The sequence below is a fragment of the Gottfriedia sp. S16(2024) genome (assembly GCF_050473765.1).
Classification (GTDB): Bacteria; Bacillota; Bacilli; order Bacillales; family Bacillaceae_G; genus Gottfriedia.
Window position 1 is genome coordinate 3,572,032 of record NZ_JBFLUO010000001.1, and the last position, 57,671, is coordinate 3,629,702.

The window sequence follows — 57,671 nt, forward strand, 5'->3', positions numbered from 1 at the left end:
TAAAGTTATATATTGTTAAAGTGATGGTATCGTTTCGGTCTTTGGGAGCTTATAGCAAAATTCAAAAGACTAATATAATAAAAAACTTATGTAACTAACGCATAGCAATTGTTGCACATCATGATCGGCTGTTTAGTCGATTTTTTAATTGAAGTAAAAAGAGGGGGAGTTAAATAAGGAATTATAAAATATGTTACTATTATGAAAGTAATTAACGCACTTATTAAAAAGTTCGAAAGAGGTTGTTTTAGTGAAAAAAGCTATTTATTTAATTTATTTATTACCGATTCCTTTTTTTACCACATGGTTTGACTTGAACCGAGTACCATATACATCTTATTTTTTATTTTTTGCAACATTTATTATGGGGTTATTATTAGTTCAATTAAAAATGAATCACGTTCTCATAGTAAATGTACTCGTACTTTTATTATCTATTATTTTAGTGAAAATTTTTATACCAGAAAATGGTCCATATAAGTTAATTGAAAGAAATATTTCTTCAATTTTCTATTTTATATTATATTTTCTAGGTCAATTAATCATTAGATTTATACTCCACGTTGTAGCTATTAATAAATCAGTGTCAAAAGTGGAGTAAAAGTTTATATTCCCAAGCTAAAAAAACTTAGAAATTAAAACAATGGGTTTGTTGTTATGCAAGTAACTCATTCGTTAGTTCTATAAGGAATTAACAACTACTCAACCCAAAAATAAATTTAAAATGATTACGTTTCTTTTTTATTTGTTTAAAGCCTTCTTTAGAGTCAATTATAATAACTGTTTTAGCTAGCCAAATTCTTATATAGTATTGGTTCCGGTTAAATAAAAGCCTTTGACAAAGGAAAAAACACCCCCAAAGTCGTATAAATAATTATCGACATTTTGGAGGTGTTTTTTTTAGGTTAGAGGTCAAATAATAAATGAGTGTGCTTGTTTAAAATTGGTTTGCTTAAAAATAGGAGAAAATATACAAAATGAGAAGGGATTATGAAATGAATAAAGAAGACCTACTAAGTAAAGGATATCGGAAATATTCAGGAGAAGAGATTGAAGTTTATTTCAGCAAAGAGATCTGTACACATTCAGGTAATTGTGTAAGGACTTTGCCGAAAGTGTTTGATACAAAAAGAAAGCCGTGGATTCTTGCTGATAATGGAGAAGCAGATTCAGCTATGAAAACGATCGATTTATGTCCAAGTGGTGCACTACAATATATTTATAAAAAGGATGAAAAATAATATGAATATTGAAAAGGCAGATAAAAAACACTTCATTGAGAATGAAGAAGGGAAAATCGTCGCTGAAATTACATTTGTACAAGCTGGAGCATCAAAAGTGATCATTGATCATACTTTTGTCGAAGAATCCTTGCGAGGACAAAATATTGCCAGTAAACTTGTTGCTTCTGTTGTAGAAGAGATGAGAGAACAAGACAAAAAGATTGTGCCACTGTGTCCATTTGCTAAGGCTGAATTTGAACGCAAAAAGGAATATCAAGATATGCTTGCGTAAATATACACATTGTTAAATGATGTCAACAATCGTCCTTTTTTACATTTTTTTCTATCCATCATGTTAAAGTATCTCAATATTGAATAAAGAGGTAATAGTATCTCAAAGATTAGTAGTTAAATTGAAAAAAAGTAAGATCTAAATATATTAAAGGCGGTGTAAATTTATGAACAACAGCCCAATTGTGAAAGAATACTCAAATGATTATCAAGCTCAAGTAGTTGATTTAATTCTTGCTATTCAGCAAAAAGAATACAGTATAAAGATTACCAAGGATGATCAGCCTGATTTGTTTACGATAGAAGAATTTTATCAGAATGGAAACGGGAACTTTTGGGTGGCTCTTTCTGGCGATAAAGTAGTTGGTACAATCAGTCTTTTAGACATAGGAAATGAGCAGGTTGCGTTAAGAAAGATGTTTGTAGATAAGGATTACAGAGGTGCTAAATATAATACTGCAAGTCTCTTATTAAATAATGCTATTGAATGGGCGAAAGAAATGTCAATAAAAGCAATTTATCTTGGAACAACCCCTCAATTTTTAGCCGCTCATCGATTTTATGAAAAAAATGGATTTACAAGTGTAGAGGGTAATGATTTACCTGAGAATTTTCCAGTAATGAAGGTCGATAAAAAATTCTATAAGTATTCGGTAGAATAGATTTAAATGATTTTAATTATTTAGCACAAAACAAGAAAAGAACAACTGTGGACCTGAGAAGTCCGTCGTTGTTCTTTTTTCATCTAAATATAATGTTTATACATTTACCTGAGGAAGCAAAATATGTTTTAAAGTATTTTCAGCTTCGTTTAATCGGCTTGAAGTTTCAAATGTCGCTTGTGCTTGCCCTGCACCGCCGCCACCTTTTCCTTCAACCTGTTTTAGTAAATTTTTAATTAGTTCCCCACAATTTACATCATTTTTAAGTTGATTAATTAGCAATAATTTTTGCTCTTTTACACTTGAAAATACAAGTAAAGAAGGTTTTTTAGTCTGTATTGATTTTGCGAGTAACTGTAAGTCTTTAACTGATTCTTCTTCAAATGTTTTAATAATGATATCATTTGTTGCATTTAATAATAACTCATTAGAAATTGAGTTAAAGATCGTTTCTTTCATTTTCTCGATTTCTTTTTGCGCTTCTTTTAATTCATTAATTGTCAATTCGACTTTATTTTTAACTTGATCAGTATGTGTATTAAATAATTGATTAATAGTTGATAATGTTTTACTAGTTTTTTGAATTTCCTCAAGTGCTCTATAGCCACATTTAAAATGAAGTCTAGTAGTTTGTCTTACTTTTTCAGTTTTAATTAATTTGATAAATCCAATTTCACCCGTTTGTTTTACATGAGTACCACAACAAGCAGATAAATCAGTATGTAAAATCTCAACAATTCTTATATTGTCTTCAACTTTTGGTAATTTGCGAAGTTGAAGTGCATTTAATTCTTCTTTATTTACGAAGTAGGTTTTAATTTCAATATTAGCAAGAATCTTTTCATATACTGCTCTTTCAATTTGATTTAATTGTTCAGCTGAAAGAGAAGGGGTATCTAGGTCAATCGTAACTGTCTCTTTTCCTAAATGAAAACTTACAGTAGGTAGATCAAATAGTTCAATAATGGTTGCTGAAAGTAAATGTTGGCCGCTATGATGTTGCATATGATCAATTCTACGGTCCCAATTTATTTCACATGTTGCTTCCAATGTTTCCGGTTTTGCATTTAAGACATGGATTACTTCTTCATCATCCTCTATTAAATCAACAATTTCGATTCCATTAATTGTACCGAAATCAGATGGCTGCCCGCCACCTTCAGGATAAAAAGCAGAATCTTCAAGTTTGATATGAAATAATGAATCAACTTCTTTAATTTCAGTAATTTTAGTAAACCATTTTTTTAATGAGGGGTGTTCAAAATATAGTTTATTTGCCATGATATTACCTCTAATCTTTTAATTTCCTAAATTTGATGTTTAATTTAAATTATATAGAAACGAAATAAAAACTTAAAATAATATAAATCTAATCTTAGCATAATTGACTATTACACAAATAGATTTTAGTATTTAGTTAATTAACTAAATACTAAATCTTAGGGGTGTGAAAGGTGAATGAACTATTTAAAGCATTATCGGATCCAACTAGAAGGAAAATTTTAGATTTATTAAAAGAGAAAGATTTAACTGCTGGGGAAATTTCAGAACAATTCGATATGTCAAAACCTAGTATTTCTCAACATCTTAAAATATTAAAGTCAGCCAAGTTAATTCAAGATGAAAAGAAGGGGCAATTTATTATTTATTCTTTAAATATGACGGTTTTTCAAGAAATTATCAGTTGGGCATATAGTTTTAAAGAAAATAACCTGAGAGGAGACTTAGATTGAAAAAGCATATTATTGCAATTTTACTATTTATTTGTTCATTAGTATTTTGGATTATTAACTTTCATGATTTACCAAGTCAATTACCTGTTCATTGGGATTTTTCAGGACAAGTTAATAATTACGATTCAAAAATGCAAACGTTTATCGAGCTACATGCGATCATGCTTTTCGTTTATATATTGCCAATTGTTACTCCGAAGATTTATCCAAGAAAAGAGAATTATAAGTTATTCCAGAGAAGCTTATACTTTATGGTAACAGGGATTTTATTTATTTTCTTTTTAATTAATATGAGTGTTTTATTTTATGGATTAGGTTATGACGTTCATATCGGCTCAATGAGTTTTCTTTTTATTGGCCTTTTGTTTATGTTTCTTGGAAATTATATGCCTCATATTCGTTCGAATTATTTTATCGGGGTCCGTACCCCTTGGACATTAAGTAATGAAAATGTTTGGAAAAAAACACATCGTGTTAGCGGTAGAGTATTTATGATCATTGGTTTATGTTTTTTATTGCTTTATTTTATACCAATGAGTGATAAGGGAATAATTGTCATTCCATTGATTATATTATTAATTGGATTCCCAACTATATACTCATATATTGCCTTTAAAAAGGAAATGAAAAACTAAATTAAGCTGTTTTTTTACAAAATTTGGAGATTGTTTTTGAATTTATTTTAGAAAAAATTTAATTTCCTTTTAAAATATGGTATTGTAAAGAGTAGAGCAAAAGAGTTGGAGGAATATAATTAAAATGATTACAGTTTCTAATGTTAGTTTGCGTTTTGCGGACAGAAAATTATTTGATGATGTTAATATAAAGTTTACACCAGGTAACTGTTACGGTTTAATTGGTGCGAATGGTGCGGGTAAATCTACTTTTATTAAAATTTTATCTGGTGATATCGAGCCTTCTACAGGTGATGTAATTGTAACACCAGGTGAGCGTCTTGCAGTATTAAAACAAAACCAGTTTGAGTATGAAGAGTTTGAAGTTCTTCAAACTGTAATTATGGGTCATACTCGTCTTTTCGAAGTAATGAAAGAAAAAGATGCAATCTACATGAAAGAAGATTTCACTGAAGAAGATGGCATGAAAGCTGCAGAACTTGAAGGTGAGTTTGCAGAGTTAAATGGTTGGGAAGCAGAATCAGAAGCTGCGATTTTATTAAAAGGTCTTGGCATTACAGAAGACTTACATTATAAAAAAATGGCTGAATTACAAGCAGGCGAGAAAGTAAAAGTTTTACTTGCTCAAGCATTATTTGGTCAACCAGATATTCTTTTACTAGATGAGCCAACGAATAACTTAGATCTTAAGGCTGTTCAATGGTTAGAAAACTTCTTAATTAACTTTGAAAACACAGTTATCGTTGTATCACATGACCGTCACTTCTTAAATCAAGTATGTACGCATATGGCTGATTTAGATTTTGGTAAAATTCAACTTTATGTTGGTAACTATGATTTCTGGTATGAATCAAGTCAATTAGCTCAAAGATTAATGTCTGATGCTAATAAGAAAAAAGAAGAGAAAATTAAAGAACTACAAGGATTTATTGCTCGATTTAGCTCAAATGCTTCAAAAGCGAAACAAGCTACTTCACGTAAAAAACTTTTAGATAAAATTACACTTGATGATATTAGACCATCTTCTCGTCGTTATCCATTCGTTGGATTTACGCCAGAGAGAGAAGTTGGAAATGATTTATTAACTGTAGATGGAATTTCAAAAACAATCGATGGTGAAAAAGTACTAGATAACGTACGTTTTACTGTAAACAAAGGCGATAAAATTGCGTTTGTTGGTAAAAATGACGTTGCGATTTCAACTTTATTTAAAATTTTAATGGGTGAAATGGAGCCAGATACAGGTTCATTTAAATGGGGTGTAACAACTTCTCAAGCATTTTTCCCTAAAGATAACTCAGAGTTCTTTGAAAAAAGTGATATGAACTTAATCGAATGGTTACGTCAGTTCTCTCCACAAGATGAGTCTGAAAGCTTCCTACGTGGTTTCTTAGGACGTATGCTATTCTCAGGAGAGGAAGTAATGAAAAAAGCTTCTGTTCTATCTGGAGGAGAAAAAGTTCGTTGTATGCTTTCAAAAATGATGTTAAGTGGAGCAAACGTATTAGTATTAGATGATCCTACTAACCACTTAGACTTAGAGTCAATTACAGCATTAAATAATGGTTTAATTGCATTCAAGGGTACTGCATTATTTACATCTCATGACCATCAGTTCATTCAAACAATTGCAAACCGTGTCATTGAAGTGACACCAAACGGTTTAGTTGATAAAGAGTGTACTTATGATGAGTTCTTAGAGAACAAGGATTTACAAAAGCAAGTAGAAGAGTTATATAAAAAATAATTCTATACACAAACCTTTGACATTGAAGGTTAATATTTGTGAAAAAAGTGAAACCACTAATCAATTGATTAGTGGTTTTTCGTACTTTCATCTTGTTTTCATATTTGATAAACTATAAAAAAGGGAGGAGAAAAAATGTCTGAGTTAAATGAAAATAAGTTTTTTAAAAAGTATTTAAAGAAAGCTTCTTCCTATTTAGGAAATAAAGAAAAATCAACGAATTTATTGAAAAAAGCAGCTAAGCTCGCACCGAATAAAAAAGGAGCGTTAGGTGAAGCTTGGGAAAAAGTAAATTTATTTATAGATCTATTTAAATCATATATTAATGGCAGTTATAGAGATATTTCCACAAAATCAATTTTGACTGTAATTGGGGCATTAATTTATTTTGTCAGTCCAATCGATGCAATACCAGATTTTATCGTAGGCTTAGGCTTTTTAGATGATGCAACGATTTTAGCGTATACATTTAAACAGATTAACAAAGATATTGAAAAGTATAAAATTTGGAAAGAAATGAATAACGAAAAAGATGAACCTTCAAATTTAGTGGAAATTGAAGTGTCAGAACAGGATCATGAGCTAAAAGATTAATATTTCTAAAAAAAGGTTGCCCATTAGTTATTAATGAGCAACCTTTTTTATATTGATTAATAATGAACATGACTTTCTTCTTTTGACCAAACAATGAAAGGGTTTTCAATATCTTTGACTTTAATCATAATTTGTTCACTTGGTATCGTTCGATCTTCATAGGGCAATGAAAGTTCATCATAGATATGTGCATCATCAAAACCAATTTTTGCAGCATCATCTTTTGTGAAAAAATAATATATTTTTGAAATTCTAGACCAATAGGCGGCACTTAGACACATCGGGCATGGTTCACAACTTGTGTATAAGACAGCATCCTTTAATAAATATGTACCTAAATTTTGACATGCGTTTCGAATTGCTTGGACCTCTGCATGTGCAGTTGGATCATTTAATGTTGTGACACCATTTACTCCGGCACCAATTACTTTTCCATCTTTGACAATAACTGCCCCAAATGGTCCACCATTTTTATTTAATAAGTTTTCGTAAGCAAGTCTTACACTTAATTTAATCCAATCAGAGTGATTCAAACTAACACCACCTTTATAGTAATAAGGGCGAAAGGTATTTACATTTATTTAGTTTCTTAAATTAATATAAATAAACATTCAATCAAATTGGTTAACCAAATCGATTTACTATTCTTTCAATCAACCATTAATATTAAAAAGGGTATCTTACTTATTTGTACACTCTCTTACAGTATTTAAGAACAAAAAATAGAGTAATATTATACAATTAAATATTTTTAATATAAAATTAAGTCCTTAATGAGAAAGGAAAACTTATAAATATTAAAAATGTCGAATAATTTATTCAGAAATTTAAAGGAGTTATTTGAACCGAATTAGAATATGTAAACGGTTACAACTTTTTTAAGGATGTGTTTGGAATGAAGAATTTCGGGAATTCTATTCAATTGCAAGTGTATAGTACCGGGAAAAAAAGTGAGATTCCTGTTAGATTTGAGGATTTAGAAAAGTTAGCACAAGATCAATTAGAAGAGGGACCTTTTTATTATATAGCAGGTGGCGCAGGTAGTGAGCGCTCGATGAATGAAAACCGATTAGCCTTTGACAAATGGAAAATTGTACCGCGAATGTTACGTAATGTGGCTGAGCGTGATATTAGTATAAAATTATTTGGCAAAACATATAATTCACCAGTTTTATTTGCACCAATCGGTGTCCAGTCGATTGCACACCCAGAAGGGGAACTTGAAACTGCTAAAGCAGCAGCAGAATTGAATATTCCATACATTACTAGTACTGCATCAACTTACTCATTGGAAAAGGTTTCAAGTGTTCTAGGAAATTCTCCTAAATGGTTTCAATTATATTGTAGTAGTGATATGGAAATAGCAGCAAGTATGATTAAACGTGCTGAAGCAAATGGCTATGAAGCAATTGTTATTACACTTGATACTTCGATAATGGGCTGGAGAGAAAAAGATATTGAAAATGCATATTTGCCATTCTTACAAGGACAAGGTATCGGGAACTATTTAGAGGATCCAGTGTTTTGCTCAAGATTAAATAATTCACCAAAAGAAGATCCACAGTCAGCAATTCTATTATGGACAAGACTCTTTGGCAATCCTGCATTAACGTGGGAAGATTTAGCATTTTTGCGAAATCAAACTAAATTACCAATTTTATTAAAGGGCATTTTACATAAGGACGATGCGATGCTTGCACTTGAATATGGAATGGATGGCATCATCGTTTCAAATCATGGTGGTAGACAAGTTGATGGAACAATTAGTACTTTAGATGCATTAGAGAGCATTTGTAGTGAATTAAAAGGTGAATTACCAATTTTAATGGATAGTGGTATTAGAAGGGGAGCGGATCTATATAAAGCATTAGCAATCGGTGCTGATGCAGTATTAATTGGTCGACCGTATATGTATGGACTAGCTCTTGGTGGTAAAAACGGAGTAATCCAAGTAATGAAAAATATTTTAGCTGATTTTGATTTAACGATGGCTTTATCCGGACAAAAAAGTATTAGTGAATTAAAGCCATCTTTGTTAGTAAAAGAAAACCTTAGTAAACATTTCTAAAAATTAAAAAGAGCGACCTCAGTAAGTGCTTAGACTAATGAGCCGCTCTTAATTTTTGAAAATTAAATTATGCTGCGTTTTTTACTTCGGTATATTCTTTAACGAAAAACTTCTCCATCATACACCCAATTACAAAACCAAGTAAAGCGGGTATTACCCAACCGAATCCTTTACTTTGCATTGGAACAATCGATAATAATTCATTAAGTCCATTATTTAGAAATGATGAATTGATAATCTCAATTAGGCTATAAATTCCAACAAACAAAATTGTTAATAAATAAACAGGTCTACCTTTAAATGGTAATTGATCGTGTAAAAGTGCTAGAACAATGAGTGCAATTGCCATTGGATATAAAAGACCTAATATTGGAACGGAAACTTTTAATATTTGAGTAAGTCCTAAATTTGCTACGAATCCACTTATAAAACATAATAAGATTGCCCATTTTTTATAAGATAGTTTAGGGAAAATACTATTAAAATACTGAGAACATGATGTGATCAAACCAATACAAACACTTAAACATGCAAGTGTAAAAATAAGTCCTAAAACAATCGTTCCACCATTACCAAATAATTGATGCATTACAGTCGTTAAGACGATTGCTCCATTGTCAATTTGTCCAGTAATCGTTGCTGAAGCACCTAAGTAGCCAATTATAAAATAAGTTAACGATAATAATAATGCACAAATTAAACCGAAAATCATTAAATATTTAATTTGTAATTTTTGATTTGTAACATTTAATCTTTGAAAAATATTGATGAAAACAATCCCGTAGATTAATGCACAAATCCCATCCATTGTTTGATAGCCATCTAAAATTCCTTGTGAGACAGGATTAGATTTATAAGTTAAGGATGCATCCTTAAAACTAGATAAGTCTGTAAACATTGCTTTCATAAAAACAATTAAAATTAAGATTAGTAAAGCTGGAGTTAAAATTTTACCGAATCTGTCAACTAATTTTGAAGGTGATTTAGCAAACCAATAAACGATACTAAAAAACACAATCGTATAAACTAATAGTCCTATTGGAGAAACAGCTAAACCTGCAGGCAAAAATGGTTTAACTCCCATTTCATATGCCAGACTACTAGCTCGTGGAATTGCAAGCCCAGGTCCGATCGACAAGTAGATTGCCATCGGGAAGAGAAGCGCAAAAATAGGATGTACTCTCTTTACAAGCGTATCAAAATTACCGGATTTAGCTATTGCTATAAATGCTAAAATCGCAATACCTGCATCTGAAATAATAAATCCAATTATTGCTTGCCATACATTCTCTCCAGCTGCTTGTCCAATGTATGCTGGAAAAATTAAATTACCAGCTCCAAATAACATAGAAAATAACATAAATCCAATAAACATAATTTCTTTTTTTGTTAAAGTATTCAAATAATTCCCCTCAATCATCGTTGCAATTTAAAAATGATTTTCTCATTCTACCAAAAATTAGCTCTATTTACTACAAAATCTATTAATATTCTTACGATTTTCACAAATGATGAAAAAAAATTTCTTTTGTCCTAATTTTAATTACTTAAAGCATAAGAAAACTTGTCCTCTAACTATATATACTTATAGGCTTTTTTAAGGGAGGACTAGAATGATCCAATTTCAAGATATATCTTTTAAGTTTTCAAATGGAAAAAGTGCAGTTCAGGATTTATCTTTTTCAATTCAAACAGGTGAATGTTTTGTTTTAATTGGCCCAAGTGGCTGTGGAAAAACAACAACAATTAAATTAATAAATAGATTAATTAAACCGACTGATGGTGAAATTTTTTATCATGATAAAAACATTAAAGAGTATGATGAACATAAGCTGAGGAGAGAGTTTGGATATGTACTTCAACAAATTGCATTATTTCCCCATTTGAATGTTGAAGAAAATATTTCAATCGTACCAGAATTAAAAAAATGGAACAAAGCACAAATAAAAGAGCGCACTAAAGAATTATTAGAATTAGTAAAATTAAATCCTTTGGAATTTAGTAAAAGACCGATTTCAGAGTTATCTGGGGGTCAACAACAGCGGGTAGGTGTAGCGAGAGCTTTAGCAGGGGATCCGGACTTATTACTAATGGACGAACCATTCAGTGCATTAGATCCGATTACAAGATTACAATTACAAAAGGATCTTAAGCAATTAAAAACAAAAATTAATAAAACGATCCTTTTCGTCACTCATGATTTAGACGAGGCATTTTATTTAGGAGACCGGATCGGGATTATGCACAATGGTGAACTAGTTCAAGTAGGTACGAAAGACGAAATTTTAAATAATCCTGTTAATCCTTTTGTTGAACAATTTATAGATCATTATCGAGGTAAGGCTGTTGTAAAGGAGGGAATATAAGATGATTCTAACTTCATTTACGACGACACTTGCAAATAGAAAAGAACAATTATTAACTGCTTTGTTAGAGCATATTCAAATTTCAGTATTTGCACTTATTATTGCAATAATTCTAGCTGTCCCGATTGGAATTTACTTAACGAAGAAGAAAGTACTCCCTGAGTTTGTAATTGGAACAACAGCAGTTATTCAAACCATACCTTCATTGGCGCTGTTAGGGATTTTAATACCATTAGTCGGTATTGGAAAGATTCCAGCGGTAATTGCGTTAAGTGTATATGCATTATTGCCGATCTTGCGAAATACATATACCGGAATTAAGGAGATTGATCCGATCCTATTAGAGGCAGCAACCGGTTTAGGAATGAACGGTAGACAAAGGCTTTTTAAGGTTGAATTACCATTAGCATTACCAGTTATGATGGCGGGAATCCGAACTGCGATGGTCATAATTGTTGGAACTGCAACAATCGCTGCTTTAATAGGAGCTGGTGGATTAGGTAGTTTAATTTTATTAGGCATCGACCGAAACGATATGAATTTAATCATAATAGGGGCAATACCATCAGCGCTTTTAGCAGTTATATTTGATTTAATTTTAAGATTAATAGAGAAGAAGAGTTTTAAGAGTTTTTCATTAAGGATCATAACGGCTAGTTTTATTTTATTAGCATTATTATTTTCTCCCTTAACAATTAAATCTTGGAATAAAACAGATCTTGTCATTGCTGGAAAACTAGGTGCTGAACCAGAAATAATAATGAATATGTATAAATTATTGATTGAGGATGAAACAAATCTAAATGTTGAAGTTAAGCCTAATTTTGGTAAAACGACATTTGTGTTTAATGCATTAAAAAAAGGTGATATTGATATTTATCCAGAATATACAGGTACAGTCGTTTCTACTTTTTTGAAAGAAAAGGCTGTTAGTAATGATGCAAAAGCTGTATATAAACAAGCTGCTGACGGTTTAGCAAAAAAATATAATTTGAGCTATTTGGAACCTATGAAATTTAATGACACTTATGCATTAGCTGTTCCAGATCACATTTCAAAACAATTTGGAATCGAAACGATTTCAGATGCAACTAAAGTAGCAAACCAGTTAAAAGCAGGTTTCACTTTAGAATTTACTGATCGTGATGACGGATATTTAGGATTGCAAAAATTATATGGTTTGAAATTTCAAGATTTAAAAACGATGGAGCCAAAATTGAGGTATGACGCAATTCAATCGGGGGATCTCTCAATAATTGATGCATATTCAACTGATAGCGAGCTCCAAAGTTATAACATGAAAGTGTTAGTCGATGATAAACATTTATTCCCACCATATCAATGTGCACCACTTCTAAGAAAAGAGACACTTAAAAAGTATCCTGAAGTTAAAAATATTTTAAACAAATTAGAAAATAAAATAACAGATGATGAAATGCGACAAATGAATTATAAAGTAAATGTTGGTGGAAAATCTGCCGAAAGTGTTGCTAGAGAGTTTTTGAAGGATGAAGCATTGCTAAAATAAACGAATTGGACTGTCTGGTCAGGGAAACTGATCTAAGCAGTCCTTTTTTATTGCAAACATCGTAAAGTTTCTGTGCATACACAGTTAATATTTAGCAGATTCGTAGTGACCTTTAATTCGATTCAGCTAGAATTAGTGGGAAATTGCTAATTTCTTATTGAGAGTATTAACATTTGAACAGTTTTTGAAGTGAAATACCTTAGCTGGTATGGGTAATATTATGGCTTAATTGCACTTTTAATAGGTTTAATTGCAGATTCGCTAATTTTAATTGCAGTTTTCCCAAATTTAATTGCAGATTCGCTTATTTTAATTGCAGATTCACTAATTTTATTTGCACTTAGCCGTTTATTTGCATCTTTCCATCGTTTATTTGCATCTTTCCATCGTTTATTTGCACAGACAGATATTTATTTGCAGTACCCAACGGCTTATTTGCAGGTCATCCCAACAAATAAAAAAGAGGGTTGCCTAAAAAATAGGCTACCCTCGTCTTTATTATCACACGATAAGAATTTTAGTTTTTAATCATTATAGGCTCCAGTTAACATCTCACTTACGAAAGAATCATTTTCCCATTCTTCATAAGAGAAATCTACTGAATACTCCTGATCGGATTTTTCGTCTTTAATCTGAATGTCAAAATGATTACTCATTACTTTCAACACTTCATTGATTTCGTTAACAGTCCCATTAATTTGTAAAGTAGCCATTTTTACTCGCCTCCGATTTTAATTTACAGAAAATTCTGTTTAAATTAACCATATGATAATCCTTTTAAAAACATTTTTCAAGAGTAAAATTTTGTCGAAAAAATATTTTGAAAAAATGTAAAGGTTTTCATTGTTGATTTACCAATATTTATACGATTTTTGAATAAAATATGAATTTTAAATTTTCTAAAAACTTGTTGATTTATTTAGTAGATTGGAATAAAGTAAGTACAAATATTTTAACTCTTGAGGAGGATTAACCGTGACAGAGCAACAGATTTTTTTAAATGGTGAATTCGTTCAAAAACAAGATGCAAAAGTTTCTGTATATGATCATGGATATCTATATGGAGATGGAGTATTCGAAGGGATTCGCGTATATGATGGCAATGTATTTCGCTTAAAAGAACATCTCATTCGATTATATGAATCAGCAAAATCAATTTTATTAACAATTCCTTATTCATTAGAAGAGTTAACACAAATTGTAGTTGATACAGTAAATCGAAATAATTTACATAGTGGTTATATTCGACTCGTCGTCTCAAGAGGTGAAGGAAATCTTGGATTAGATCCAACTTCTTGTCCAAGAGCAAATGTAGTTGTCATTGCTGAACAACTAGCACTTTTTCCACAAGAACTATACGAAAATGGTATGGAAATTGTAACTGTAGCAACGAGAAGAAATCGAAGTGATGTATTAAATCCACAAATTAAATCTTTAAATTATTTAAATAACATATTAGTAAAAATTGAAGCGAAACTAGCTGGTGTTCAAGAAGCACTCATGCTAAATGATCAAGGCTTTGTAGCTGAAGGTTCAGGAGATAATGTCTTCTTAGTAAAAGGGAATAAGTTAATTACTCCACCGAGTTCAGCAGGTGCATTAGAAGGAATTACTCGAAATGCAATTATGGAATTAGGTGACACATTAGGTTACGAAGTTGAGGAAAAATTGTTCACAAGGCATGATGTTTATATCGCCGATGAGGTTTTCTTAACAGGAACAGCAGCTGAAGTAATTGGCGTATCTAAGGTAGATGGACGAGTGATTGGTGATGGAAAACCAGGACCAAATACACAAAGATTATTAAACGCATTTCGTCAATTAGTAGTAGAAGATGGAGAAAAAATTTACGTAAAACAAGGGTGATAAATTGTGCGAAGTGACATGATAAAAAAAGGTATCGACCGTGCGCCGCATCGTAGCTTATTATTAGCGGCAGGTGTTAAAGAGGAAGATTTTAATAAACCATTTATAGCGATTTGTAATTCATATATTGATATTGTTCCAGGTCATATTCATTTAAGGGAAATGGCTGATGTTGTAAAACAAGCGATTCGAGATGCTGGTGGAGTTCCATTTGAGTTTAATACGATTGGTGTCGATGATGGAATCGCAATGGGACATATCGGAATGAGGTATTCTTTACCAAGTAGGGAAATCATTGCCGATGCAGCCGAAACTGTAATTAATGCACATTGGTTTGATGGAGTATTTTATATGCCAAACTGCGATAAAATCACACCTGGAATGCTAATGGCAGCTGTTCGTACAAATGTACCGGCAGTGTTTGTATCAGGTGGACCAATGGCAGGTGGACTATCTAAAGATGGAAAGGCTCTATCTCTTGCTTCAGTATTTGAAGGTGTAGGTGCTTTTAAATCAGGAAAAATGAGTGTAGAAGAATTACTCGATATTGAAAAGTCAGCATGTCCAACATGTGGATCATGTTCTGGAATGTTCACAGCAAATTCAATGAATTGCATTATGGAAATGCTTGGTGTAGCACTACCATATAACGGGACAATACTTGCAACTAGTAAAGACAGACATCAATTAATCCGTGATGCAGCTTTCCATCTAATGGATTGCATTGAAAATGATATAAAACCAAGAGACATTATTACAAAAGAGGCAATTGATGATGCATTTGCACTGGATATGGCAATGGGTGGATCAACAAATACTGTTTTACACTTAATGGCCATCGCAAATGAAGCAGGAGTGGATTACGACTTAAAGGATATAAATGACGTAGCTAGAAGAGTACCTTATTTATCAAAAATTAGTCCCGCTTCTCACTATTCAATGCATGATGTTCATTTAGCAGGTGGTGTTCCAGCCATTATTAAAGAACTGACTACCATTCCCGGGGCAATTAATAGTGACCGCATTACAATTACGGGAAAAACTTTATTCGAGAATGTGCAAGAAGCCACAATCTCCAATAGTGAAGTGATTCGTAAAAAAGAAAATCCTTATTCACAAACTGGCGGATTATCGATCTTACATGGGAATCTAGCCCCAGATGGAGGAGTTATTAAAGTAGGTGGCGTTGACCCTTCAATTCAAACATTTATTGGTGAAGCAATTTGTTTTGACTCACACGATGAAGCGGTTGAAGCGATTGACAAAGGTCTCGTCAAAGAGGGTCATGTAGTTGTCATTCGATATGAGGGTCCAAAAGGTGGACCTGGAATGCCAGAAATGCTTGCACCAACTTCATCAATTGTTGGAAGAGGTTTAGGAACAAAAGTTGCGTTAATTACAGATGGCCGTTTTTCAGGTGCTACTAGAGGAATTGCAATTGGACATATTTCTCCAGAAGCGGCTGAAGGTGGACCAATTGCATATATTGAAGATGGCGATGAAATCATCATCGATCTTTTATCAAGAAGTATTACTTTATCAATTTCAAACGAAACGTTAGAATCTCGTAAAACATCTTATAAATTACATGAACCAAAAGTTAAAACGGGTTATTTAGCAAGATATGCAAAGTTAGTTACTTCTGCTAATACAGGCGGAATTTTAAAAATATGAAAAAGCATTGAAAGAGAAAAGTAGTTATGAAAAGGATCTTCAGAGAGTCGGTGGCTGGTGTGAACCGATGACCTTGATTAATGAAACTCACTCTTGAGTGTCAAGCTGAATTATTTTGTAAGGTAAGCTTGAACGTTGGTCACGTTATAACCAGATTTTGGTTAGCCAAAATCCCAAAGTTAGGTTATTAACCTAAGAAGAAGGGTGGTACCGCGAAAAGTCTTTCGCCCCTTCAGCATCTGCTGAAGTGTGGAGTTATGGCTTTTTTTATTGCGAATAAATGGGTAAATTTTATCCGAAAATGGAGGGGAAAGTAGAAATGAGTCATCATTCGATGAGAACTCTGTCAAAAGAATTGTCAGGTGCAAATTTACTAATTGATGCTTTGAAAAATGAAAATGTTGAAATGATTTTTGGTTACCCTGGAGGGGCAGTATTACCATTATATGATGCACTTTATGATGCTGATATTCCTCACATTCTAGCAAGACATGAACAAGGGGCAATCCACGCTGCAGAAGGTTATGCACGAGTAACTGGTCGTCCAGGGGTTGTTATCGCAACAAGTGGTCCAGGGGCAACAAACGTAGTAACTGGTTTAGCAGATGCGATGATGGATTCATTACCACTAGTTGTTTTTACTGGTCAGGTTGCTACAAATGTAATCGGAACGGATGCCTTTCAAGAAGCAGATGTTATTGGAATTACAATGCCAGTTACAAAACATAACTATCAAGTGCGTAATGTTGAAGATGTTCCACAAATCGTAAAAGAAGCATTCCATATTGCTTCAACAGGCCGTCCAGGTCCAGTCGTTATCGATCTACCAAAAAATATGATGGTTGAAAAAGGAGTGAAAAAAGACGAGATAGAGGTTAAATTACCAGGCTATCAACCGACATATGAACCAAATTATATTCAAATAACAAAGTTAATAGGAGCAATTGAAAAAGCTAAAAAACCAGTCGTATTAGCTGGAGCAGGTATATTACATGCAAAAGCAGCTGATGAGTTTACTGAATTTATAAAAAAGTTCAATATCCCAGTTGTCAATACGCTTTTAGGGCTAGGTGGATTTCCAGCAAATGAGGAATTATTCCTTGGAATGGGGGGGATGCACGGAACTTATACAGCAAATATGGCAATGTATGAAAGTGATTTACTAATTAACATCGGAGCACGATTTGATGATAGGTTAACGGGTAATTTAGCACACTTTGCTAAAAATGCGATTGTAGCACATATCGATATAGATCCTGCTGAAATTAACAAAGTTATTCCTACAAATATTCCAATCGTTGGATGTGCTAAGGAAGTTCTGAAAGTTCTATTAAAACAAAAAGTAGATAAACAAAATCACAGTGAATGGTTAGAGCTACTTAAAAGTCGTAAAGAAGCCTTTCCACTACAGTACGAAGCGAGTAGAGAAGTCATTAAACCACAAACTGTCTTAACTTTACTCCATTCGATTACAAATGGGAAAGCGACGATTTCGACGGATGTTGGTCAACATCAAATGTGGGCAGCTCAGTATTATCCTTTTGAAGAACCCCATAAATGGATTACTTCAGGTGGACTCGGGACGATGGGATTTGGATTACCAGCTGCAATAGGAGCACAATTTGCTAAGCCTGATGAATTAGTTGTAGCCGTCGTTGGGGATGCCGGATTCCAAATGACATTGCAAGAATTGAGCATGATCAAGGAACATAATTTGCAAGTGAAAATTTTAATTTTAAATAACGCAGCCCTAGGAATGGTAAGACAGTGGCAATCAGCATTTTATAATGAACGCTTTTCTAGTTCTCTATTAGACTGCCAACCTAGTTTTACGAAACTTGCTGAAGCTTATGGGATTAAAGGGATAACAATTTCAGATCCAAATTTAGTTGAAAGTCAATTAAGAGAAGCAATTGAGTTTGATGGGCCAGTTTTAATTGATTGTCGAGTTCATCAAGCTGAAATCGTTACACCAATGGTTCCACCTGGTAAAGGAATTCATGAAATGGAAGGGGTGAAATAATGAAACGGGTCATTACATCGACTGTATTAAATAACAGTGGCGTACTTAACCGAATTACAGGAGTGATCTCTAGAAGACGATTTAATATTGAAAGTATTTCTGTAGGACATACGGAACAAGATCATATTTCAAGAATTACGTTTGTCGTTCACGTAGAGGATTTACAACAGGTTGAACAATTGATTAAACAGCTTCACAAGCAAATTGATGTGATAAAAGTAGCAGATATAACAGAAGAATCAGTTATTGCTAGAGAACTGGCCTTAATAAAGGTGAGTACAAATGCAGCTACAAGAAATGAAATTTATAGTCTAATTGAACCATTTAGAGCCTCGGTTATTGATGTAAGCCGTGATCAGATTGTCGTTCAAGTAACTGGTACTTCTGATAAGGTAGAGGCTTTGATTGAATTATTAAGACCTTTCGAACTAAAAGAAATAGCTCGAACTGGTGTAACCGCATTTACTAGATCTGCTAAACATAAGGAGCATGCTCAAAAGCTACTCTCTTATTAAATAAAAATATAAAAATATAAAACAAAAAAATTGGAGGAATTTGAAAATGGCTAAAGTATATTATGGTACAGACGTGAAGGAAAATGTATTAGTAGGGAAAACGATTGCGGTAATTGGTTATGGATCACAAGGTCACGCACATGCTTTAAATTTACATGAAAATGGTCATAAGGTAGTTGTTGGTTGTCGTCCAGGTAAATCATGGGACGCTGCAGCAAATGATGGACTACATGTAACTACGGTTGCAGAGGCTTCAAAGGCAGCTGATGTAGTAATGATTCTATTACCAGACGAGCATCAACCAACTGTTTATAAAAATGAAATTGAACCGCATCTAGAAAATGGTAATGCGCTTGCGTTTGCACACGGATTTAATGTTCATTTTGACCAAATTGTTCCTCCTGCAAATGTTGATGTATTTTTAGTAGCGCCAAAAGGGCCAGGACATCTTGTTCGACGTACTTTTGTCGATGGAGCAGCGGTACCAGCATTATTCGCTGTTTACCAAGATGTAACAGGTGAAGCAAAAAATGTAGCACTTTCTTACGCTGATGGAATTGGTGCTACTAGAGCGGGTGTACTTGAAACAACATTTAAAGAGGAAACTGAAACAGATCTATTCGGAGAACAAGCGGTACTATGTGGTGGTGTAACTTCATTAGTAAAATCAGGATTTGAAACATTAGTAGAAGCAGGTTATCAGCCAGAAGTAGCATACTTTGAGTGTTTACATGAGTTGAAACTAATCGTTGATTTAATGTACGAAGGCGGAATGAGCTATATGAGATACTCAATCTCTGATACTGCTCAGTGGGGAGATTTTGTATCTGGTCCTAGAGTAGTTGCGAATGAGTCAAAATTAGCAATGAAAGATATTTTAGCAGAAATTCAAGATGGTACGTTTGCTAAGGGCTGGATTAACGAAAATAAAAATGGTCGTCCAGTATATAACGAAATTAATGAAAGTGAAAAGCAACATCAGTTAGAAGAGGTTGGAGAAAAACTTCGTGCAATGATGCCATTTATCCAAAGAAAAGAAAAGGTCGAGGTGAAATAAAAAATGAGTAAAATTCAGTTTCTTGATACAACATTACGTGATGGCGAACAATCTCCTGGGGTTAATTTAAATCGATTTGAAAAGCTCGAAATTGCAAGACAACTAGAAGCTTTAGGTGTTGATATCATTGAGGCTGGTTTTGCCGCTTCCTCGGAAGGTGACTTTTTAGGTATTCAAGAGATTGCGAGACAGATTCGTTCTGTCTCTGTCTCTAGCCTTTCTCGCGCAAAAGATTCAGATATTAAGACAGCATGGGATGCGTTAAAAAATGCTGCGGAACCGAGACTGCATATATTTCTAGCAACAAGTGACATTCATATGAAATATAAATTAAACATGACGAGATTAGAAGTTTTGGAAACTGCTAAACATTGTGTGCAGCTTGCAAAATCCTTTTTTCCAAAAGTCCAAATTTCAGCTGAGGATGCATGTCGTACTGATCGAGTATTTCTTGCCGAATTTGCAGAGACTGCTATTAAAGCAGGTGCAGATGTGATTAATATTCCAGATACTGTCGGCTACACAAGTCCTTCAGAATACTACGATCTATTTAAATATTTACAAGAAAATGTACCGTCTTATCATAAAGCAATTTTTTCTTGTCACTGTCATGATGACCTAGGAATGGCAGTAGCGAATTCATTAGCTGCTATACAGGCTGGAGCAACCCAAGTTGAATGCACAGTCAATGGAATTGGGGAAAGAGCAGGAAATGCTGCACTAGAAGAAATAGCAGTTGCACTACATATTAGGGAAGATATTTACCGGAAAAATACTAATTTACGATTACATGAAATTACGAAGACAAGTGAACTTGTTAGTCGTCTTACAGGTATGGTTGTCCAGAAGAATAAAGCAATTGTTGGTACAAATGCATTTGCTCATGAATCGGGTATTCATCAAGATGGAGTACTAAAAGAACCAACAACATATGAAATTATACCCCCTTCATTAATTGGACTTTCTACAAATTCATTAGTATTAGGGAAACATTCAGGCCGTCATGCTTTTACTGACAAATTAAAAGAACTTGGATTCAACTTTTCAACTGAAATTATTAACGAAGCGTTTGTTCAATTTAAAGCTTTAACAGATTCAAAGAAAGAAATTACAGATGCAGATTTATTAAACATTATTAGTAAGTGGAGCAAAAAGGAGGTTCTAAAATGAAATTAAAGATCGCATGTCTTCCAGGAGACGGAATCGGACCAGAAATTATGAGTTCAGCTGTACAGGTTTTAGAACAAATTGCAAAATCTTATCAACATGATTTTACTTTTTCAACAAATTTATTCGGAGGTCACGCGATTGATGAAACAGGTACTTCTTTACCGAAAGAAACATTAGATAATTGTTTAAATTCAGATGCCGTATTATTGGCGGCAGTAGGTGGACCAAAATGGGATCAAGGTGTTGAACGGCCAGAAAGTGGCTTATTAAGGTTAAGAAAATCACTTAATTTATACGCAAACATTCGACCAGTCGATGTTTACGATGAACTTGTAAATCATTCTCCTTTAAAATCTGAACAAGTAAGAAATGTAAGCTTTGTCGTCGTTCGAGAATTAACAGGCGGAATTTATTTTTCCGAACCTCGATTCCATAATGAAAATGAAGCAACCGATACGCTTTCCTATACTAGAGAAGAAATAGAACGAATTGTAACGTATGGATTTGAGTTAGCAAAAACTAGAAAAGGCAAACTTACATCAGTTGATAAAGCAAATGTATTAGAATCTAGTAAACTTTGGAGAAAAATTGTAAATGAATTAAGTTCTAACTATCCAGAAGTAGAAGTTGAGCATATTCTTGTTGATGCAGCCGCGATGGAGTTAATTCGAAACCCAAGAAGATTTGATGTAATCGTTACTGAAAATTTATTTGGAGATATTTTAAGCGATGAAGCTTCGATGATTACTGGTTCATTAGGAATGCTACCTTCTGCAAGTAGATCTGGTAAGGGTCCTTCATTATATGAACCAATTCACGGTTCAGCACCAGATATAGCTGGACAAAATAAGGCTAACCCGATTGCAATTTTAAGGTCAGTGGCGATGATGCTTCGTGATTTTAACTTAGTTGATGAAGCAAACTCAATTGAAAACGCGATTGTTAATTCAATAAATAATGGCTATTTAACTGGTGACCTAGGTGGCAAAAGTTCAACGATTGAATTTACTGAGCAAGTAGTAAAGGAATTACAATTTCAAACAGTTGGAGGAACAATTCGATGAAACAAACATTGTTTGATAAACTTTGGCAAAATCATGTTGTAACTGGTGAAGTAGGGAAACCCCAGCTATTGTATATCGATTTACACTTAGTTCATGAGGTAACTTCACCGCAAGCTTTCGAAGGATTGAGATTATCTAATCGAAAAGTAAGAAGACCAGAATTAACCTTTGCGACAATGGATCATAATGTACCAACACAAAATCAATTAGTCATCACTGACTTAATTGCTAAACAACAAATGGATACATTAAGAAATAATTGTCAGGAGTTCAATATACCTTTAGCAGATATTACAGATGAAGACCAAGGTATTGTTCACGTAATTGGACCAGAGCTTGGATTAACTCAGCCAGGGAAAACAATTGTATGTGGAGATAGTCATACATCTACTCACGGTGCATTTGGTGCTTTAGCTTTTGGGATTGGAACAAGCGAAGTCGAACATGTGTTAGCAACACAAACTTTATGGCAAGTTAAGCCGAAATCAATGGGTGTGAAACTTGAAGGAAAGCTTCCAAAAGGTGTATATGCTAAAGATATCATTCTTCATTTGCTAGCAACTTATGGTGTATCAATGGGAACTGGCTATGTCATTGAGTTTTATGGTGAAGCCATTACAAATATGTCAATGGAAGAGCGTATGACTCTATGTAATATGGCGATTGAAGGAGGAGCAAAAGCAGGATTAGTTGCTCCAGATCAAAAAACTTTCGAGTATTTAAAAGGTCGAAAATATACTATCAATTCATATGATAAAAAATTAGTAGAATGGAAGAAATTATATACAGAAGAGGGAGCAACATTTGATAAAACAATCGAAGTCGATGTAGCAACCCTTGCACCATATGTAACTTGGGGAACAAATCCTGGAATGGGCGTAAGAATTGATGAAGTGCTTCCAAAAGCCAAGGATGAGAACTACGAACGAGCTTATGAATATATGGGATTAAAGCCAGAAATCACACCGAAAGAAATTCCTGTTCAGCATGTATTCATCGGTTCATGTACAAACTCTAGATTGTCAGATTTAGAGGAAGCGGCAAATTATCTTAAAGGAAAGAAAGTAAAATCTGATGTGCGTGCATTAGTTGTTCCAGGATCAAAAAAGGTTCGAAATGCAGCGATGGCAAAAGGACTACATAAAGTCTTTATAGAAGCAGGATTTGAGTGGAGGGAAGCTGGTTGTTCGATGTGTCTAGCAATGAACCCAGACCAAGTGCCAGCTGGCGAACATTGTGCATCTACTTCCAACCGAAACTTTGAAGGAAGACAAGGAAAGGGAGCAAGAACACACTTAGTAAGTCCAGTAATGGCAGCGGCTGCTGCAGTACATGGTCATTTTATTGATATTCGAAAGGAGCAAGCAAATGAAACCGTTACGTACGCATAAAGGCACAACTGTATCAATTATGTTAGATAATATCGACACAGACCAAATTATTCCAAAACAATATTTAAAGCGAATAGAACGAACTGGCTTTGGAGAATTTTTATTTGATGAATGGCGATATCATGATGATCGCTCACCTAATAAATCATTTATATTAAATGATGATGATCGAAAAAATGCTTCAATCTTAATAAGCGCAAATAATTTTGGTTGCGGTTCATCTAGAGAACATGCACCTTGGGCATTAAATGATTATGGATTTACAATTATTATTGCCGGTAGTTTCGCAGATATTTTCTACAATAACTGTATAAAAAATGGTATGCTGCCGATTGTCTTAAATGATGAGATTCGTTCAAAATTATCTACATTAAATGGAAATCAAGAAATTGAAGTGGATTTGGAAACACAAGTCGTAAAAACAATATTTGGGAACTTTGAATTTTCAATTGATCCTGTTTGGAAAGAAAAATTACTAAATGGCTTAGATGATATTGCGATTACGATGAAATATGAAAATGATATTGAAAAATATGAAAAATTACACGCATAACTAAAAAAGGAAGTGTCTTATAAGACACTTCTTTTTTATCTGGTTTCGTGTGAAAGCATGGGTATAAATAGGACGGTAAGTTAAGTCGAATATTGAATTTTGAATTTTAAAGAGCACTTTCTAATTTGACTGTATTTATAATAACGCGTTAGTTACATATAAAATTACAATGCCAATCAGGAAATTCCTGGTTATGTTCAAGAAGGTACTCGATCATAATTTTTGAATCTTCTGGTAGTTTTCGCTCTAATTCTGACCAACCAATAAATTGAAGTTTCTTAGGTAACTCAACTTGGCATGCAATTATAGCCCAAAAGTCATCCCAATCTTCACTATAAGTATCTGGAAATGATAGTTTTTCTTTCAATACTTGATGCAATTCGTGACTGTTGTTGATTAACGATACATCAATCGTTATACTTTTTTCTTCTGATCTGCTAAATTCTTTTAGAAAATCAGTAAAAAACTTTCTAATGACAAATCGATATCGATAAACTAAATATCCTAACACATTAAAGAAAGCAAATAGAATAATCCATCCAATATTTATTCTTTTATGTTGGTATGTATTTTTCGTTGTCCATATAGTAAATAAGGTTAAATAGATTAATAAGCCTACTAATAAAACAAATCCTGCAAATGTACTAAAACTCCTATGTTTCATCTCAATATACCATTCACGTTCTCCTTCTCCACTATGGAAAAATTTAGGAACTAACCATTTAGGGGACCATACAATTCTTTTAAATTGAAAATCTGGCTCCATGTTTTCAGTATGATAAGAAGTCAAATTTATTCCTTCATTCCAAATTTTCATCGAATTGAATACTCTAACTTCAGAAATATGATCGGTACTTTCTATTAAGCTTTCTATGTTTTTGATCAATTCTGGAGTAATTAATTCCTTGTTTTTTAATTCATCAGCTATTTGCGTAAAAATAATTGATTGTTCTTGAGAATTTTGTTCTTCGTTTATCCAAACGAAAGTAAAAATTGATAAAGATAATATAAGTACTGTAAACGCAATGTAAAGAATCCCTTTTGCACATATTTTTTGTTCATTAAACAATTGGTTATTGATCAATCGCATTTCCTTTTCTGAGCCATAAAGCTCGAAATCAAACTTAACCGGTACTTTCTCTGATTTTACTTCTGCATTTAATTCCACTAGATACCTCCGAAAATTCCATATAATTCCATTTTACCATAAAATTAAAAGCGAAATAATTCATAATTTTAGAAATGCTAATCAATTTTTTAAATTATTTTATTGGAATTCGCTTTTTATACATCGAATTTCTGACATTCTTATTCAATTAAACTACCATGTTGTAGAACAAGTGAATTTTCAATGTACTTTTCGTAAAATTAATTTTATTTTTGTCGATAAAATTAACTTAAAAGAAAAATGGTTGTTTGAATATTTAGATTGTTGTTTAATAAGATTAAAAATACATTATTTTTGTAAAAAGAGGTGATTAAGTTGAACCTAAAAATAATTGTGGATAGCTCTTCTGATCTTCCAACTGAGATATTGAAGAAATACGATATTTCAGTCATACCATTAAGAGTCTACGACCAATCAGATAAAGAGTATCTTGATGGAGTCAATTTAAAATCACATGAGCTAATGCAAAGAATGAAAAATGGAGAGAACTTTACTTCATCTTTACCTTCTTACGATGCAATTTATCAAACTTTAGTCTCATGTAGTGCTAATCAAAATTGTATCTATCTTACTTGTTCCGGTGATTTATCTGGTACGTATAATTTTGCACAATTAGTAAAACTAGATATTTTAGAAAACAATCCAAATGCCTCTATTCATATAATTGATACTCGTTCAGTATCACTTGGAATTTGTGTACTAGTGATGGAGTTAATCGAAGGCTTAAATAATGATGAATCATTTGAAAATCTAATCAAAAGATTACATCACAATATAAATAAGATCCAACATATTTTTACGATAGAAGATCTCCAATATTTAATACGAGGCGGTCGTGTTGGTAAGTTTGCAGGATTTTTAGGAGGCATGCTAAATATAAATCCGATTATGGAAGTTAGCGAAGGGAAATTTAAACCACTTGAAAAGGTACGAGGTCGAAAAAAAGCATTAAATCGCATGCTTGAACTAATGAAGATTCGAAAAGATGAACTTAGTAAAAATGTTGCAGTTGTATACGGGGTAAAAGATGATTCTACCGAACAATTTATTAAACAATTAAAGGATTTAATTGGTATTGAACAGATTATAGAAAACTCAGTTGGTTCAGCAGTCGGCGTCCACACGGGGCCAAGTGCAATAGGAATCTTTTTTCTATCAAATTAAGAAAATTCATTTCGACTCTCAAAGTGGTGAGAGTTTTTTTGTTTTAGTAAAACTTTTAAAATAAAAAATATATAGATATAATAAATAATAGTTTAGTAGGAAATAAGAATACATTCCTGTATGTTATAAAGAGACAGATTTATTAATAATAAAACAGGTTTTGACAAAGTGGAGTGTAGAAAAGTTAGAAAGTTTGTAATATTGAAATATATAAATTCTTATATTTTGAATTCAGTAGATTATTCCTGTGGAAATTAATTTTAGTAGGATAGAAGTTTGAGTTGCCATTATTTCAATAGGAAAGAACGCTTGAAAAACTAGGTTGATAATATTATTGAATTAAGGACTATTGGTGGATTGTTGTTTCTAATAACTGCAAATTAAAACGTCAAAAGTGCAAACAAAATATCCCAAGCTGCAAATAAGATGTTCCAATCCGTATGTAACCTACAAAAATTAACTTGAAATCTAGAAGATCTTTTATAAAAAAGTTTCAAATAGCACAAAAATAGAAGAATTTTGCAAATAAATGACTAGTTTATCATGAATCAATCAATTTTAGATTCACACAATATCAAGGGTATTAAATGGAATTTCACGTACCGAATTAGTTTGAATAAATATAAAACCACATAATTAATAGGTAAAGCAAATCTAAAATCCTTCCCTAAAACTCATAAACTATAGCACATATATCCCAGAATCCATCTCATAATATCCCCCACAAACTTTCCACCCTAATCATTTTACTAAACCGTATTTAACTTTTTTGGTAAAATAAAAATGAGTAAGATTTGTCTTTTTACATATTTAAATTCTTTCATGAATAGGAGAGGTGTAATTGAAAGCTTATATTTTAAGAGACACTAAAGGGCCAGAGTCACTAAAATTGGAAAATGTTGAGATTGGTACTGTTCATTCGACTGAAGTAGTAATTAAGCTAAAGGCAGCATCATTAAATAGACGTGACTTTTTTATAACTCACGGCATGTATCCAGGAATGAAGCTAGATGGAATTTTAGGATCTGACGGTGCAGGAGTTATTGAGGCTATTGGAGATGAAGTAACAGGGTTTACTGTAGGTGATGAAGTGATAATGAACCCGAGTTTAAACTGGGGAGATCGTGACGATATCAATTCTGATGAATTCACTGTACTTGGTATGCCTTCTAATGGCACGTTTGCTGAATTTATTAAACTACCAGTTGAAAATGTTTATAAAAAACCTGAGTACTTGTCATGGGAAGAGGCTGCTGCAATTCCATTAGCTGCACTTACTGCATATAGAGCATTAATTACACGCGGTCAATTACAAAAGAATGATACAGTATTGATTCCAGGTATTGGTAGTGGAGTAGCATTGTATGCATTGCAAATTGCTGTAGCATTCGGGGCAAAAGTACTAGTTACATCTAGTAGCAATGAAAAAATTGAAAAGGCAATTGAAATAGGTGCGACTGCTGGTTTTAATTATCGAGAAAATGATTGGTATAAAAAACTTCGTAAAGAATATGGATTTGTTAATCTTACGATCGATGGAGTTGGTGGAGAATCATTTAATCGATTAATAGATTTGACAGCTCAAGGTGGAAGAATCGTATCATTCGGTGCGACAAATGGACCAGTTCCTCAAACTGTTTTGCCAAAAGTATTCTTTAAAAATATGGACATTCGAGGGACAACGATGGGAAGTCCAAGAGAGTTTGAACAAATGTTAGCATTTTTTGAAGAACATAAAATTAAACCAATTATAGATGAATCATTTGAATTTACCGATGTGCTTAGTGCATTACAACGTATGGGTGAAGGAAATAATTTTGGTAAAATTACAATTAAAATTGGTTAATTTGTCTTATTTTTCTGAGGTTTGTCTTCAATCAAAAGAACTGAACTATTCAGTTCTTTTTTTTTTGCTCCTTGATAAATTACAATTAACATCATATGATTATTACAAATGTAATATTTAAAAAATTTAGTATTTTGAGTATTGTAAGCGTTTTAACGAAATGATTAATTATTTTGGGGGGCTTATTATGAAACATTCTTACTTAACTAGAGAACATGAAATCTTCCGCACGGCTCTTAGAAAGTTTTTACAAAAAGAAGCTGTACCATTCTATGAAGAGTGGGAACAAAACAAAATGATACCTAGAGCATTCTGGGATAAATTAGGAAATGAAGGATTTTTATGTCCTTACGTTGACGAAAAATATGGTGGGTTAGGTGTAGATTTTGGCTATTCAGTCATTATTATAGAGGAACTTGAGAAAGTTGGTTCAAGTTTAGTTGGTGTAGCATTGCACAATGATATTGTTGTACCTTATTTGACTGCTTATGCAAATGAAGAGCAAAAAATGGAATGGTTGCCTAAATGTATTTCAGGTGAATATATTAGTGCTGTTGCGATGACTGAACCAGGTGCTGGATCGGATTTAGCAAATATTAAAACAACTGCGGTAAAAGAAGGGGATTACTATATCGTTAATGGTGAGAAAACGTTTATTACGAATGGTATTCATTCAGACCTAATTATCATTGCAGTTAAAACTGATACGACAATTCGACCTGCTCATAAAGGAATAAGCTTGCTAGTTGTCGAAAAAGATACAGTTGGGTTTTCTAGAGGAAAGAAATTGAATAAAGTAGGACTTCATAGCCAAGATACGGCTGAATTAATTTTCCAAGATGCTAAAGTACCTGTAAAGAATTTATTAGGTGAAGAAGGAAAAGGCTTCTATTACTTAATGGAAAAATTACAGCAAGAAAGATTAGTAGTTGCATTAGAAGCATTAGTTTCAGCTGAACAAATGTTGAAAGTTACAACTGAGTATGTAAAAAGTAGAAAAGCATTTGGAAAATCAATTGCTGGGTTCCAAAATACTCAATTTAAACTTGTAGAATTGGCTACTGAAATTGAAATTGGTCGTACTTTCATTGAGGACTTAATTTATAAGCACATAGAAGGCGTGAATGTTGTTAAGCAAGTATCGATGGCAAAATGGTGGATTACAGATTTAGGCAAAAAAGTTGCTTCAGAGTGCCTCCAATTGCATGGTGGATATGGATATATGGAAGAATACGAGATTGCTAGACGTTTCAGAGATATTCAGATCATGTCAATTTACGCAGGTACAAATGAAATCATGAAGACGATTATTGCAAAACAAATGGGATTAAATTAATCCAGACTTAAAAATGGAGGATCAAATTTATGAGAGAAGTAGTTATTGTTGATGCTTTAAGAACACCTATTGGTAAAAGAGGCGGCAGCTTTAGCGAAACAAGACCTGATGACTTAGCTGCAATAGTACTAAAGGAATTAGTAAGTCGAAATGAATTTGATCCAAAAGAAATAGATGATGTGATTATGGGCTGTGTTACTCAAATTGGAGAACAGGCTGGTGATATTGGTAGAGTTGCCGCTTTATTAGCAGGTCTACCAATTGAAGTGCCTGGTGTTACGATTGACCGTCAATGCGGGTCAAGTCAGCAATCTGTCCATTTTGCATCACAAGCCATTTTAAGTGGAGATATGGACATTGTCATTGCAGCTGGTGTTGAAAGCATGACACGTGTACCAATGTTTTCGAATTTAAAAGGATCAAAATGGAATGAAAAACTAACAAATAGGTTTGGTGACTTTAACCAAGGGATCTCAGCAGAACGCATAAATGAGAAGTGGAATATCAGTCGAAGTGAGCAAGATGAATTTGCTTATAATAGCCATCAAAAAGCATTAAAAGCAATGAAACAAGGCTATTTTGAAGACGAAATTGTTGCAGTTTCTGTTTCGAATCAAGAAGGTGAACTTGTTAAAGTTGCAAAAGATGAAGGACCTAGAGAAAACTCTTCTATTGAGAAATTAGCAACTTTAAAACCAGCATTTACTGAAACTGGTTCGGTTACCGCTGGAAATGCAAGCCAAATAAGTGATGGTGCTGCAGGCTTACTTTTAATGAGTAAAGAGAAGGCTCATCAATTAGGATTTAAACCAAAGTTTCGAATTATCGGGAGAACAGTAGTAGGATCTGACCCTCAGTTAATGTTAACAGGACCAATTCAAGCTACTCAAAAAGTTCTACATAAATGTGGTTTAACAATCGATCAAATCGATTTATTTGAAATAAATGAAGCATTTGCTGCAGTTCCTTTAGCATGGCAAAAAGAATTAAATGTACCATTTGAAAAATTAAATATATTCGGTGGTGCGATCGCATTAGGTCACCCACTAGGAGCTAGTGGAGCAAGGGTTATGGTTACATTATGTAATGCTTTAGAGAAAACAGGCTCACGTTTTGGATTACAAGCGATCTGTGAAGGCCATGGTATGGCAAATGCAACGATTATTGAGAGATTAAATTAATAAACAACAACAAATTGGGGGATTTAAAAAATGAACATTCGTGATAGCATAGCAATCGTTACAGGTGGAGCATCAGGACTAGGTGCAGGTACAGTTAGAATGATCGTAGAAAATGGTGGAAAGGCTGCTATCTTCGATTTAAATGAAGAAAGAGCTACTAGTTTAATTGCTGAATTAGGTGAAGACAATGTTTGTTTCGAAAAAACAGATGTTTCTTCAGAAGAAAGTGTAAAAAATTCAATTGCAAATGTTTTAACGAAATATGGTTCAATCAATACAGTAGTAAACTGTGCGGGTATTGTTTTAGCCGAAAAAGTAATTAAAAGAGACGGAATTCATTCATTAGAATCTTTCCAAAAAATCATTAATGTAAACTTAGTTGGTACGTTTAACGTTATTCGTTTAGCAGCTGAACAAATGATTAACAATGAACCAAATGAATTTGGTGAAAGAGGTGTTATTATTAACACCGCTTCAGTAGCAGCATTTGATGGCCAAATGGGGCAAGCAGCTTACGGTGCATCAAAAAGCGCAGTAGCTGGAATGACATTACCAATTGCTAGGGATTTATCAAGATACGGCATCAGAGTGATGAGTATTGCTCCTGGTATATTTGAAACACCAATGTTTGATGTATTACCAGAAAAAGCTAGAGAATCATTAGGAAACATGGTTCCATTCCCATCACGTCTTGGTAAGCCATCAGAATACGCACACTTAGCGAAGAGCATTGTTGAAAATCCAATGTTAAATGGTGAAGTGATCCGTTTAGATGGTGCAATTCGTATGCAACCAAAATAAGAGTGACTACAAATGCAGGAAGAGCAGGGTATTAACTTGTTCTCCTGCTTTTTTTATGTTTGGAATTAGTAGTTGTTTTAAGTGGAGATCGTTTTAAAGAAGATTATTGATATTCTTATTTAGCTAACTTGGAAGATTAGTTGAATAAGAATTTTCAAAAAAACAACCAAAAAATTTCCAATATATGGTAAAATGTATCAGTGCAGTAATTAATTTTTAGGAGTGTTCTAACTATGAAAAATAAATACACAGTATTATTTTTACTTTTGTTTATTGCTTCAATTACAGGTGGATTAGCGCTTAAAAATGTACTTGAGTTTTCAATTATATATGGTGTAGGATTAGGTCTTATATTTTTAGCTTGCTCTATCTATTTTGTAATAAAAAGTGAGAAGAAAACTGGTGTACGCTAAATTTACTATTACTATGAAACTACCGAAATTTCATTATACGGACCAAATTATTTTAAAAGAGTAGAGCAGGGTTTCGACATAATAGGATATGTTGATAAAAAGAATAATAGATTAATTGAATTTTGGTTGGGGGATAAAGTAATGGAAAGTCGTTTAGAGGATATAAACATGGATTAAGTTCAATAATAAAGAATTAGATATACTTGGATATTAATTTTTATAGGGGAATTTTAAATTATGATTAAACGGAAAGTAGTCATATACACTATTATTGTAATTTCTATATACATTGGTGCTTTTTATTTTTTTAGTACTAATCAGACAAACGCCATTACAGCATTGGAGGATGTCAATGTTAATAATCTTGATGAAATAAAACAACTTGAATCTCCTGACAAGAAACATAAACTAACGATTTATTTAAATGGTGGAGTATTTATGAAGTCAGATTATAGTTATATTGGTCAGTTGAGTTCCAAAGATAAGAAGGAAAAAGAAAAATTTATATTATGGCTGCCAGGTGAACCTTTTAATATTCAATGGGTAAATAATAAAGAAATATTAGTGAATCAGAAACAAATTAACATCAGCAGTGAAAACTATGATTTCAGAAATATGTAAAGTCTTATACAATTAACAACAGCATATTACCTTGTTGTAGTAAACGAAGCGTCAATTATTGAAAATAGGGGGATATAATGAAAAAATTTTCTCAGACAGGAAAAACGTTAATTGTTATTGGAACGATTTTATTTGTTTGGGGATTTGGTTTGATTACAAATACTATTTCCTTTGGACTAATAAATACAACTATTTCATTTAGTGTACTTATTGTTGGAATAGTTTGTTGCCTTGCATCTAACTTTTATAAACTAGCTAAAAGTTAATAAGTAGATTCAATAAACTATTATCAAAGTATTGAATATAAGAAAATAAATAATTTGTATACATTTATGAGAAACGAAAAAAATGAATAGATAGAACGTTTTTTTGAAATCGTATACAATGTAGTTAGCCACAAATTTTGATTATTTTAAAAAATATTGGTATCAAGAGAGGCGGTATTAAAATGGAAACATCTAAACAAGTTACAGTAAAAGCAACTATTAATGCATCAATCGAAAAAGTATGGGAATTTTGGACAGAACCTGAACATATTAAAAAATGGAACAGTGCTTCAGACGACTGGCACACACCAATTGCAGAAAATGACTTGCGTGTTGGTGGAGAATTCCGTTCAAGAATGGAAGCAAAAGATGGCAGTTTTGGTTTCGACTTTGGTGGGATTTATGATGAAGTAAAAAAATATGAGGTTATTGCTTATACTCTAGGTGATGGAAGAAAGGTTAATATCACATTTAGTGGTAAAGAAAACGAAACGGAAGTAATTGAAACATTCGATCCTGAAACAACTAATCCTGTTGAGTTTCAACAACAAGGATGGCAAGCAATTCTAGACAATTTTAAAAAATATGCAGAACAAACAAACATTTAAGTAGATATAAAGAGAATGATGTTATTGAATCATTCTCTTTTTTTTGCTTAGAATGCATATTTTCATACCAAATCGATATATGTGGCCTTTTATTTAAGGTTTTTGGCTGATTAGTTGGTCAAGACTAAACAAGTTAATCATGGTATTCTATTTATAAATATAAAATGTAATAATTTACCAAAAAAAGAATTTAAGGAGGTATTTAAATGAAAAGGAAAACTTTCTGGATTCCAACAATTGTATTCATTGTTACAACTTTTGTATTGTACTTGTGTGGTTATTTATTTAACATCGAATATTTAAAATGGTTCAATTTTGAGGAAACTTCAAATGGAGGATTTTCCTTTGGTGGTTCATTGAATCCAATTATCTTTGGTTTTGTTATTGGAAAAGTTGTGGAATGGATATATAAAAGCAGGGAAAAAAACAACATAGCTTAGTAAATTACTAGGAGTTAACTTAAGGGAAAAAAGGAGCGGAATAAATGGAAGTTATTGTCCGAAAGTATAGAACAATTTTCTTTTTACTAATAATAATTGTAAATATAATTTATATGACTTTAGACAATAAAAAAATAGAATTAATGACATCAATCGTAACTGTAACGATTGCCTCAATATTGTACATTTTAAAATTGAGATATGATAATAAGGGCAAAAAGAACAATTAGAACCACGTTGATTTTAAACGGTAGTTGAAAATATGATTTGTAATAAAATTAAGGCAGCTCATTTTTAATGGGAAAATGATGAAAGTTTAATAAGTTTTAAGAGATTATTAAATTCAAAAATGAAAAATCGCTTAAAAGGGAGTAGTAATATTGACTATATCAAATACTAAACTCACTGATCGAATTCAAAGAATTATAAGAAACGCAGAATGCGAAGTTAAATCTTCAAAAAATGAGGTCTTAAGACCAGAACACTTACTATTAGCATGTTTTCAGGAAAATACTGGTACGCTTGGCGAAATTACATTGAAATGTAATATTGATTTAAACTCTTTAAGAAATTTGATTGATCAATCGGATATTGTTCCAGTTCAAAATTTGGTGAGTGAATTTTTTAATGTATCTGTATCCAGTGAAGTATTGGCAGTAATGGTACTTGCTACTGAATATATGAAAAAATACAATCAAGTATATCTCAATGTAGGTCATTTATTAAAGGCATTAATTAATAAAAATGTAGTTGAAAACTTTCTCACAGAAGAGCAAAAACAAATTATTTTAGAACTTGGTACTACTTCTCGTGATATGATCACTCATCTTGATCATTACATATTTCCAGATACTACTAAGCAAATAATAGTTCGAAAAATAAATAGAAATGATTATATCAATCTATTTAATTTTGTAAATCATAACTTTTCAAGTGATTGGATCCAAACAATAAAAGATGCGTTCTTACTAATTGAGCCTTCGATATTTATTGCTTTAGATAAAGATGGAGAAATTGTCGGATTCGCTTGTTATGATGTATATAAAAATAAAAAATGTTATTTTGGACCAATGGGAGTCTCGTTAACTAAGAGGATTAACGGAATTGGATTTTCTTTACTTCATCACTGTTTAAAAGATATGAATGAAATTGGTTATGAGTATGCAATAATCGGTGGAGCGGGACCAATAGAATTTTATGAAAAAACATGCAATGCAGTTGTAATTCCTAGAGCATAGATTGTGGTTTGTTATTGAACTAAAGCATTGCCATAATTGAATGAAAAGACGTTTTTTCATATCATTACGGTAATAATAGGTCTATCCATTTTAACTTTAGTTGAATTATTAAGGAAAAAACAAAATATTAAGGTCATTAGCTAAAATGAATAAATTAAAGCGGTTTTCAATATTTTAGGAATATACAAAAGTTGAGATTTGAAAGGATTTCATTTGCAATTGTGCAAGACATTAGGTGTAAAGAAGGGCTACTATGGTAGCCCTTTTTAATGTTAATGACGGATCAAGAAATGATATAACTGAAAAACACAGAAAACCTGACCCCTTGTAATTAGATAGCTAGTTAATGCTTGAAAGCAAAGGATCGATATTCACTTTCCATGGAGAAATAGGAGACGTTCTCACCAATGAAAAAGAAAGTTTCTTTCTAATCCGGCCTATATCTTTTATAAAAAGATTAACCTCAACTGGGATTTCAGTTGCAATAGAGTTTGCTCTTAATTCCTTGGTTTGGGGCAAAGTCCACTGAATCGCATCAATTTTTTCTAATTTCTTAAGTTCTTTTTTCATATTTTTTTGATTACTTATGGCAATATTTTTAACCAAGCCTTTATCTCTGTTTTTAATCGTAACAAATAATACATTTAGCAGTTGGGACGGTGGAAGGTTACTCATATATTCATTTATCCTCCCAGCAGCTTTAAGGATCATCACATGATGAGATAAGTCTGCCTTACCTGTCCGATGTGTCGTACTTCCCATAAAATGAATACAAAAATGACCACAGAAACCGTTTGGAAGCGAACCTGCACCATGTGGCATTCCGTGCATGGAGGCAGGGATTAGGTTGTCATCAGCTAAAATTAATACAGCCCTTCTTCGCCAACTCCAGTTCCCTCCGTATATTTCTTTCATTATCCTAGTATCTTCTCTTGTTAAAGGCTGCACATCTGCATGCCTACTACCAGCTCTTCTTTGTACATTAAAGCTCTTGCCACTTTCAACATCGATTACAGTGAACAATGAGTATTTTGGGATTATTTTGTTTACAGCTTCCCAATCCTGAATTTCTATTTGAAAGCTAATTGGGGTAAGTACTGGTTCGTCTGTTATAGCGTAAGTAAAATCTGTAAAGCTAATTAATGAAAGGGACAGGATTACAATAAATAAAACTTTTTTCACAACTATAAGTCAACTCCGATGTTTAGAATACATCTATTTTGTGTTATTTTTTAGAAAAAATTGCTATTAAAAATTTGGAAATATAAGGCATCCTTCTTAAAAAGGAAAATGAGATTAGTCTTTGGGGCTTTACTCATACTTAACTAAATAATTTATTAATAAATCTTATAAAACTAACAACTGCTGAGCTGCACAAATTGACGACTGTTTAGTGGAATTTTTTTGAACAAAATAGCGGGGAAGTTGAAAAAACAAACATATTTGGATTAATAAATAAATAGTTTAAGGTAGATATGGTGATTAAATGAAAAATGGAAGTTCTCTAAGTTTTTTATATGTTTTAGTAGAATTGACAGAGCAAGATGCATAATATATTATGAGTGAGTAACTCACTCACTATTTGACATTAGAAAGGAAAGACTCTAAATGACAAAATCCAATATTTTACCTGATATCTTTTTTCGTAAATTTAATCAAAGGAAAAATGAAAAGAAGTTAGAAATTAATTCTGAATATATGATTAATGAAGAAAAGTATGTAACGATTGGGGGGATTGATCAATGGATTACAATCCGAGGAGAAGATAGAAGAAACCCTGTTCTTTTATTGGTTCATGGTGGCCCTGCCTCAACTTATACTGTTTTTAGTTCTTTAATATGTTCTTGGGAAAAGCATTTTACGATTGTTCAATGGGATCAGCGTGGTGCAGGAAAAACTTTTAAAAGGAATGGTAAAGAAGGCTGTGGTAAAATTACATTAAACCAGTTGGTAGAAGATGGAATTGATTTATGTAGTCTAATTTGTAATGAACTTGAAAAAGATAAAATTATTTTGGTTGGAAGTTCCGTCGGTAGTCTTATAGCCACATTATTAATAAAGGAAAGGCCAAATCTCTTTTATGCGTATGTAGGAACTGATCAAAACTGTTTTGATTATGAAAATATCACATACCAATTGGCGATTGATGCTTTGACTGATGCAGGGAATACGAGGGGACTAAAGTTTTTAAAAGATTTAGGACCAGATCAATCAAAATGGACACAAAAAGAGTTTGATAAAAGAAATCAGATATTAGTAAAATCTACCAAAAATGTTCCTAATATGGTAATGGACCTTATATTGCCTTCTATGCTTTCATCACCTCAACATAATGTAAGCGATCTATTCGATATATTTAAAGGGATGAAATTTTCGGGAAATCAATTGTTTAATGAACTGATAAACTTTAATTATTGCCGGCTAGGAACGGTATTTTCAATTCCTTTCTTTATTTTTCAAGGAGACCATGATATTATTACGCCTACCGAAAATGCAAAACGGTTTTTGCAAGAAATCGAAGCACCTTTAAAAGAGTTTATTTATATAAATAACGCCGGACACTTAGCTTGCTTTGCAAGACCTGAGCAGTTTTTACAAGAATTAATAAATAGAGTAAGGCCATTAGCAATTAATTAAAAAAATAAATAAGTAAGAATGTATAAATTGGAGTGAGTAAGTTGTTACCAAAAGATCATAATCAACAAACTGATAGAAAGGTGCTTATAAAACAATCTGCCTTGAAAATATTCGCATTGAATGGTTATAAAAATACGAAAACAAGTGTAATTGCAACTGAGGCAAAAGTTAGTGAAGGTTTAATATTCCGTCACTTTCAATCAAAGGCAGAACTGTTTTTTCAAATTATCGAAGGTTTAATGCTTGAGTCTGAAAGAGAGCTAAGTTCATTGCAATTTTTTCAAGGAACTCCATACCAACTACTAAAATTATTAACTGAAAAAATGTTAGACGAAAACCATAAATATGCATTTATGATTGTCCAACAAGCGAGGAAAAAAACAGAAGTACCAGAAAAAGTGACTGAATTATTATCTAAATATTCGCCTGATTATTTAATTGATTTACTAGTACCAATATTTATAAAAGGTCAAGAAAGTGGTGAATTTTTAAAAGAAGATCCACGAAAAATATTAGTATGGTATATCAATGTGATAAATAGCTTAACCATTCAAGATCTTGTGGATGATAAATTTGGCTTACCTACTTCTGATTTTTTGATGAAAATGTTAAGGGCTTAAAAGGTACGCTGATTGAAATAAAAATTCTTAGTAATAAAAGTCCTTAAGGGTTGTCTAGTTAGACAGCCTTTTATTTTCCATAATTAAAATAAATATGGATATTTAAGACATTTTATTCAAAAAATACTCTTATGCCAAACCTATGTAAGAGGAATCTATGAAAAAAATATTAAAATTCATCTTTAAAACTTTAGTTCTTCTATTTTCACTTTTAGTTATTTTATTTGCTTTAAATGAGATTGAAATGGAAAAAGCTCAAAAAAAGAATGTTTTTGCTGAAAAGCCAATAACTTATCCAATTGGACATAGTGATTTGTCGATTTATATGAACGGAAAGAAATTAAATAACCAATTATTTAATGATATTAGGAATGCAAAAAAGGAAGTCCATATCTACTTTTTTTCAGTTTCTAATGATCGTGTATCTCATGAATTTTTAGATGTCTTAAAAAAGAAGAGTGATGAAGGAATTCCAGTTTATTATGCAGTTGATCGTCTGGGTGGAATTTTATTAGAGCGAAAAGAAAGAAAATCTTTAATCGATCATGGAGTACATTTTACATATTTTAATAAACCGCAATTATCTTATTTTTTTGCATCGTTAAACAACAGAAATCATCGTCGAATGACGATTATTGATGGAGAAATTGGCTATATTGGTGGGTTCAATATAGGTAAAAAGTATATAGATGAAAAAAAAGGATTAAAACCTTGGGAAGATGTTCAACTTAGGTTAGTAGGTAGCGGTGTTGAAGGCTTAGAAAAACAATTTGTACATGATTGGAGAAAAAATTCAGACCAAAAAATTACACAGATGGCCATCAGTAAAAAAATTGGGAAAAGCCAGCATCAATTTGTTTCTTATACTAAAATAGGGATTGAGCAAGAATATAGTAAATTGTTTAAACAAGCAAAACATTCGATTACAATTTATTCTCCTTATTTTATACCGAATAATAAAGTAATATGGGATTCATTATTAGATGCAGCAAATAGAGGAATTGAAGTAAAAGTATTATATTCTCATAAGTCAGATGCACTTTTAGTACAACAAGCAGCATTTCCATATATAAAGCAAGCTTGGAAAAATAACATAAAAGTTTATGGGTTTAAAAAAGGTATTTTTCACGGTAAAGTAATTAAAATTGATGATAAAGTTCTAATGATTGGCACAACCAATTTTGATTCCAGGTCATTTCATTTAACGGATGAATTGAATTGTTATATATATGATCAACAGTTTATCAAACAGGTAGAACCAGAATTAGCCAATGTATTCAATCAATCATTTGAAATTACGCCTACTTATATTAAAAATTTACCTTTTAAAGAACGAATAAAAGAAAAAATTGCTAAAGTATTTGAATTTTATTTATAGGGCAAACAACTAGTTGTACTGTATTTTAATTTAAGGAATACAATGAAAAAATAATGAAAGATTAATCAAGAAAATTGGTTAATCTTTTTTTATTTTCAAATATTTATAAAAATACAATTGATTTTATATTTATTCATAATTATAATGAAGAATATAATTTTATAAAAGGGGATGTAAAAATGAAAGTCGGTATTATAGGGGCAACCGGATATGGTGGTCTGGAACTTGTAAGATTCCTATCAATGCATCCGGAAATAAGCGGTATGAATTTTTATTCAACATCAGATTATAAGGAAGATTTGTCTACTTATTATCCACATTTAGCTAATCGTTCTAGTGGGCCAATAAAAAAGTGGAATAAAAATAAATCTGTTTCCGAAAATGATATTTTGTTTTTTGCTACACCACATGGAGTTAGCAGTGAGTTAATGGAAGAAATCGATTTTTCGAAAACAAAATTGATTGATCTATCAGGGGATTTTCGATTAAACAAAGAAGAAACATATCAAAAATGGTATAAACATACGCATCCTTGTTTTTCAAAAACAAACGAATTTACATACGGACTATCTGAACTTAATCGAGAAGCGATCAAACAATCTAACCAAATAGCTAATCCAGGATGTTATCCAACAGCAACGATACTTGGAGTCGCACCATTATTAAAGGCAGGAATTGTAGGGAAAAATTCAATAATAGTAGATGCTAAATCTGGAATTTCTGGAGCTGGAAAAACAGCAAATGAAACGACTCAATTTATGAATCGAAATGAAAATTTATCAGCCTATAAAATTACTGAACATCAACATATACCTGAAATTGAACAATTTATTGAATCAATTGATTCAAAACAGGATTTCATAACTTTTACACCACATTTAGTTCCAATGACAAGAGGAATTTTGTCAACAATTTATGTTACTTCAACACGTGAAATTAGTAACGATGAATTAAAAGAAATCTATAATCAAAGTTATGAAGATTCCTATTTTGTGAGAGTAAGAGATAGTGTACCTTGTACAAAAGATGTTTATGGTTCAAATTTTTGTGATTTATACGCAACTTACGACGATCGTACAAATCGAATCACAATCGTTTCTGTCATTGATAACCTTGTTAAGGGAGCGGCAGGTCAGGCGATTCAAAATATGAATTTAATGTTAGGTTTACCAGATGAAACAGGTTTACAATTTACACCAATATTTCCATAAGGAGAGATAAAAGTTGATAACAAAAGAAAAGAATATAAAAAAAATAAATGGAACAATTACATCACCAAATGGTTTTTATGCAAGTGGAGTTCATGCTGGACTACGTTATAAACGTAAAGATTTAGGATTAATTTATTCCGAGAAGCCAGCATCAGTTGCGGCAGTTTATACATTAAATTTATTTCCAGCAGCACCAATTGCAATTACAAAAAAGAGTATTTCATATAGTAATAAGCTTCAAGCAGTTTTAGTAAATAGTGGTTGTGCAAATGCATGTACAGGTAAAAAAGGAGAAGATGATGCCTATTTAATGAGATCATGGTGTGCTGAGCACCTTAATCTGCCAGAACACTTAGTCGCAATCGCATCAACGGGCGTAATCGGTGAATATTTAAAAATGGATCGATTAAAAGGTGGAATTGACAAGTTAACTCTCGGGAATAAGTTAGAAGATGGAGAAGATTTTGGCCATGCAATATTAACGACAGATACAGTTATAAAAACTACTTGTTATGAAGTATTGATCGATGGAAAGCTTGTAACGATTGCTGGGTCTGCTAAAGGTTCTGGAATGATTCATCCAAATATGGCAACTATGCTTGGTTTTGTGACAACTGATGCGACGATCAGTTCTTGTCAGTTACAAACTTTATTAAAAGAAGTGACAGATAAGACATTTAACCAAATTACAGTTGATGGAGATACTTCAACAAATGATATGGTTTTAGTTATGGCAAATGGAGCTGTTGAACATGAGGAATTAACTGAAAGTCATCCAGATTGGGCTAACTTTGTAGCCGCATTTCAATTAGTTTGTGAAGACTTGGCTAAAAAGATTGCTAGAGATGGTGAAGGGGCAACTAAGTTAATTGAAGTAAATGTAAATGGAGCTTCAAGCCAAAAAAATGCAAATCAAATTGCTAAATCAATCGTTGGATCAAATTTAGTAAAAACAGCTGTTTATGGTGAAGACGCTAACTGGGGGAGAATTATTGGTGCCATTGGATATAGTGGGGTCGAAGGTAATTTTAATCAAATCGACATCGCCATTAATGGTGTAACAGTTCTATTTGGTAGTAAACCAGTTGAGTTTAATGAAGAAGAGGCTAAAGTTGCTTTGAAAAATGAGATTATTTATATAGATGTCCATTTACACGAAGGAGATGAGCTTGGTACTGCTTGGGGCTGCGATTTAACTTATGATTATGTGAAAATAAATGCAAGCTATCGCACATAAGGGGGAATTAAACATTGGAAACAGTAGTCATTAAACTTGGTGGTAGTTTAATCCATAACTTATCAAATACATTCTTTGAAAATATAAACCAATTAAAAATGAGCGGTAAAAAGGTCATCCTTGTTCATGGAGGGGGACCACTTATAAATAACTTATTAGTAAAGTTTTCAATTCCAGTAGAAATGGAAGATGGCATTCGTAAGACTTCATCTGAAGTTCTAGAAATTGTAGAATATGTACTAAATGGAAAAATCAATAAAGATTTAACGATTATTTGTAATCAATATAATATTAAAGCTATTGGTCTATCAGGATGTGACAATCTATTACTTGAAGCTTCACTTTTTAATAAGGGAAAATTAGGTTGGGTTGGAGAAATTGAGGATGTAAATACGAATCTATTAGATTTACTACTTAACAATGATTATGTACCAGTACTTTCACCTGTCGGGGTGGATAAAATAGGCCAAAAATATAATATTAATGCAGACGAAGCGGCAAAAAGTATCGCCAAGGCAATGAATGCGGAATTACTCTGCTTTATAACAAACACAAATGGTGTTTTAGATCTTGAACATAAATTAATTGAAAAGATTACACCTAGTGAAGTTAACAAATTAATTGATGAAAAAACAATTTATGGTGGCATGATTCCTAAAGTTACAAGTGCCTTAAATGCATTAAATGTTGTAAATTCAGTGGCTATTGTAGGTGAGAATTTCTTAAATGAAAATGGAACGATTAACGGGACAGTATTTTCAAAAGGAGTTGTGTTAAGTGAGTAATTTATTCCCAACATATAATAAAAAAACAATTAATTTTCAAAATGGAAAAGGTACTTACTTATATGATGACGAAAATAACAAGTACCTAGATTTTTTAAGTGGAATTGCTGTTTGTAACTTAGGTCATTGTCATCCAAACGTTGTAAATGCACTAAAAGAACAAGTAGAATCGATTTGGCATGTATCAAATTTATTTACAATTAAAAAACAAGAAGAGCTAGCTAAAATTTTAGTAAAAAGCTTTAAGGATGGATTAGTATTTTTCTGTAACAGTGGTACAGAAGCGAATGAAGCAGCTATAAAATTAGCAAGAAAACATTCAAGTAAATCTCAAATTATTAGTTTTAAACAAAGCTTTCATGGCCGTACGTTTGGATCAATGGCTGCGACAGGTCAGTCTAAAATTCATGAAGGATACGGCGAAATGTTAAGTGGTTTTACATATGTACCTTATAATGATTTAAATGCTTTACAAAATGAAATTAATGAAAATACTGGAGCAATTATTTTGGAGGTAATCCAAGGTGAAGGTGGTGTAATCGTTGGTAATAATGATTTTTTTGAAGGGGTTCAAGCTCTTTGTAAAAAACATGAATTATTACTCATTGTTGATGAAGTACAAACCGGAGTGGGCAGAACAGGAACAATGTTTGCCTATGAACAAACTCCACTAGATCCAGATATTATTACGCTAGCAAAAGGTTTAGGGAATGGTTTTCCAGTTGGGGCAATGCTCGGTAAGAACAAACTAGCAAATACATTCTCGTTAGGTGCGCACGGTTCAACCTTTGGTGGAAATTATTTAGCAATGGCTGCTGCATTTGAAACAATCAATATTATTAATGATTTGCCATTCTTAAATAGTGTAAAAGATAAAGGACAGTATTTATTTGATAAATTAGCCGAAATAAAAGAAGAGTTTCCACAAATAGTAGAAATACGCGGTAAAGGATTAATGGTTGGTATCGAATTAAATCTTTCTGTGGATCAATTAGTGGAGCAATTTTTAAAGAATGGTTTAATCGTTGGTACTGCTGGCCCTAATGTATTAAGACTATTACCGCCAATCAATTTATCATACGAGGAAATAGATGAAGCAATCCAAATTATGAAACAAGTACTTTCTAATTATTTTTTAAATAGCCAAGTTAAATAGTGAATAGTATTTTTTGACTAGAAGGCATTCATGGACCTATACCATGATGCCTTTTTATTATTTAGGTCTTTCTACTTGATTAGTAGAAATAGATTGAAAGTTGAATTTATTTTTTAGATAATGGAATAATCACTTTTATTAGGGGAGGAGCGCTAGGTTATGTATCATATTCGCGTAAGAGCATGTGCTTTAATTATTGAAAATGATTCAGTGTTATTAATTCAATTTACAGATGAGGACGGAATTCATTATAATTTACCAGCTGGTGGTACCGAACCTGGTGAGACAATTATTGAAGCTGTAAAAAGAGAAGCATTTGAAGAAGCAGGTGTAGATGTTGAGGTAGGTGAACTAGTATTTGTTTCAGAAAATGCACCTCATATGACCGGTCATAAAATACATGGATTAAGTTTAATGTTTCGCTGTCATATTAAAGAAGACTCAATTCCAACAATGCCACTAAATCCAGATCCAAACCAAACTGGCGTAAAATGGGTACCAATCAATGAATTAGACAAGATCATCTTATTTCCAAATATTAAAGCTCAAATTATTAAATATGCAAAAGGTAAACATCAAAATAATCGATTAATTGAAGAGTTCAAATTAAAAGAACAACTAATTTGATTATACACTCCATCTTTCATTTAATGAGAGTGGAGTTTCTCTATGTAATTTTTGAGGGACTCAACTTTTCTACTTTTCCAAAGCGCAATTATACGTTAGTTCATCTATCAAAAACGATTCTTTATAGAACAGGGTGATTAAATGATAGCTCTTCCAGATCAGTTTATAAAAACCATTAAAGATATCCATAAAGAAAAAGGAGAATTATGGCTCGAGAATTTTGAAGACTTGTGTAAAAGATGTGAAATTCGATGGAATATGAAAATATTATCTCCATTTGAATTATCATATAATTTTGTTGCGCCAATTTTAATAGATGGTCAGAAAAACGCAGTTATTAAATTAGCAGTCCCTAATGAGGAATTTAATAGTGAGGTTGAAGCTTTAAAGGAGTTTAAAGAGAATGATTTCGTTAAAGTTATTGACTACGATCTTAATGAAGGAATCCTAATTCTAGAACAACTACTGCCTGGTGAAACTCTGGCTACAATTGAAAATGAAGAAGAGGCAATGCACATAGCTGTCACAGTGATGAAAAACTTATGGATAGCTGCACCTAAATCTACTAAAATACCTTCCATATTAAGTAGAGAAAATAGCTTAAGACGAATTGTTGAAAAATTTCCTAATGGCTTAGACCCTATATCAAAAGAAATGCTATTAGATGCATTTACTATTTTTAAGGAAATGAATCGTACACAAACTACAAAATACTTACTTCACGGGGACTTACATCATTATAATATATTAAAAGCTGGAGAAAACACATGGAAAGTTATTGATCCAAAAGGATTAATAGGTGAAAGAGAATATGACATCATCCAGTTTCTTTTGAACAAATTAGAGGGGAAAAATATTACTACAACTCTAGAAAATCGAATTGATCAACTAGTAATAGAATTGAATCTAAATAAAGAAAGAGTACTACTGTGGGGTTATTCGCATGCTGTATTATCAACATGTTGGAGTTTAGAAGATGAAGGAACTTATAATGAATACTTTTTTAAAGCGATAAATGTTTTTAAAGATTTACATAAAAAATATTATCAGTAAAATTTTTTTGGTTGTTTTATCTAAATATAAGGTTTAAGATAGTTGAATTTCTTATGGAACAAAATGGCAATAGTTGCATAAGAAAGAGCTAGGCAATTTGTTTTAATTAATGAGAATCTAGTGCAAGTTATTTAAATTTAATGATAAAATGGGAATATTCTTACATTTATCAATTCTTTTATCCCTGAAACTAGCGAGGTTTAGCAAAATGAAAAGATTTATTAAGATTTTCGGTATCACTTTATCTTCCATAATACTTGTTTTATTTTTATTTGTCATTGGTGTGGGAGTATATTTTCACAAAGCTTTAGAGAACAAAACTAACGAAAAATTACCTTATCTCCAATCAATTAAAATGATTCTGACTGCGAATTTTGAGGGGAAAGCCGAAAGAGACCTAAAAGAAACTAGATTAAAAGATAAATTTCATAATGTTACTATTTACTATCCAAATGATTTTTCAGAACTTATTCCAATTACGAAGGAAACGTTAGATTGGGCGATTAATAAAAATAAAAAGGTCTTTGGAACAGTTAAAGTAAAGCCTGTTGATCTAATCGTATTTAAAGATAAGAAAGAGATGCAGGAGTTAAGTGGTCTTATTGATGTGTCTGGGTTTTATTCGGATTTTGATAAACTAATAGCAATAAAGTACGAAGATAAAGAATCGATTTTAGAAAAAAAGGAAACATCACTATATTTCTTTCAAAAATCTATTTTACATGAGTACACCCATTATATATTTAGTCAAATGGTAGCAAGTACAAAAGGTGGTGCTTCAGCTTATCCATTATGGTTTAACGAAGGTATATCTGAATATATTGGAAATGATAAAACAATAGTAGAGCCTATAAATTTCAAAGTAGTACCTTTTGATCAATTAAATGATGGGAAGCAGTGGCAAACCGCAAGATTTCAAGAGGATACAAATGTATATATGGAAAGTTACTTCGCGATAAAATACCTTGTGGATAACTATGGAGAAGGAGTTTTAAAAGAAATAATCAATTCAACAAACTCAACAGGGAAATTTGAGGAAAGTTTCGAAAAAATAACAGGAATAACTCTTTATGATTTGGAAGATAAATTTATGGTTTCCTACAAATGAAAAATAAATCATTAAAAATGGTCAACCAGAAATCTAGCTGGTTGACCTTGTAATATGTTAGAAAGTTGGTTTCGTTTTTTATTTTATTCCGCCTTGAAATATTGTTAAGTTTATAATATCAACTTAACAAACTTTTAAACATTGAAAAAGGCATCGTAAAAATAATACAAAATTATGATCATACCCACTGAGAATAATAAACTTCTAATCAAAGTGGTTTTCTTACTGCTTTTTGTTTCAGTTTTTCTTTTCTTAAGTTCTTCAACTAATTCATAAATGATCGGAAGTGTACCAAGCGAAAAATAACCGAGTTTTAACATTATTTCCATTTCTTTTCCCCCTAATGTTGTTATTTCTTTCTTTTAATTCTCAACATTATCTTCATCATTTTTTCAGCCATTTAAACAATTCTTCTAAATTAAAATGTCTAACTAGAAAATTCGAAAAATCAAATTTGGATATAGTTCAATAATAATTTAAGCTAGTATAAAATAATTTTTAACAATTTTAAAAATGAAAATGACTATAAAACCAATAATTGCAGCAATTAGACTATGTCTAGTAATAGTAAAAGTATCTTTTTAAATAGTACCTTCTTTTTCATATTGTCTATCAAATAAATGATGGAATAAATTCACTCCAATAAAAAGAAAAAATAGTTGAAGAAAATTATAGATATTTATTGTACCCACGCCATTTTAATATGCTTTAAGTAAATTATACCTATTAAACGGGTATTTGTAATTTGGGGGAATTTCGCATTTTTTCTACTAAAATTAAATTTTTCTTGTTCAAGTGAATGGCAGTTTAGTTGCTTAAGAATGTTATACTAAAAGTAGTTATTTAAATGAATTGAGGTATATGTTTATTGAAAAAGACATCACATTTCAAGAAGATTATCATATTAATTACTTTATTACTTTTATCCTGTTTATTACTGGTAAAGTGCAATATACCTGATAACGAGAGGGATCAAATTTCTATTAAAAAGCTAAACCTAAAGTATGTTAAAGAAAATGATCCTGATTTTTTTATTGAATCAATACGAGTGAATAGTAATGACAAACGTTTAGGTAATCAAGTTGAATTAAAAAGTGCAGATTACGGATGGATGCTAGATTTATTGTTAGAAAATAAGAAAGAAATTTACAATGAAAGAAAACCGAATACATACAAAGTAAAGCTAACTTTTATGGAATATGGTTGGACATTTGAACACGATACGAGCCCGTATGACGGTAAACAATCTACATTTTATATTAGTCAAAAATTGCAAAAACAGTTTATCCAACAGTACTTAGCTTCGTATCCTAGAAATATTATTTTAACTAAAAAGAAATACAATTGGGATGAAAATATCGAAGGAAAAATAAGCATTGCAAAATACACTTCGCTTGATCAGGGCTTAATTCTAGCAATAAGTGGTAATGACGTTGGTGATGATTCAGAATTTCCTATTAAAATAGCTGATTTATTTCCTGAAAATACAAAATCAAATAATGAAGTAATAACGATTCCATTTAGTTTTAAGTTATTTGATTATCGAAAGAAATTGAGAGATAGTAATCAAGTTTATATTGAACTAATAAGTACTGACGGTACGCTGATCTATGTTGATGACAAGATACATTTAAGAACAAAATAATATAATCTTAAGCAACTAACTCAATGGTTGAAAAAAACAATCGGCTGAATAGTCAATTGTTTTTTTTGAGCTTAATGGTAGTTTAGTTCCATAAAAAAACGAAATGATATATTTTCGCAAAATTAGAATCATGTCAATTTACCCCTAAGCCCCTCTCATGCTTCGTTTTGTCTCGACTACTTTATTTATAAAACCACATAATATGAAGGAATGCATTAATTACTTACACATTATCGAAGAAATTCACTCAAAACCAGTTCTTTTTCAATTTTTGTATTCCTTTAGCCTATCAAAAATTTGATAGAACCCATTGATTATATATTTTCTATAATATCTCTATAATATTTTCGTAAAGCTTCCTTTAAATTAGTGGGCTCTATGATTTTTACTGTTGGCCCTAATCTGGCGAGATATTTAATGATAAAACCAAGTTCATTTGGCTCATATGTACCAATAATATATGAATTTTCAAACTCGTAGATTAATTCCATAGATGGATAATGTTCCTGTTGAAATAATTCTATTCCTGCTTGGTTTATCAACCATTTAAACTTTATTGCTTTTTCTGATGGATTCCAAAGTGAATGCGAATTTTGCTTAGTTATTTCTTTTAATTCTTCCAAAGGTTGAATGGTTGTTATTTCAGCTGAAGAAATACGATCACAGCGAAAAACACGGTAAGCCGTTTTATCCATATCATATGCTTGACAATACCAATATCCCTTCATTACGTATATTGCAATAGGGTGAATAGTACGAAGGCTGTTTTGATAGGTTATTTTTAGTACGATATTTTGAACAGCTGCCATTAATAATATTTCTAAATGTATGCTTTCTTTGTTTTGTACAGTATGTTGAAAGGATACGCGATTTTGCATCCTCTCTATATCTTGTTTTTGAGATTCCGACAGTTCGTTAATGAATTTTTCATGAATTGTACGATAGGATACTTGAAAAGGTAAATTTGAAAAGCTTCGAAGTGCCTGCATTGCAAAGTAAAGCGCTAGGATTTCTTGATTATTAAAATAGATAGGTGGAAGCTTCATTTGATTAAGTAAACGATATCCCCCATAACGACCGTATTCTGCATAGATTGGAGCGCCAATTTCTTCTAATGAAGCCACATCTCTAAGTGCTGTCCTTTTTGAAATCTGAAATTCCTGCATTAAATCTTGAAGTGTAAAATGCTGTTTTTGATTGATGAAGCGAAGTATTTGATTAATTCGTTCTGATTTTTTCATAAAAACACCTCTTAATGGTGCCTAGATTTGTCACCTTTAGGCACTACACTAGTAAGTGTAATCAATATTGATGTAGGAAACAATACAATCACGTTGATATATTGGATTACTAACCTGACCAATGATTTAACATTACACTGAAATTTAAAGGAGTTGTATTACTTTGACAGTACAATTGAATTCATTTTTGATGATGGATGGAAATGCAAAGGAAGCTATTGAATTTTACAAGGAATCACTCGATGCAAATCTTTTATTTTGCCAAACATTCGCGGATGCACCAGAAGATCCTAAATCCCCTCTACCAGAAAAATTGAAGGATTTAGTAGCACACGCAATTATAAAAATCGGCGAGACCAATATCATGATTGCAGATATGTTTCCAGGTATACAATATCGAAACGGGAACAATGTTAACATCTGTATTACTACTAATGAAATAGAGAAAACAAATAAGTTTTACGAAATGTTAAAACAAGAAGGTCAAGTGGTGATGCCACTGAAACAAGTTCATTTTAGTCCTGCCTACGCCATTGTAACCGACAAATTCGGTATTACCTTTCAAATTTTTACTGCACTATCAGAAGAGGCTGTAAAAAGAGGTCATCAAAAAGAAAATTGATCGTTTTGAATTTCTTGCACAAATCTATTTAACACTTAATTTTAATGTAGGCTTTTCTTGCTATTTGCACAAAGTGCGGTCTATACCATAATAAGAAATTATTTAACTAATACTAGCGTATGTTGAATAAAAAATCGGCTAAATAGTCGATTTTTTTATTGTCTTAAATTGCAGTTTAGTTCAATAAGGTAAGCGGTATTATTTAATCAATTTTCAAAAATTGACTCTATCTTTTAGGAATCCATTATAATAAGTCCTAAGAAAGGGTGTATTTATGAAAAAGATATTTCTAGCAATTATTGTTTCTATCTTTCTAATTGATATTGTTCATATATTAATTTTTCCAGAATTTCGAAGTGAACAAAACTTAGCATATGCAAATGGTATGGGTTATTTGTTTATTTCATTAATGTTCTTTATTGTATACGTGGTTATTGGGATACCTGTAACTCTAATAATAGATTACATAATAAAAAGAACTCCCCCTAAAAAGCAAATATATGACTATTTGATACAATTAATCTTGTACTCATTTCCAGTGATTTTTGCTCCAGGTTTAGGCATCTTTGTCTATCTATATTTTCATATACTTTTCTTTTTTAGAGTTATGAAAGCTAAGAAAACACAAATTATAGAATAATTTTGTAATCAACCCCACGCATACGTTAGTTCAATAACAATTTGGAGCTGTGATCGGCTCTTTTTTTATGCAAAAAATGGTAGATTAGTTGAATAAGGAATATAATAAAATTGGTAAATTATGTTATATTTGGTGAGTGGTTAATAATTATTAGGAGTCGTAGAAATCTATGAAATTATTTATGAAAATTGTCTTAACCTTAGCATTTTGTCTATATCTTGTCGTCCTTACAAATCAAATACTATTTAAATATGTTTCTCCATCAGAAATAATCAGTCATTTTAATTTTAACAATAATGATGATCGTTGGCATGGACATAATTTTATTCCTTTAAAAACTATTATTTATTATTTATTTTTAGCTGACATAAATCTAAATATTAGGATTACAAACATAGTTGGAAACATTATAGGTTTTGTACCTTTTGGTTTCATCCTTCCAATATTATTGAAAAGGTTTAAAAATTTTAATGTTATCTTAATTACAACTTTTAGTTTAAGTTTAACTTACGAATTAATTCAGCTATTATTTGACTTAGGAAGTTTTGACATTGATGATTTAATTTTAAATACTCTTGGAGGGTTATTAGGTTATGTACCAATTAAACTCATTCAATTAATCTATAATAGGAAAAACCATCTAAAAATAACCACTGATTTATAACAAAAATATGACTAAACTATTCAACTATCGCAGTGCATTAGTTGTAGTTCATGAAGAGCAATGGATTCTCTTTTCTTTATAAGTAATTTCTAAATTATTTTGAGAGGAATGAAATTTGAAAGGTCAGATTAAAGTGGAGTTTCTTTCAAAAAAAACTAACATTAGGGAATGTTGAGGAGATTATAAACGAACTTTTTACTGAAATTCAGTTCGCGTACGAACAACCAGAGCAGTTAACAGCAAAGATAATTATAAGAGTAAAAAAAGAGAAAGATAAAGTTATGTATCTATAAATATGAAAAAGCTGATTTCTATTAAAATAATTAGAAATCAGTTTTTTTGTGCAAAAAGTGTTCCATTTTTTCCCACTATATCCTAGAGAATCTTTCTATTAAAATATATTTTGGTATTCTATTTGTTTTAATATAGGGAGGATTTATTTTGTTGAGTTTAAATAATAAATTGAGGACAACCTTCCTCATTCTTGTTTGTTTTTTGGTTGGATTATTTGGTTTATATCTTCCAAAAGAAGTTTATGCAACAGCAACAGATAATATTGAGATTACAAAAACTGAACATGAAATTTCTTTTAATTGGTTAGAGAAACCTAATCAAGAAGGTTTAAGTTATGAATTACAACGTGATAATGAAGTAATTGGTACAATAGATTATGGAATGTCTTTTAGATTGGATGATAGACGCTTAGTTTCTAATACAACGTATAACTATAAAATTTATGAAATAACTGCTGATGGAAGAAGTCTAATCTATAATACTGACATTTCAACAGAAAAAGACACTACGCCACCATCAATAACTTTGGAATCAACAGTTAACCCTTCTGTACTAAATTTTAATGGAAACGGTTTATTATATAAAGATGGTGTAGCTAAGCAAGTTTTCACAAATGATTTAATTAATGAAGATGGATTGTATACTTTAGTTGTAAGAAATGATAATGGCGAAGAAGTAAGTAAAAATTTTATTATTGATTATACGCCTCCCGGACACGCTGAACTCATTAAAGTTAATGAAAAGGGGGATTATGCTTACTTAACAGTCAAGCGTCCAAGTGACCCTGATTTTGAAAAAATGGAGATCTATAGTGGTGGAATAAAGACAATACCAAATCTTTTGAAGGTAATTACAAAAGATGAGTTTAATCCAGACGGAACTTATACATACCTCCAGAATTTTTATAACCTTACAAAAGGACCAGAAACATTAAATATAATGTCATACGACACTTATGGAAATCGTGATTTCTCAAGCACACCAAATTGGCAAGGGGGTCCAGATTTAAATCTTCCTGGAGCATTTTTTGAAATCAAACAAAGCAGTCCTATTTTTTTTACAAGTCCTAAAATAAAATCTGTACAGCAAGTAGAAGGTGGATTTTCAATTACACTTGAAATTCCGGCAGGTACAAGTTGGGGCTATCTAAGAAGTAACAAAGGATATACAGATTTTACATTTAATAAGATACCAACTAAAACAACGACTCAGGTTGTGAAGTTTCCAATAAAAAATCCAGAAACAAATACTATCACCCCAATCGGTGAGAAAGAAATTGTAAAATATGAGATTGCATTAAGCGGATTTGTTAATGATCCAGTTTATACTCAAGTGAAATCAAATACAGTATATGGATCTTTTAACTATATTGAAAATAACTACCGTTTAATATCACCTAAGTTTTTAGACGTTACCAAAACAAATGGAGCAGCCCTTTATAGTGACAAGTATTTGAAGAAGTATGAAAAAAGAGCACCTAAAAATATGCGTTTTATTGTAATTCGTGAAGATAAAACTTATGTAAAGATTGCCAACGGAGCAAATGTATATTATGTGAAGAAGTCAGAGGTAAAGATTACAAACGGTATTAATCAGAAAAAAACTACTACTGCTGCAATTCCATTAAAATTAACGAAAAGTACATCGTCTCGTTCAATAAAAGTTATTAGTAAAAACAAGCAGGTCATTGTACTTCAGAAATTTACTGGATGGAATTATGTGAATGTTGATGGGAATTTAGGATATGTGGTAAGTAAGTACTTGAAATAAATTAATAATAATTTAATTTTGAACCTATCAATTTGGATAGGTTTTTTTTTATATCCTTATGTAACTACTATGGAAGTGCGACATAGACTTCCTTTTATACAGAAATTATTTTCATAGTACACAAAAAATAACCCAATTGACGATTACTGACACATAATAGATAATTTTCTTATCAACATTTTAGTTAAAATAACAGGTTGAAATAACCAATAAAAAGGAGTAATTATGAATAGGTATGAAAGGATTGAATTAATAATTATTGGAATTGTTTTTATGATATTTTATACAATTATAAAAATGAAAATTTCGATTAGCATTGTGTTAGTTTTATTGGTTCTTTTTCTTGTTTTCTTATTCTACACTCAACATTTGATTAAAAAGAAAATGAAAGAACACGGTTTGAATCGTGGGTTTACTTCAAAGTGGTATTTTATTGTAATCTGCTTCATATTTATTTTTCTTTATAATGGGCTATTAAATATAGCATTTTTTGAACGCTCATTTTTAAAAGGTTCATCAACACTACTTTTTGGAGGAATAGGGGCTTTAATTGGTTCATTTGTGAACTTTAAAAAATAAAAGACAATCTTATTCAACAAACGCATTGTTTTAGTTACATTAATAATATTGAGGCGAACTATACCATAAGTAAATGAGTTTTATAGTCTTAGATATTGATATTATTAGCTTAGGGCTATATTTTACTAAAAAAGTTGTTTCTTAAACTAAATCACTTTAACGAAAAAATACGGAAAAAATATGTGGAGGTAAAAATGGGACTGTTTGATATTTTTAAAAAAAATAATAATTATCATTTAACATTACAACTTAATGCACGGGTACTACCTATTGATCGTGGCGAGTTATTCGAGGAACCTATAAACGAAGCTTTAGAGGCTAGTAAATGCGGAACCATAGACGGTGGCGGAACGATGCAACAGGCAACCGGCGAAATAGAGTTTTGTGATATAGAAATATTACTTAAAGATAACAAAATGGAAAACGTTGATAAACTACTACAAATTATTGATAGAATTGGTGTACCAAAGGGGTCCTTTCTGAGAGGCGATGGGCTCGAACAATCTGTTGGAACTCTTGAAGGACTTGCACTATATTTAAATGGTACAGAATTGTCTGAAGAAGTGTATCAGAACTGTGATATAAACTATGTGATCGAAAAAATTGATGAAGAACTTGATGGTTGTGGACGATTTTATAGCTATTGGGAAGGTTCTGAAAATACAGCTTTATATTATTACGGTATTTCATTTGGCGAAATGAAACAGAGAATGACTTCTTTTTTATCTGAATAACCACTTTGCCAAAAGTGTAAAATAGAACAAATTGCATAGTACATAAAATCGTAAATTAATTCAGTAAGAATATGCTGACTTGAAAGAAATTTGTTCAACTAACTCATTGCAATAGTTAAATAGGTAGCTTTATTTATATAAGCAAATGGCAGATTAGTTGAAGAAGGATATTTTCTGTTTTAAGGGAATTAGAATATCAAACAAACCTTAAACTCACAGAAATTGAAAATAACAGGAACATAGGAGGTTGAGATATGAAGATCAATAGAATAGATCATGTGAGTATAAACGTAAATGATCTTTCAGCGGCTAAAGCGTTTTTTCTTGATTTAGGACTTGAAGTGCACGCGGAATGGGAATTGGATGGAGAACAGTTAGACAAAATAGTTGGGCTTAAAGATGTTAAAACGGCATGTGTAGGATTAGGGATGCCAGATGGTCAGACATGGATAGAACTAGTCAAATTTTATTCGCCGTCAGATGAAACAGATATTCAGAAACCTTTTGCAAATACGCTAGGTATCCGACACATTTGCTTTGCTGTTGAAGATATCGAAGCTATTGTTGCAAAATTGAAAGAGAAAGACATGGAAATCTTTAGTGAGATACAGCAATATGAAGAAAGTTATAAGTTATGCTACGTTCGTGGTCCAGAGGGAATTATTTTAGAGTTGGCGGAGAAAATCAGTTAAATATTGAATGGTAGATCTCCAACTTTAAAGATTTCTTCTTAAACTATCGTGTACATTGGATGAACAACATGATCGGCTATTTAGTCGATTTTTTTATGGAAGTAAACGGCAGGATAGTTATTTAAGGAATGTTATAATTAGTTTAATAGTAGTACAGTAAAAACCATAAAAGAAAGGATAAAGTATATGAGAACATTAGAGTATGATTTATTCCCAGAAGCATATGGTTCAAATAACAAGTTTGTTACTAAAGAAGGCACCATTACAGATTTGATAATTGATACCGGTATGTTTTTAACTTCAGATTATGATAAGGTAATCCCCATTAAAATCACTTAACCTATTATTTTTAAAAGGTTTTTATCCTCGTTCTGGTGAATGGATTCCAATCGAGATAGACGAAGAAGAATACGATGAATTAATTAAAGATTAACTTCAATCCCGTCTCCAAGACCATACAGAACTAAAGAAAATACATAATAATTTTATACATGTAAGAAAGAATATTATTGAATTAAAGTATGATTTACTTGATTAAGATTTTCTTCAAGGGTATCAAATTAGACAATCTTTTTTAAGTTCAAAAATCAATCTTTAAATTCAACGGAGCCGAATATAAAAAAAGGCTGTCTAGATAGATAGCCTTTAGTTGAGAATGAAGCATGAGTTAGTAGAACAAAAATTTATTATTTTTTATACAAAACTCGGATTATTTAAATCATTATTATTAATAATTACATCGGCATTAAGCTGAGGTGAGTGTTGCTCCAAATAGAGTTTCGAAGCTGCATGATACCTTTTAATAAACATTTCTTCTGCTTTTTCAAGGCTTCCGAATGCTCGTTCTTCTCGGATTGCTCCTCTTTTTCTTGCAATATCAAATTCGGTATGTACGAATATTTTAAAATCGTACAGGTTACACAAATCCTTCTTAAATAAAAATGTTCCATCTATCATAAAGATCATATCATTGGTTGCAACTTTTAAATCTGCATTAATATACTCATCTTTAAGCAAGTCGAAGGAAGTTGTTTGATAATGTAGGTTGCCATTTGGTCCTAAAGGAATTAAAAGTTTTTGCTTAAAAGACTCGTAATCATGGGCAAACTCATAATATCCTAAAGCAGATTCCTTCCCGAGTTTGTAGCGAATCTCTCTCGGGTTATGAAAATTATCTATACTAGTTCTAATCACGTTCTTTTTCCTGTGTTTAAGTTCCTCAGCAATTTCATTTGCAATTGTTGTCTTACCAGATGCTGTGATCCCACTAATACCCACTCGAATTGGATGATCTATTTTTAAGCACAATATTTTATTTACTAAATCAGAAATTAGTTTGCTCCTTAACATATTTCCCCCTGTTTAGCGAAGAACTTTTTAGTATGGTCCATTAATATTATTCGAATTATTAGGATTGGTTGATTCTCTCCCTATTTCTTCATTTAATGTTTGATTATCGCTTTTATTTGGAGAGCCAGTTCCAAACTTCTTTTCCATAAAGAAGCCAAATGCAATTATTAAAATAACAATTCCCAAAATTACATATCCAAACATTGTAGTATACCTCCTGCCTTTTTTAAATGTAATATAAACAAAACTCAAATTTACGCAAAAAAGTATGTAAAATAAAATTCAGTTCAGTTCTATCTCCTTTAAAGATATTCCATATTTTGCCACAAAATTCCTCTACCTTTTTTTAAACTAAACTATTATTTAGCTCTAACAAATGCATATTA

General features: G+C 31.7%; 62 protein-coding genes, 1 pseudogene and 1 other annotated feature (1 of these 64 running past the window's edge). Of the genes and pseudogenes, 52 read left to right on the forward strand and 11 right to left on the reverse strand.

Going from position 1 to position 57,671, the window contains the following annotated elements:
* Both AB1282_RS16810 and AB1282_RS16815 read left to right on the forward strand, forming a co-directional pair.
* Window positions 1-19: the 3' end of an RDD family protein gene (locus AB1282_RS16810; RefSeq protein ID WP_429899598.1), read on the forward strand. The gene continues 458 nt to the left of window position 1, outside the view; the window shows 19 of its 477 coding nt (coding positions 459-477); its start codon lies beyond the left edge, outside the window; it ends in the stop codon at window positions 17-19.
* A 231-nt stretch (window positions 20-250) separates the two neighbouring features.
* Window positions 251-601: a hypothetical protein gene (locus tag AB1282_RS16815; RefSeq protein WP_429899599.1), complete on the forward strand. Its 351-nt coding sequence runs from the start codon at window positions 251-253 to the stop codon at window positions 599-601.
* 90 nt (window positions 602-691) lie between these two features.
* On the opposite strand, the gene AB1282_RS16820 is transcribed toward AB1282_RS16815, so the two are convergent.
* Window positions 692-868: a DUF3977 family protein gene (locus AB1282_RS16820; protein ID WP_156339771.1), complete on the reverse strand. Its 177-nt coding sequence runs from the start codon at window positions 866-868 to the stop codon at window positions 692-694.
* Window positions 869-995: 127 nt separating this feature from the next.
* On the opposite strand from AB1282_RS16820, the gene AB1282_RS16825 reads away from it, so the two are divergent.
* The 3 genes from AB1282_RS16825 (at window position 996) to AB1282_RS16835 (ending at window position 2,176) form a co-directional block, all read left to right on the forward strand.
* On the forward strand, window positions 996-1,241 hold the full coding sequence (locus AB1282_RS16825; protein WP_082459670.1) for a (4Fe-4S)-binding protein: 246 nt from the start codon (window positions 996-998) through the stop codon (window positions 1,239-1,241).
* A gap of 1 nt (window position 1,242) precedes the next feature.
* Window positions 1,243-1,515: a GNAT family N-acetyltransferase gene (locus tag AB1282_RS16830; protein ID WP_056477083.1), complete on the forward strand. Its 273-nt coding sequence runs from the start codon at window positions 1,243-1,245 to the stop codon at window positions 1,513-1,515.
* A gap of 166 nt (window positions 1,516-1,681) precedes the next feature.
* Entirely contained in the window at window positions 1,682-2,176 is a 495-nt protein-coding gene (locus AB1282_RS16835; protein ID WP_056477086.1) for a GNAT family N-acetyltransferase, read from the forward strand.
* Window positions 2,177-2,272: 96 nt separating this feature from the next.
* Here the strand turns inward: AB1282_RS16835 and AB1282_RS16840 are convergent, their stop codons facing one another.
* On the reverse strand, window positions 2,273-3,457 hold the full coding sequence (locus AB1282_RS16840; protein ID WP_429899600.1) for an alanyl-tRNA editing protein: 1,185 nt from the start codon (window positions 3,455-3,457) through the stop codon (window positions 2,273-2,275).
* 173 nt (window positions 3,458-3,630) lie between these two features.
* Here AB1282_RS16840 and AB1282_RS16845 point away from each other — a divergent pair, with 173 nt between their 5' ends.
* The 4 genes from AB1282_RS16845 to AB1282_RS16860 all read left to right on the forward strand — a co-directional run bounded on the left by AB1282_RS16845 (window position 3,631) and on the right by AB1282_RS16860 (window position 6,885).
* Entirely contained in the window at window positions 3,631-3,909 is a 279-nt protein-coding gene (locus AB1282_RS16845; RefSeq protein WP_056477093.1) for an autorepressor SdpR family transcription factor, read from the forward strand.
* Window positions 3,906-4,544: an SdpI family protein gene (locus AB1282_RS16850; protein WP_429899601.1), complete on the forward strand. Its 639-nt coding sequence runs from the start codon at window positions 3,906-3,908 to the stop codon at window positions 4,542-4,544. The genes AB1282_RS16845 and AB1282_RS16850 overlap by 4 nt, the downstream gene beginning before the upstream one ends.
* 124 nt (window positions 4,545-4,668) lie before the next feature.
* Window positions 4,669-6,291: an ABC-F family ATP-binding cassette domain-containing protein gene (locus tag AB1282_RS16855; RefSeq protein ID WP_056477099.1), complete on the forward strand. Its 1,623-nt coding sequence runs from the start codon at window positions 4,669-4,671 to the stop codon at window positions 6,289-6,291.
* A 135-nt stretch (window positions 6,292-6,426) separates the two neighbouring features.
* Window positions 6,427-6,885: a YkvA family protein gene (locus tag AB1282_RS16860; protein ID WP_429899602.1), complete on the forward strand. Its 459-nt coding sequence runs from the start codon at window positions 6,427-6,429 to the stop codon at window positions 6,883-6,885.
* Between the two features lie 56 nt (window positions 6,886-6,941).
* On the opposite strand, the gene AB1282_RS16865 is transcribed toward AB1282_RS16860, so the two are convergent.
* Complete coding sequence (locus AB1282_RS16865) at window positions 6,942-7,418, reverse strand: nucleoside deaminase (RefSeq protein ID WP_056477104.1); 477 nt, start codon at window positions 7,416-7,418, stop codon at window positions 6,942-6,944.
* A 362-nt stretch (window positions 7,419-7,780) separates the two neighbouring features.
* Here AB1282_RS16865 and AB1282_RS16870 point away from each other — a divergent pair, with 362 nt between their 5' ends.
* Window positions 7,781-8,953: a lactate 2-monooxygenase gene (locus tag AB1282_RS16870; RefSeq protein WP_429899603.1), complete on the forward strand. Its 1,173-nt coding sequence runs from the start codon at window positions 7,781-7,783 to the stop codon at window positions 8,951-8,953.
* A gap of 67 nt (window positions 8,954-9,020) precedes the next feature.
* Here the strand turns inward: AB1282_RS16870 and brnQ are convergent, their stop codons facing one another.
* The gene (brnQ, locus tag AB1282_RS16875; RefSeq protein WP_429899604.1) at window positions 9,021-10,355 is read right to left on the reverse strand and encodes a branched-chain amino acid transport system II carrier protein; all 1,335 of its coding nucleotides are present in this window, start codon (window positions 10,353-10,355) and stop codon (window positions 9,021-9,023) included.
* A gap of 211 nt (window positions 10,356-10,566) precedes the next feature.
* Between brnQ and AB1282_RS16880 the strand changes: the two genes are divergently transcribed.
* Window positions 10,567-11,319, forward strand: a complete 753-nt coding sequence (locus tag AB1282_RS16880) for an ABC transporter ATP-binding protein (RefSeq protein WP_056477112.1) — start codon at window positions 10,567-10,569, stop codon at window positions 11,317-11,319.
* Between the two features lies 1 nt (window position 11,320).
* Window positions 11,321-12,847 (forward strand): ABC transporter permease/substrate-binding protein, encoded by a 1,527-nt coding sequence (locus AB1282_RS16885; protein ID WP_429899605.1) that lies wholly within the window; start codon window positions 11,321-11,323, stop codon window positions 12,845-12,847.
* A gap of 524 nt (window positions 12,848-13,371) precedes the next feature.
* Here the strand turns inward: AB1282_RS16885 and AB1282_RS16890 are convergent.
* Window positions 13,372-13,560 carry a hypothetical protein gene (locus AB1282_RS16890; RefSeq protein ID WP_056477121.1) on the reverse strand — a complete coding sequence of 63 codons (189 nt, stop codon included), beginning with the start codon at window positions 13,558-13,560 and terminating at the stop codon, window positions 13,372-13,374.
* Between the two features lie 262 nt (window positions 13,561-13,822).
* Between AB1282_RS16890 and ilvE the strand changes: the two genes are divergently transcribed.
* The 9 genes and pseudogenes from ilvE to leuD all read left to right on the forward strand — a co-directional run bounded on the left by ilvE (window position 13,823) and on the right by leuD (window position 24,160).
* The gene (gene ilvE, locus AB1282_RS16895; protein WP_056477125.1) at window positions 13,823-14,713 is read left to right on the forward strand and encodes a branched-chain-amino-acid transaminase; all 891 of its coding nucleotides are present in this window, start codon (window positions 13,823-13,825) and stop codon (window positions 14,711-14,713) included.
* Between the two features lie 6 nt (window positions 14,714-14,719).
* Window positions 14,720-16,387, forward strand: coding sequence for a dihydroxy-acid dehydratase (gene ilvD / locus AB1282_RS16900; RefSeq protein ID WP_056477128.1), 1,668 nt, complete (start codon window positions 14,720-14,722; stop codon window positions 16,385-16,387).
* Window positions 16,386-16,622 (forward strand) — a binding site (T-box leader). Its footprint overlaps the gene before it by 2 nt.
* 84 nt (window positions 16,623-16,706) lie before the next feature.
* Window positions 16,707-18,410 carry an acetolactate synthase large subunit gene (gene ilvB, locus AB1282_RS16905; protein ID WP_056477353.1) on the forward strand — a complete coding sequence of 568 codons (1,704 nt, stop codon included), beginning with the start codon at window positions 16,707-16,709 and terminating at the stop codon, window positions 18,408-18,410.
* Window positions 18,410-18,925 (forward strand): acetolactate synthase small subunit, encoded by a 516-nt coding sequence (gene ilvN, locus AB1282_RS16910; protein ID WP_025671139.1) that lies wholly within the window; start codon window positions 18,410-18,412, stop codon window positions 18,923-18,925. The genes ilvB and ilvN overlap by 1 nt, the downstream gene beginning before the upstream one ends.
* 16 nt (window positions 18,926-18,941) lie before the next feature.
* On the forward strand, window positions 18,942-19,982 hold the full coding sequence (gene ilvC, locus AB1282_RS16915; RefSeq protein ID WP_286131796.1) for a ketol-acid reductoisomerase: 1,041 nt from the start codon (window positions 18,942-18,944) through the stop codon (window positions 19,980-19,982).
* A gap of 3 nt (window positions 19,983-19,985) precedes the next feature.
* A pseudogene (locus AB1282_RS16920) lies at window positions 19,986-21,107 on the forward strand (2-isopropylmalate synthase); the annotation flags it as partial.
* A gap of 41 nt (window positions 21,108-21,148) precedes the next feature.
* Window positions 21,149-22,216: a 3-isopropylmalate dehydrogenase gene (gene leuB / locus AB1282_RS16925; RefSeq protein WP_056477134.1), complete on the forward strand. Its 1,068-nt coding sequence runs from the start codon at window positions 21,149-21,151 to the stop codon at window positions 22,214-22,216.
* The gene (gene leuC, locus AB1282_RS16930) at window positions 22,213-23,607 is read left to right on the forward strand and encodes a 3-isopropylmalate dehydratase large subunit (RefSeq protein ID WP_056477137.1); all 1,395 of its coding nucleotides are present in this window, start codon (window positions 22,213-22,215) and stop codon (window positions 23,605-23,607) included. The genes leuB and leuC overlap by 4 nt, the downstream gene beginning before the upstream one ends.
* The gene (leuD, locus tag AB1282_RS16935) at window positions 23,585-24,160 is read left to right on the forward strand and encodes a 3-isopropylmalate dehydratase small subunit (protein WP_056477140.1); all 576 of its coding nucleotides are present in this window, start codon (window positions 23,585-23,587) and stop codon (window positions 24,158-24,160) included. The genes leuC and leuD overlap by 23 nt, the downstream gene beginning before the upstream one ends.
* 148 nt (window positions 24,161-24,308) lie before the next feature.
* Here the strand turns inward: leuD and AB1282_RS16940 are convergent, their stop codons facing one another.
* Complete coding sequence (locus tag AB1282_RS16940) at window positions 24,309-25,328, reverse strand: barstar family protein (protein ID WP_286131788.1); 1,020 nt, start codon at window positions 25,326-25,328, stop codon at window positions 24,309-24,311.
* Between the two features lie 315 nt (window positions 25,329-25,643).
* Between AB1282_RS16940 and AB1282_RS16945 the strand changes: the two genes are divergently transcribed.
* The 12 genes from AB1282_RS16945 (at window position 25,644) to AB1282_RS17000 (ending at window position 35,242) form a co-directional block, all read left to right on the forward strand.
* A complete protein-coding gene (locus AB1282_RS16945) occupies window positions 25,644-26,492 on the forward strand; it encodes a DegV family protein (protein ID WP_056477142.1) in 849 nt (282 codons plus the stop codon).
* Between the two features lie 841 nt (window positions 26,493-27,333).
* Window positions 27,334-28,338: a zinc-dependent alcohol dehydrogenase family protein gene (locus tag AB1282_RS16950; protein WP_056477145.1), complete on the forward strand. Its 1,005-nt coding sequence runs from the start codon at window positions 27,334-27,336 to the stop codon at window positions 28,336-28,338.
* A 187-nt stretch (window positions 28,339-28,525) separates the two neighbouring features.
* The gene (locus AB1282_RS16955) at window positions 28,526-29,674 is read left to right on the forward strand and encodes an acyl-CoA dehydrogenase family protein (protein WP_172795452.1); all 1,149 of its coding nucleotides are present in this window, start codon (window positions 28,526-28,528) and stop codon (window positions 29,672-29,674) included.
* Window positions 29,675-29,703: 29 nt separating this feature from the next.
* On the forward strand, window positions 29,704-30,855 hold the full coding sequence (locus AB1282_RS16960; protein WP_429899606.1) for a thiolase family protein: 1,152 nt from the start codon (window positions 29,704-29,706) through the stop codon (window positions 30,853-30,855).
* A gap of 30 nt (window positions 30,856-30,885) precedes the next feature.
* Window positions 30,886-31,656, forward strand: coding sequence for a 3-hydroxyacyl-CoA dehydrogenase (locus AB1282_RS16965; RefSeq protein ID WP_390311443.1), 771 nt, complete (start codon window positions 30,886-30,888; stop codon window positions 31,654-31,656).
* A 233-nt stretch (window positions 31,657-31,889) separates the two neighbouring features.
* Complete coding sequence (locus AB1282_RS16970) at window positions 31,890-32,069, forward strand: hypothetical protein (protein WP_429899607.1); 180 nt, start codon at window positions 31,890-31,892, stop codon at window positions 32,067-32,069.
* A 237-nt stretch (window positions 32,070-32,306) separates the two neighbouring features.
* On the forward strand, window positions 32,307-32,690 hold the full coding sequence (locus AB1282_RS16975) for a DUF5412 family protein (RefSeq protein ID WP_056477158.1): 384 nt from the start codon (window positions 32,307-32,309) through the stop codon (window positions 32,688-32,690).
* Between the two features lie 77 nt (window positions 32,691-32,767).
* Window positions 32,768-32,956 carry a hypothetical protein gene (locus AB1282_RS16980; protein WP_056477161.1) on the forward strand — a complete coding sequence of 63 codons (189 nt, stop codon included), beginning with the start codon at window positions 32,768-32,770 and terminating at the stop codon, window positions 32,954-32,956.
* A gap of 182 nt (window positions 32,957-33,138) precedes the next feature.
* Complete coding sequence (locus AB1282_RS16985; protein ID WP_056477163.1) at window positions 33,139-33,564, forward strand: SRPBCC family protein; 426 nt, start codon at window positions 33,139-33,141, stop codon at window positions 33,562-33,564.
* Between the two features lie 206 nt (window positions 33,565-33,770).
* Window positions 33,771-34,004, forward strand: coding sequence for a hypothetical protein (locus tag AB1282_RS16990; protein WP_429899608.1), 234 nt, complete (start codon window positions 33,771-33,773; stop codon window positions 34,002-34,004).
* A 44-nt stretch (window positions 34,005-34,048) separates the two neighbouring features.
* Window positions 34,049-34,234, forward strand: coding sequence for a hypothetical protein (locus tag AB1282_RS16995; RefSeq protein ID WP_056477169.1), 186 nt, complete (start codon window positions 34,049-34,051; stop codon window positions 34,232-34,234).
* Window positions 34,235-34,384: 150 nt separating this feature from the next.
* Window positions 34,385-35,242, forward strand: coding sequence for a GNAT family N-acetyltransferase (locus AB1282_RS17000; protein ID WP_429899609.1), 858 nt, complete (start codon window positions 34,385-34,387; stop codon window positions 35,240-35,242).
* A 339-nt stretch (window positions 35,243-35,581) separates the two neighbouring features.
* On the opposite strand, the gene AB1282_RS17005 is transcribed toward AB1282_RS17000, so the two are convergent.
* Window positions 35,582-36,424 (reverse strand): hypothetical protein, encoded by an 843-nt coding sequence (locus AB1282_RS17005; protein ID WP_390311447.1) that lies wholly within the window; start codon window positions 36,422-36,424, stop codon window positions 35,582-35,584.
* Window positions 36,425-36,850: 426 nt separating this feature from the next.
* Here AB1282_RS17005 and AB1282_RS17010 point away from each other — a divergent pair, with 426 nt between their 5' ends.
* The 10 genes from AB1282_RS17010 (at window position 36,851) to AB1282_RS17055 (ending at window position 47,054) form a co-directional block, all read left to right on the forward strand.
* The gene (locus AB1282_RS17010) at window positions 36,851-37,879 is read left to right on the forward strand and encodes an alpha/beta fold hydrolase (RefSeq protein ID WP_429899610.1); all 1,029 of its coding nucleotides are present in this window, start codon (window positions 36,851-36,853) and stop codon (window positions 37,877-37,879) included.
* Between the two features lie 41 nt (window positions 37,880-37,920).
* Window positions 37,921-38,499, forward strand: a complete 579-nt coding sequence (locus AB1282_RS17015) for a TetR/AcrR family transcriptional regulator (RefSeq protein ID WP_056477178.1) — start codon at window positions 37,921-37,923, stop codon at window positions 38,497-38,499.
* A gap of 157 nt (window positions 38,500-38,656) precedes the next feature.
* Entirely contained in the window at window positions 38,657-39,877 is a 1,221-nt protein-coding gene (locus AB1282_RS17020) for a phospholipase D-like domain-containing protein (RefSeq protein ID WP_429899611.1), read from the forward strand.
* Window positions 39,878-40,056: 179 nt separating this feature from the next.
* Window positions 40,057-41,088 (forward strand): N-acetyl-gamma-glutamyl-phosphate reductase, encoded by a 1,032-nt coding sequence (argC, locus tag AB1282_RS17025; protein ID WP_429899612.1) that lies wholly within the window; start codon window positions 40,057-40,059, stop codon window positions 41,086-41,088.
* Window positions 41,089-41,101: 13 nt separating this feature from the next.
* Window positions 41,102-42,325, forward strand: a complete 1,224-nt coding sequence (gene argJ, locus AB1282_RS17030) for a bifunctional ornithine acetyltransferase/N-acetylglutamate synthase (RefSeq protein ID WP_429899613.1) — start codon at window positions 41,102-41,104, stop codon at window positions 42,323-42,325.
* Between the two features lie 14 nt (window positions 42,326-42,339).
* On the forward strand, window positions 42,340-43,110 hold the full coding sequence (argB, locus tag AB1282_RS17035) for an acetylglutamate kinase (protein WP_429899614.1): 771 nt from the start codon (window positions 42,340-42,342) through the stop codon (window positions 43,108-43,110).
* On the forward strand, window positions 43,103-44,266 hold the full coding sequence (locus AB1282_RS17040; RefSeq protein WP_429899615.1) for an acetylornithine transaminase: 1,164 nt from the start codon (window positions 43,103-43,105) through the stop codon (window positions 44,264-44,266). The genes argB and AB1282_RS17040 overlap by 8 nt, the downstream gene beginning before the upstream one ends.
* Window positions 44,267-44,425: 159 nt before the next feature.
* Window positions 44,426-44,893 carry an NUDIX domain-containing protein gene (locus AB1282_RS17045; RefSeq protein ID WP_429899616.1) on the forward strand — a complete coding sequence of 156 codons (468 nt, stop codon included), beginning with the start codon at window positions 44,426-44,428 and terminating at the stop codon, window positions 44,891-44,893.
* 141 nt (window positions 44,894-45,034) lie between these two features.
* Window positions 45,035-45,946 carry an aminoglycoside phosphotransferase family protein gene (locus tag AB1282_RS17050; RefSeq protein ID WP_429899617.1) on the forward strand — a complete coding sequence of 304 codons (912 nt, stop codon included), beginning with the start codon at window positions 45,035-45,037 and terminating at the stop codon, window positions 45,944-45,946.
* Window positions 45,947-46,154: 208 nt separating this feature from the next.
* The gene (locus AB1282_RS17055) at window positions 46,155-47,054 is read left to right on the forward strand and encodes a peptidase MA family metallohydrolase (protein ID WP_429899618.1); all 900 of its coding nucleotides are present in this window, start codon (window positions 46,155-46,157) and stop codon (window positions 47,052-47,054) included.
* A 134-nt stretch (window positions 47,055-47,188) separates the two neighbouring features.
* Here AB1282_RS17055 and AB1282_RS17060 read toward each other — a convergent pair whose 3' ends face one another.
* A complete protein-coding gene (locus tag AB1282_RS17060; RefSeq protein WP_056477206.1) occupies window positions 47,189-47,383 on the reverse strand; it encodes a hypothetical protein in 195 nt (64 codons plus the stop codon).
* 539 nt (window positions 47,384-47,922) lie between these two features.
* On the opposite strand from AB1282_RS17060, the gene AB1282_RS17065 reads away from it, so the two are divergent.
* The gene (locus tag AB1282_RS17065; RefSeq protein ID WP_429899619.1) at window positions 47,923-48,699 is read left to right on the forward strand and encodes a hypothetical protein; all 777 of its coding nucleotides are present in this window, start codon (window positions 47,923-47,925) and stop codon (window positions 48,697-48,699) included.
* 314 nt (window positions 48,700-49,013) lie between these two features.
* On the opposite strand, the gene AB1282_RS17070 is transcribed toward AB1282_RS17065, so the two are convergent.
* Window positions 49,014-49,940 (reverse strand): helix-turn-helix transcriptional regulator, encoded by a 927-nt coding sequence (locus AB1282_RS17070; RefSeq protein WP_429899620.1) that lies wholly within the window; start codon window positions 49,938-49,940, stop codon window positions 49,014-49,016.
* 163 nt (window positions 49,941-50,103) lie between these two features.
* Between AB1282_RS17070 and AB1282_RS17075 the strand changes: the two genes are divergently transcribed.
* The 8 genes from AB1282_RS17075 to AB1282_RS17110 all read left to right on the forward strand — a co-directional run bounded on the left by AB1282_RS17075 (window position 50,104) and on the right by AB1282_RS17110 (window position 56,274).
* A complete protein-coding gene (locus AB1282_RS17075) occupies window positions 50,104-50,562 on the forward strand; it encodes a VOC family protein (RefSeq protein ID WP_429899621.1) in 459 nt (152 codons plus the stop codon).
* A 274-nt stretch (window positions 50,563-50,836) separates the two neighbouring features.
* Window positions 50,837-51,202 carry a hypothetical protein gene (locus AB1282_RS17080; protein WP_056477217.1) on the forward strand — a complete coding sequence of 122 codons (366 nt, stop codon included), beginning with the start codon at window positions 50,837-50,839 and terminating at the stop codon, window positions 51,200-51,202.
* Window positions 51,203-51,371: 169 nt separating this feature from the next.
* On the forward strand, window positions 51,372-51,866 hold the full coding sequence (locus tag AB1282_RS17085; RefSeq protein ID WP_429899622.1) for a VanZ family protein: 495 nt from the start codon (window positions 51,372-51,374) through the stop codon (window positions 51,864-51,866).
* A gap of 441 nt (window positions 51,867-52,307) precedes the next feature.
* Window positions 52,308-53,930 (forward strand): hypothetical protein, encoded by a 1,623-nt coding sequence (locus AB1282_RS17090; RefSeq protein ID WP_429899623.1) that lies wholly within the window; start codon window positions 52,308-52,310, stop codon window positions 53,928-53,930.
* Between the two features lie 225 nt (window positions 53,931-54,155).
* Window positions 54,156-54,509 (forward strand): hypothetical protein, encoded by a 354-nt coding sequence (locus AB1282_RS17095; RefSeq protein ID WP_056477226.1) that lies wholly within the window; start codon window positions 54,156-54,158, stop codon window positions 54,507-54,509.
* Between the two features lie 194 nt (window positions 54,510-54,703).
* The gene (locus AB1282_RS17100; RefSeq protein WP_429899624.1) at window positions 54,704-55,243 is read left to right on the forward strand and encodes a hypothetical protein; all 540 of its coding nucleotides are present in this window, start codon (window positions 54,704-54,706) and stop codon (window positions 55,241-55,243) included.
* Between the two features lie 254 nt (window positions 55,244-55,497).
* Window positions 55,498-55,935 (forward strand): VOC family protein, encoded by a 438-nt coding sequence (locus AB1282_RS17105; RefSeq protein WP_056477232.1) that lies wholly within the window; start codon window positions 55,498-55,500, stop codon window positions 55,933-55,935.
* A 186-nt stretch (window positions 55,936-56,121) separates the two neighbouring features.
* Window positions 56,122-56,274: a hypothetical protein gene (locus AB1282_RS17110; protein WP_390313088.1), complete on the forward strand. Its 153-nt coding sequence runs from the start codon at window positions 56,122-56,124 to the stop codon at window positions 56,272-56,274.
* A 354-nt stretch (window positions 56,275-56,628) separates the two neighbouring features.
* Here AB1282_RS17110 and AB1282_RS17115 read toward each other — a convergent pair whose 3' ends face one another.
* Both AB1282_RS17115 and AB1282_RS17120 read right to left on the reverse strand, forming a co-directional pair.
* On the reverse strand, window positions 56,629-57,285 hold the full coding sequence (locus AB1282_RS17115) for a uridine kinase (RefSeq protein WP_056477234.1): 657 nt from the start codon (window positions 57,283-57,285) through the stop codon (window positions 56,629-56,631).
* A 27-nt stretch (window positions 57,286-57,312) separates the two neighbouring features.
* Window positions 57,313-57,489: a hypothetical protein gene (locus tag AB1282_RS17120; RefSeq protein ID WP_156339761.1), complete on the reverse strand. Its 177-nt coding sequence runs from the start codon at window positions 57,487-57,489 to the stop codon at window positions 57,313-57,315.
* Between the last annotated feature and the right edge of the window lie 182 nt (window positions 57,490-57,671).

Bases quoted from the DNA above. Each gene is read 5' to 3' on its own strand.
- AB1282_RS16825 (WP_082459670.1), top strand. From the start codon at position 996: ATGAATAAAGAAGACCTACTAAGTAAAGGATATCGGAAATATTCAGGA.
- AB1282_RS16830 (WP_056477083.1), top strand. From the start codon at position 1,243: ATGAATATTGAAAAGGCAGATAAAAAACACTTCATTGAGAATGAAGAA.
- AB1282_RS16835 (WP_056477086.1), top strand. From the start codon at position 1,682: ATGAACAACAGCCCAATTGTGAAAGAATACTCAAATGATTATCAAGCT.
- AB1282_RS16840 (WP_429899600.1), bottom strand. From the start codon at position 3,457: ATGGCAAATAAACTATATTTTGAACACCCCTCATTAAAAAAATGGTTT.
- AB1282_RS16855 (WP_056477099.1), top strand. From the start codon at position 4,669: ATGATTACAGTTTCTAATGTTAGTTTGCGTTTTGCGGACAGAAAATTA.
- AB1282_RS16860 (WP_429899602.1), top strand. From the start codon at position 6,427: ATGTCTGAGTTAAATGAAAATAAGTTTTTTAAAAAGTATTTAAAGAAA.
- AB1282_RS16870 (WP_429899603.1), top strand. From the start codon at position 7,781: ATGAAGAATTTCGGGAATTCTATTCAATTGCAAGTGTATAGTACCGGG.
- AB1282_RS16880 (WP_056477112.1), top strand. From the start codon at position 10,567: ATGATCCAATTTCAAGATATATCTTTTAAGTTTTCAAATGGAAAAAGT.
- AB1282_RS16885 (WP_429899605.1), top strand. From the start codon at position 11,321: ATGATTCTAACTTCATTTACGACGACACTTGCAAATAGAAAAGAACAA.
- AB1282_RS16890 (WP_056477121.1), bottom strand. From the start codon at position 13,560: ATGGCTACTTTACAAATTAATGGGACTGTTAACGAAATCAATGAAGTG.
- ilvB (WP_056477353.1), top strand. From the start codon at position 16,707: ATGAGTCATCATTCGATGAGAACTCTGTCAAAAGAATTGTCAGGTGCA.
- ilvN (WP_025671139.1), top strand. From the start codon at position 18,410: ATGAAACGGGTCATTACATCGACTGTATTAAATAACAGTGGCGTACTT.
- leuB (WP_056477134.1), top strand. From the start codon at position 21,149: ATGAAATTAAAGATCGCATGTCTTCCAGGAGACGGAATCGGACCAGAA.
- leuC (WP_056477137.1), top strand. From the start codon at position 22,213: ATGAAACAAACATTGTTTGATAAACTTTGGCAAAATCATGTTGTAACT.
- leuD (WP_056477140.1), top strand. From the start codon at position 23,585: ATGAAACCGTTACGTACGCATAAAGGCACAACTGTATCAATTATGTTA.
- AB1282_RS16955 (WP_172795452.1), top strand. From the start codon at position 28,526: ATGAAACATTCTTACTTAACTAGAGAACATGAAATCTTCCGCACGGCT.
- AB1282_RS16960 (WP_429899606.1), top strand. From the start codon at position 29,704: ATGAGAGAAGTAGTTATTGTTGATGCTTTAAGAACACCTATTGGTAAA.
- AB1282_RS16965 (WP_390311443.1), top strand. From the start codon at position 30,886: ATGAACATTCGTGATAGCATAGCAATCGTTACAGGTGGAGCATCAGGA.
- AB1282_RS16970 (WP_429899607.1), top strand. From the start codon at position 31,890: ATGAAAAATAAATACACAGTATTATTTTTACTTTTGTTTATTGCTTCA.
- AB1282_RS16975 (WP_056477158.1), top strand. From the start codon at position 32,307: ATGATTAAACGGAAAGTAGTCATATACACTATTATTGTAATTTCTATA.
- AB1282_RS16980 (WP_056477161.1), top strand. From the start codon at position 32,768: ATGAAAAAATTTTCTCAGACAGGAAAAACGTTAATTGTTATTGGAACG.
- AB1282_RS16985 (WP_056477163.1), top strand. From the start codon at position 33,139: ATGGAAACATCTAAACAAGTTACAGTAAAAGCAACTATTAATGCATCA.
- AB1282_RS16990 (WP_429899608.1), top strand. From the start codon at position 33,771: ATGAAAAGGAAAACTTTCTGGATTCCAACAATTGTATTCATTGTTACA.
- AB1282_RS16995 (WP_056477169.1), top strand. From the start codon at position 34,049: ATGGAAGTTATTGTCCGAAAGTATAGAACAATTTTCTTTTTACTAATA.
- AB1282_RS17010 (WP_429899610.1), top strand. From the start codon at position 36,851: ATGACAAAATCCAATATTTTACCTGATATCTTTTTTCGTAAATTTAAT.
- AB1282_RS17020 (WP_429899611.1), top strand. From the start codon at position 38,657: ATGAAAAAAATATTAAAATTCATCTTTAAAACTTTAGTTCTTCTATTT.
- argC (WP_429899612.1), top strand. From the start codon at position 40,057: ATGAAAGTCGGTATTATAGGGGCAACCGGATATGGTGGTCTGGAACTT.
- AB1282_RS17045 (WP_429899616.1), top strand. From the start codon at position 44,426: ATGTATCATATTCGCGTAAGAGCATGTGCTTTAATTATTGAAAATGAT.
- AB1282_RS17050 (WP_429899617.1), top strand. From the start codon at position 45,035: ATGATAGCTCTTCCAGATCAGTTTATAAAAACCATTAAAGATATCCAT.
- AB1282_RS17055 (WP_429899618.1), top strand. From the start codon at position 46,155: ATGAAAAGATTTATTAAGATTTTCGGTATCACTTTATCTTCCATAATA.
- AB1282_RS17060 (WP_056477206.1), bottom strand. From the start codon at position 47,383: ATGGAAATAATGTTAAAACTCGGTTATTTTTCGCTTGGTACACTTCCG.
- AB1282_RS17070 (WP_429899620.1), bottom strand. From the start codon at position 49,940: ATGAAAAAATCAGAACGAATTAATCAAATACTTCGCTTCATCAATCAA.
- AB1282_RS17080 (WP_056477217.1), top strand. From the start codon at position 50,837: ATGAAAAAGATATTTCTAGCAATTATTGTTTCTATCTTTCTAATTGAT.
- AB1282_RS17085 (WP_429899622.1), top strand. From the start codon at position 51,372: ATGAAATTATTTATGAAAATTGTCTTAACCTTAGCATTTTGTCTATAT.
- AB1282_RS17095 (WP_056477226.1), top strand. From the start codon at position 54,156: ATGAATAGGTATGAAAGGATTGAATTAATAATTATTGGAATTGTTTTT.
- AB1282_RS17100 (WP_429899624.1), top strand. From the start codon at position 54,704: ATGGGACTGTTTGATATTTTTAAAAAAAATAATAATTATCATTTAACA.
- AB1282_RS17105 (WP_056477232.1), top strand. From the start codon at position 55,498: ATGAAGATCAATAGAATAGATCATGTGAGTATAAACGTAAATGATCTT.
- AB1282_RS17110 (WP_390313088.1), top strand. From the start codon at position 56,122: ATGAGAACATTAGAGTATGATTTATTCCCAGAAGCATATGGTTCAAAT.
- AB1282_RS17115 (WP_056477234.1), bottom strand. From the start codon at position 57,285: ATGTTAAGGAGCAAACTAATTTCTGATTTAGTAAATAAAATATTGTGC.
- AB1282_RS17120 (WP_156339761.1), bottom strand. From the start codon at position 57,489: ATGTTTGGATATGTAATTTTGGGAATTGTTATTTTAATAATTGCATTT.